The 57,347-nt window shown below is 68.0% G+C and carries 53 protein-coding genes and 1 pseudogene (1 of these 54 cut by a window edge); 29 read left to right on the plus strand and 25 right to left on the minus strand.

What is annotated here, in order from left to right:
- The 3 genes in view from ABD231_RS32310 to ABD231_RS32320 are tightly spaced (each overlapping or abutting the next) and all read right to left on the minus strand, a layout consistent with a single transcriptional unit that may run on beyond the window.
- Positions 1 to 809, minus strand: the 5' portion of a protein-coding gene (locus ABD231_RS32310; protein WP_344160516.1) for a phosphotransferase family protein. The gene continues 241 nt to the left of window position 1, outside the view; only the first 809 of its 1,050 coding nucleotides appear in the window; its start codon is at positions 807 to 809; its stop codon lies off the left edge, out of view.
- Positions 802 to 1,596, minus strand: coding sequence for an SDR family NAD(P)-dependent oxidoreductase (locus ABD231_RS32315; RefSeq protein ID WP_344160519.1), 795 nt, complete (start codon positions 1,594 to 1,596; stop codon positions 802 to 804). The genes ABD231_RS32310 and ABD231_RS32315 overlap by 8 nt, the downstream gene beginning before the upstream one ends.
- Positions 1,593 to 2,837, minus strand: coding sequence for an acyl-CoA dehydrogenase family protein (locus ABD231_RS32320; protein WP_344160522.1), 1,245 nt, complete (start codon positions 2,835 to 2,837; stop codon positions 1,593 to 1,595). The genes ABD231_RS32315 and ABD231_RS32320 overlap by 4 nt, the downstream gene beginning before the upstream one ends.
- Before the next feature lie 81 nt (positions 2,838 to 2,918).
- Here ABD231_RS32320 and ABD231_RS32325 point away from each other — a divergent pair, with 81 nt between their 5' ends.
- A complete protein-coding gene (locus tag ABD231_RS32325) occupies positions 2,919 to 3,506 on the plus strand; it encodes a TetR/AcrR family transcriptional regulator (RefSeq protein ID WP_344160525.1) in 588 nt (195 codons plus the stop codon).
- Positions 3,507 to 3,551: 45 nt separating this feature from the next.
- Positions 3,552 to 3,842 (plus strand): hypothetical protein, encoded by a 291-nt coding sequence (locus ABD231_RS32330; RefSeq protein ID WP_344160528.1) that lies wholly within the window; start codon positions 3,552 to 3,554, stop codon positions 3,840 to 3,842.
- A 614-nt stretch (positions 3,843 to 4,456) separates the two neighbouring features.
- Here the strand turns inward: ABD231_RS32330 and ABD231_RS32335 are convergent.
- The 3 genes from ABD231_RS32335 to ABD231_RS32345 all read right to left on the minus strand — a co-directional run bounded on the left by ABD231_RS32335 (position 4,457) and on the right by ABD231_RS32345 (position 7,402).
- Positions 4,457 to 5,902, minus strand: coding sequence for a M81 family metallopeptidase (locus ABD231_RS32335; RefSeq protein WP_344160531.1), 1,446 nt, complete (start codon positions 5,900 to 5,902; stop codon positions 4,457 to 4,459).
- Positions 5,903 to 5,925: 23 nt separating this feature from the next.
- Positions 5,926 to 6,294 (minus strand): YciI family protein, encoded by a 369-nt coding sequence (locus ABD231_RS32340; protein WP_344160534.1) that lies wholly within the window; start codon positions 6,292 to 6,294, stop codon positions 5,926 to 5,928.
- 97 nt (positions 6,295 to 6,391) lie between these two features.
- Positions 6,392 to 7,402 carry a LacI family DNA-binding transcriptional regulator gene (locus tag ABD231_RS32345; RefSeq protein ID WP_344160537.1) on the minus strand — a complete coding sequence of 337 codons (1,011 nt, stop codon included), beginning with the start codon at positions 7,400 to 7,402 and terminating at the stop codon, positions 6,392 to 6,394.
- 124 nt (positions 7,403 to 7,526) lie between these two features.
- On the opposite strand from ABD231_RS32345, the gene ABD231_RS32350 reads away from it, so the two are divergent.
- Complete coding sequence (locus ABD231_RS32350; RefSeq protein ID WP_344160540.1) at positions 7,527 to 9,431, plus strand: discoidin domain-containing protein; 1,905 nt, start codon at positions 7,527 to 7,529, stop codon at positions 9,429 to 9,431.
- Here the strand turns inward: ABD231_RS32350 and ABD231_RS32355 are convergent.
- Positions 9,428 to 10,981 carry an alkaline phosphatase D family protein gene (locus ABD231_RS32355; RefSeq protein ID WP_344160542.1) on the minus strand — a complete coding sequence of 518 codons (1,554 nt, stop codon included), beginning with the start codon at positions 10,979 to 10,981 and terminating at the stop codon, positions 9,428 to 9,430. The genes ABD231_RS32350 and ABD231_RS32355 overlap by 4 nt on opposite strands.
- Before the next feature lie 112 nt (positions 10,982 to 11,093).
- Between ABD231_RS32355 and ABD231_RS32360 the strand changes: the two genes are divergently transcribed.
- Positions 11,094 to 11,540 (plus strand): GNAT family N-acetyltransferase, encoded by a 447-nt coding sequence (locus ABD231_RS32360; protein WP_344160544.1) that lies wholly within the window; start codon positions 11,094 to 11,096, stop codon positions 11,538 to 11,540.
- A gap of 402 nt (positions 11,541 to 11,942) precedes the next feature.
- On the opposite strand, the gene ABD231_RS32365 is transcribed toward ABD231_RS32360, so the two are convergent.
- Positions 11,943 to 12,557, minus strand: a complete 615-nt coding sequence (locus tag ABD231_RS32365; RefSeq protein ID WP_344160547.1) for a hypothetical protein — start codon at positions 12,555 to 12,557, stop codon at positions 11,943 to 11,945.
- 53 nt (positions 12,558 to 12,610) lie between these two features.
- On the opposite strand from ABD231_RS32365, the gene ABD231_RS32370 reads away from it, so the two are divergent.
- Positions 12,611 to 13,393: an aminotransferase class IV gene (locus ABD231_RS32370; protein ID WP_344160551.1), complete on the plus strand. Its 783-nt coding sequence runs from the start codon at positions 12,611 to 12,613 to the stop codon at positions 13,391 to 13,393.
- Here ABD231_RS32370 and ABD231_RS32375 read toward each other — a convergent pair.
- A complete protein-coding gene (locus tag ABD231_RS32375; protein ID WP_344161683.1) occupies positions 13,390 to 14,808 on the minus strand; it encodes a CCA tRNA nucleotidyltransferase in 1,419 nt (472 codons plus the stop codon). The genes ABD231_RS32370 and ABD231_RS32375 overlap by 4 nt on opposite strands.
- A 63-nt stretch (positions 14,809 to 14,871) precedes the next feature.
- Here ABD231_RS32375 and ABD231_RS32380 point away from each other — a divergent pair, with 63 nt between their 5' ends.
- The 8 genes from ABD231_RS32380 (at position 14,872) to ABD231_RS32415 (ending at position 24,794) form a co-directional block, all read left to right on the plus strand.
- Entirely contained in the window at positions 14,872 to 17,169 is a 2,298-nt protein-coding gene (locus tag ABD231_RS32380) for a DUF6049 family protein (RefSeq protein WP_344160554.1), read from the plus strand.
- Positions 17,162 to 18,808, plus strand: coding sequence for a murein biosynthesis integral membrane protein MurJ (murJ, locus tag ABD231_RS32385; RefSeq protein WP_344160557.1), 1,647 nt, complete (start codon positions 17,162 to 17,164; stop codon positions 18,806 to 18,808). Before ABD231_RS32380 ends, murJ begins: the two co-directional genes overlap by 8 nt.
- A 94-nt stretch (positions 18,809 to 18,902) precedes the next feature.
- Positions 18,903 to 20,564, plus strand: a complete 1,662-nt coding sequence (locus ABD231_RS32390) for a protein kinase family protein (protein ID WP_344160560.1) — start codon at positions 18,903 to 18,905, stop codon at positions 20,562 to 20,564.
- Positions 20,565 to 20,584: 20 nt separating this feature from the next.
- Positions 20,585 to 21,259 (plus strand): RNA polymerase sigma factor SigM, encoded by a 675-nt coding sequence (sigM, locus tag ABD231_RS32395; protein ID WP_344160563.1) that lies wholly within the window; start codon positions 20,585 to 20,587, stop codon positions 21,257 to 21,259.
- Between the two features lie 142 nt (positions 21,260 to 21,401).
- Positions 21,402 to 22,163, plus strand: a complete 762-nt coding sequence (locus tag ABD231_RS32400; RefSeq protein WP_344160566.1) for an anti-sigma factor — start codon at positions 21,402 to 21,404, stop codon at positions 22,161 to 22,163.
- Between the two features lie 117 nt (positions 22,164 to 22,280).
- Positions 22,281 to 23,267: a thioredoxin-disulfide reductase gene (trxB, locus tag ABD231_RS32405; protein ID WP_344160569.1), complete on the plus strand. Its 987-nt coding sequence runs from the start codon at positions 22,281 to 22,283 to the stop codon at positions 23,265 to 23,267.
- 42 nt (positions 23,268 to 23,309) lie between these two features.
- Positions 23,310 to 23,627: a thioredoxin gene (gene trxA / locus ABD231_RS32410; RefSeq protein WP_202874891.1), complete on the plus strand. Its 318-nt coding sequence runs from the start codon at positions 23,310 to 23,312 to the stop codon at positions 23,625 to 23,627.
- Between the two features lie 42 nt (positions 23,628 to 23,669).
- The gene (locus tag ABD231_RS32415; protein ID WP_344160574.1) at positions 23,670 to 24,794 is read left to right on the plus strand and encodes an N-acetylmuramoyl-L-alanine amidase; all 1,125 of its coding nucleotides are present in this window, start codon (positions 23,670 to 23,672) and stop codon (positions 24,792 to 24,794) included.
- Here ABD231_RS32415 and ABD231_RS32420 read toward each other — a convergent pair.
- The gene (locus ABD231_RS32420) at positions 24,791 to 25,963 is read right to left on the minus strand and encodes an FAD-dependent monooxygenase (protein ID WP_344160577.1); all 1,173 of its coding nucleotides are present in this window, start codon (positions 25,961 to 25,963) and stop codon (positions 24,791 to 24,793) included. The genes ABD231_RS32415 and ABD231_RS32420 overlap by 4 nt on opposite strands.
- 92 nt (positions 25,964 to 26,055) lie before the next feature.
- On the opposite strand from ABD231_RS32420, the gene ABD231_RS32425 reads away from it, so the two are divergent.
- Both ABD231_RS32425 and ABD231_RS32430 read left to right on the plus strand, forming a co-directional pair.
- The gene (locus ABD231_RS32425) at positions 26,056 to 27,000 is read left to right on the plus strand and encodes a DUF6528 family protein (RefSeq protein WP_344160580.1); all 945 of its coding nucleotides are present in this window, start codon (positions 26,056 to 26,058) and stop codon (positions 26,998 to 27,000) included.
- A gap of 9 nt (positions 27,001 to 27,009) precedes the next feature.
- On the plus strand, positions 27,010 to 27,336 hold the full coding sequence (locus ABD231_RS32430) for a PadR family transcriptional regulator (RefSeq protein ID WP_344160582.1): 327 nt from the start codon (positions 27,010 to 27,012) through the stop codon (positions 27,334 to 27,336).
- Here the strand turns inward: ABD231_RS32430 and ABD231_RS32435 are convergent.
- Genes ABD231_RS32435 through ABD231_RS32450 form a run of 4 tightly spaced genes read right to left on the minus strand, consistent with a single transcriptional unit; the run spans position 27,316 to position 29,261 of the window.
- The gene (locus ABD231_RS32435; RefSeq protein WP_344160585.1) at positions 27,316 to 27,951 is read right to left on the minus strand and encodes a permease prefix domain 1-containing protein; all 636 of its coding nucleotides are present in this window, start codon (positions 27,949 to 27,951) and stop codon (positions 27,316 to 27,318) included. The genes ABD231_RS32430 and ABD231_RS32435 overlap by 21 nt on opposite strands.
- Positions 27,952 to 27,981: 30 nt before the next feature.
- Positions 27,982 to 28,368 carry a DUF2784 domain-containing protein gene (locus tag ABD231_RS32440; protein ID WP_344160588.1) on the minus strand — a complete coding sequence of 129 codons (387 nt, stop codon included), beginning with the start codon at positions 28,366 to 28,368 and terminating at the stop codon, positions 27,982 to 27,984.
- A gap of 1 nt (position 28,369) precedes the next feature.
- The gene (locus ABD231_RS32445; protein ID WP_344160591.1) at positions 28,370 to 29,020 is read right to left on the minus strand and encodes a GNAT family N-acetyltransferase; all 651 of its coding nucleotides are present in this window, start codon (positions 29,018 to 29,020) and stop codon (positions 28,370 to 28,372) included.
- Between the two features lie 52 nt (positions 29,021 to 29,072).
- Positions 29,073 to 29,261, minus strand: a complete 189-nt coding sequence (locus ABD231_RS32450; RefSeq protein ID WP_344160594.1) for a hypothetical protein — start codon at positions 29,259 to 29,261, stop codon at positions 29,073 to 29,075.
- A gap of 134 nt (positions 29,262 to 29,395) precedes the next feature.
- Between ABD231_RS32450 and ABD231_RS32455 the strand changes: the two genes are divergently transcribed.
- From ABD231_RS32455 to ABD231_RS32475, 5 genes are all read left to right on the plus strand, one after another.
- The gene (locus tag ABD231_RS32455) at positions 29,396 to 30,706 is read left to right on the plus strand and encodes an aminotransferase-like domain-containing protein (protein WP_344160597.1); all 1,311 of its coding nucleotides are present in this window, start codon (positions 29,396 to 29,398) and stop codon (positions 30,704 to 30,706) included.
- A 132-nt stretch (positions 30,707 to 30,838) separates the two neighbouring features.
- Positions 30,839 to 31,786 (plus strand): D-alanine--D-alanine ligase family protein, encoded by a 948-nt coding sequence (locus tag ABD231_RS32460; RefSeq protein WP_344160600.1) that lies wholly within the window; start codon positions 30,839 to 30,841, stop codon positions 31,784 to 31,786.
- 1 nt (position 31,787) lies between these two features.
- Entirely contained in the window at positions 31,788 to 32,603 is an 816-nt protein-coding gene (locus ABD231_RS32465) for an SURF1 family protein (RefSeq protein ID WP_344160603.1), read from the plus strand.
- Positions 32,600 to 32,947 carry a DUF3817 domain-containing protein gene (locus ABD231_RS32470; RefSeq protein ID WP_344160606.1) on the plus strand — a complete coding sequence of 116 codons (348 nt, stop codon included), beginning with the start codon at positions 32,600 to 32,602 and terminating at the stop codon, positions 32,945 to 32,947. Before ABD231_RS32465 ends, ABD231_RS32470 begins: the two co-directional genes overlap by 4 nt.
- Positions 32,948 to 33,328: 381 nt before the next feature.
- A complete protein-coding gene (locus tag ABD231_RS32475) occupies positions 33,329 to 33,745 on the plus strand; it encodes a class I SAM-dependent methyltransferase (protein WP_344160609.1) in 417 nt (138 codons plus the stop codon).
- 1,311 nt (positions 33,746 to 35,056) lie between these two features.
- Here the strand turns inward: ABD231_RS32475 and ABD231_RS32480 are convergent.
- From ABD231_RS32480 to rpmH, 8 genes and pseudogenes are all read right to left on the minus strand, one after another.
- Positions 35,057 to 36,010, minus strand: a complete 954-nt coding sequence (locus ABD231_RS32480; RefSeq protein ID WP_344160612.1) for a ParB/RepB/Spo0J family partition protein — start codon at positions 36,008 to 36,010, stop codon at positions 35,057 to 35,059.
- Entirely contained in the window at positions 36,007 to 36,954 is a 948-nt protein-coding gene (locus ABD231_RS32485) for a ParA family protein (RefSeq protein ID WP_272948643.1), read from the minus strand. Before ABD231_RS32485 ends, ABD231_RS32480 begins: the two co-directional genes overlap by 4 nt.
- 644 nt (positions 36,955 to 37,598) lie before the next feature.
- Complete coding sequence (gene rsmG / locus ABD231_RS32490; RefSeq protein WP_344160618.1) at positions 37,599 to 38,273, minus strand: 16S rRNA (guanine(527)-N(7))-methyltransferase RsmG; 675 nt, start codon at positions 38,271 to 38,273, stop codon at positions 37,599 to 37,601.
- Complete coding sequence (locus tag ABD231_RS32495) at positions 38,270 to 38,779, minus strand: Jag family protein (protein WP_344160621.1); 510 nt, start codon at positions 38,777 to 38,779, stop codon at positions 38,270 to 38,272. Before ABD231_RS32495 ends, rsmG begins: the two co-directional genes overlap by 4 nt.
- A gap of 295 nt (positions 38,780 to 39,074) precedes the next feature.
- Positions 39,075 to 39,995, minus strand: a pseudogene (gene yidC, locus ABD231_RS32500) (membrane protein insertase YidC); the annotation flags it as partial.
- Positions 39,996 to 40,061: 66 nt separating this feature from the next.
- On the minus strand, positions 40,062 to 40,403 hold the full coding sequence (gene yidD / locus ABD231_RS32505) for a membrane protein insertion efficiency factor YidD (RefSeq protein WP_425554231.1): 342 nt from the start codon (positions 40,401 to 40,403) through the stop codon (positions 40,062 to 40,064).
- Positions 40,400 to 40,747, minus strand: a complete 348-nt coding sequence (rnpA, locus tag ABD231_RS32510; protein WP_344160627.1) for a ribonuclease P protein component — start codon at positions 40,745 to 40,747, stop codon at positions 40,400 to 40,402. The genes yidD and rnpA overlap by 4 nt, the downstream gene beginning before the upstream one ends.
- 25 nt (positions 40,748 to 40,772) lie before the next feature.
- Positions 40,773 to 40,910 (minus strand): 50S ribosomal protein L34, encoded by a 138-nt coding sequence (rpmH, locus tag ABD231_RS32515; protein WP_132165595.1) that lies wholly within the window; start codon positions 40,908 to 40,910, stop codon positions 40,773 to 40,775.
- Between the two features lie 1,246 nt (positions 40,911 to 42,156).
- Here rpmH and dnaA point away from each other — a divergent pair.
- The 6 genes from dnaA to ABD231_RS32545 all read left to right on the plus strand — a co-directional run bounded on the left by dnaA (position 42,157) and on the right by ABD231_RS32545 (position 49,404).
- A complete protein-coding gene (dnaA, locus tag ABD231_RS32520; RefSeq protein ID WP_344161686.1) occupies positions 42,157 to 43,758 on the plus strand; it encodes a chromosomal replication initiator protein DnaA in 1,602 nt (533 codons plus the stop codon).
- Positions 43,759 to 44,229: 471 nt separating this feature from the next.
- On the plus strand, positions 44,230 to 45,375 hold the full coding sequence (gene dnaN / locus ABD231_RS32525; protein WP_344160630.1) for a DNA polymerase III subunit beta: 1,146 nt from the start codon (positions 44,230 to 44,232) through the stop codon (positions 45,373 to 45,375).
- 26 nt (positions 45,376 to 45,401) lie between these two features.
- Positions 45,402 to 46,325: a phosphogluconate dehydrogenase (NAD(+)-dependent, decarboxylating) gene (gene gnd / locus ABD231_RS32530; protein ID WP_344160633.1), complete on the plus strand. Its 924-nt coding sequence runs from the start codon at positions 45,402 to 45,404 to the stop codon at positions 46,323 to 46,325.
- A gap of 1 nt (position 46,326) precedes the next feature.
- Positions 46,327 to 47,466, plus strand: coding sequence for a DNA replication/repair protein RecF (gene recF, locus ABD231_RS32535; RefSeq protein WP_344160636.1), 1,140 nt, complete (start codon positions 46,327 to 46,329; stop codon positions 47,464 to 47,466).
- Between the two features lie 55 nt (positions 47,467 to 47,521).
- Positions 47,522 to 48,034: a DciA family protein gene (locus ABD231_RS32540; protein WP_344160638.1), complete on the plus strand. Its 513-nt coding sequence runs from the start codon at positions 47,522 to 47,524 to the stop codon at positions 48,032 to 48,034.
- A gap of 56 nt (positions 48,035 to 48,090) precedes the next feature.
- A complete protein-coding gene (locus ABD231_RS32545) occupies positions 48,091 to 49,404 on the plus strand; it encodes a hypothetical protein (RefSeq protein ID WP_344160641.1) in 1,314 nt (437 codons plus the stop codon).
- A gap of 10 nt (positions 49,405 to 49,414) precedes the next feature.
- Here ABD231_RS32545 and ABD231_RS32550 read toward each other — a convergent pair whose 3' ends face one another.
- From ABD231_RS32550 to ABD231_RS32560, 3 genes are read right to left on the minus strand one after another with little or no spacing between them, the layout of a single operon-like run.
- Positions 49,415 to 49,972, minus strand: coding sequence for a hypothetical protein (locus ABD231_RS32550; RefSeq protein WP_344160643.1), 558 nt, complete (start codon positions 49,970 to 49,972; stop codon positions 49,415 to 49,417).
- Entirely contained in the window at positions 49,969 to 50,568 is a 600-nt protein-coding gene (locus ABD231_RS32555) for a hypothetical protein (RefSeq protein ID WP_344160646.1), read from the minus strand. Before ABD231_RS32555 ends, ABD231_RS32550 begins: the two co-directional genes overlap by 4 nt.
- 2 nt (positions 50,569 to 50,570) lie before the next feature.
- Complete coding sequence (locus ABD231_RS32560) at positions 50,571 to 51,200, minus strand: hypothetical protein (RefSeq protein ID WP_344160649.1); 630 nt, start codon at positions 51,198 to 51,200, stop codon at positions 50,571 to 50,573.
- 289 nt (positions 51,201 to 51,489) lie between these two features.
- Between ABD231_RS32560 and gyrB the strand changes: the two genes are divergently transcribed.
- The 3 genes from gyrB (at position 51,490) to ABD231_RS32575 (ending at position 57,263) form a co-directional block, all read left to right on the plus strand.
- Positions 51,490 to 53,586 (plus strand): DNA topoisomerase (ATP-hydrolyzing) subunit B, encoded by a 2,097-nt coding sequence (gene gyrB, locus ABD231_RS32565; RefSeq protein WP_380151740.1) that lies wholly within the window; start codon positions 51,490 to 51,492, stop codon positions 53,584 to 53,586.
- A 153-nt stretch (positions 53,587 to 53,739) separates the two neighbouring features.
- The gene (gene gyrA, locus ABD231_RS32570) at positions 53,740 to 56,334 is read left to right on the plus strand and encodes a DNA gyrase subunit A (protein ID WP_425554235.1); all 2,595 of its coding nucleotides are present in this window, start codon (positions 53,740 to 53,742) and stop codon (positions 56,332 to 56,334) included.
- Complete coding sequence (locus ABD231_RS32575; RefSeq protein ID WP_344160656.1) at positions 56,334 to 57,263, plus strand: DUF3566 domain-containing protein; 930 nt, start codon at positions 56,334 to 56,336, stop codon at positions 57,261 to 57,263. The genes gyrA and ABD231_RS32575 overlap by 1 nt, the downstream gene beginning before the upstream one ends.
- The last annotated feature ends 84 nt before the right edge of the window (positions 57,264 to 57,347 follow it).

Genomic DNA, 57,347 nt, shown 5'->3' on the forward strand with positions numbered 1-57,347 from the left:
GAAGGCTGCAGCCGGAACCGGCGGAAGGCCCAGTCGTCATCGGCCTGCACCCAATAGGCGAGCGCGCCGCCGAGATCCATCAACGGATCGCCGAGCGTGGCCAGCTCCCAGTCCAGGATCCCGGCCACCCGCTGCGGATCGTCCGGAGCCAGTACGACGTTGTCCAGCCGGAAGTCGTTGTGAATCACGCAGGTGCGGACATCGGCCGGCTGGTTCGCCGCGAGCCACGCCATCACCTTCTCGTAGCTCGGCACGTTCCAGGTCTTCGCCTTGCGGTACCGGTCCGACCAACCGCTGACCTGGCGCCCGACGTACCCCTCACCGCGACCGAGGTCCGCGAGACCGGCCGCGGCCGGGTCGACCTCGTGCAGGTCGACGAGCCGGTCGATGAGCGTGCGGCAGAGCTGACCGGTCTGCTCCGGAGTGAGGTCGACGCCGAGCGCGGAACTGCGCGGGATCGTGCCCGCGACCCGCTCCATCACGTAGAACTCCGAGCCGAGCACCGCATCATCGGTGCAGTGGGCAACCATCGTCGGGACGTAAGGAAAGACCGGCTTGAGCGCAGCTTGGATCCGGTACTCGCGGCCCATGTCGTGCGCACTCTTCGCCTTCGTCCCGGCCGGTGGCCGACGCAGGATCAGGTCGTGCCCGGGGTATTGGAGCAGGTAGGTCAGGTTGGAGGCGCCGCCGGAGAACTGCTTGACCGTCGGCTCACCTGGCGGCAGCTCGGTGTGCTGCCGCAGCCAGGTATCCATCGCCGTGACGTCGAACGCGTCCTCGTCGCGGACGGCGCGACCACCATCACCCATGTGTCTGCTGGGCCTGTTCTGCGCGTCGGTGAGCCTTGGCGGCGGACTTGCGCATCTGCCGGTCGTACAGCGGACGGGCCCAGCGCTTGGTCAGGTACGCCATCCGGGCCGGCCGGTCCGGGATGATCAGGAACCGCTTCTTCGCGATCCCGGCCAGCACGACCGTCGCGATGTCGTCGGCGGTCCGCGGCGACTTCTCGATCAGCCGCCGGGCACCCGACTCCATCGTCTTGTCCGCACCCTGGAACGAATCGGCCAGGTTGGTCTGGAAGAACGACGGGCAGATCACCGACACCGTCACGCCGAACGGCTGCAACTCGTGCGAGAGCGTCTCCGACAGCGCGACGACGCCAGCCTTGACCGTGTTGTACGAACTCATCATCGGCGGGTGGATCAGCCCGGCGACTGACGCCGTGTTCGCGATGTAGCCGGAACGCTGGCGCTTGAATACCGGCGTGAACGCCCGGCAACCGCGGACCACACCCATCAGGTTGATATCGACGACGCGGTCCCACTCGTCCAGGGTCTCGACGTCGATCCGGCCGCCGGTCGCAATTCCGGCGTTGTTGACCAGGATGTCGAGTCCGCCCCAGTGCTCATCGCACCAGGCGACCGCGGCATCCCAGTCCGCGGGGTTGCGCACGTCGAGTCGCAGATAAGGACCGTCGTCGCCGTCGAACGTCGTACCGATGTCGGTCCGCAGCACCTGGTGGCCTTGGGCCACGAACTGCGCGACCAGCGCAGCCCCCAGACCGCTCGATCCACCAGTGACCAATACTCGGCTCACGCTTTGGCCTCCTTCTGTACGGCGAGGTAGCCGGCCAGCTCGATCCTTGCGACAACCCCGCGGTGCACCTCGTCCGGACCGTCGGCCAACCGGAGCGCTCGCGCACTCGTCCACGCTGCAGCGAGCGGGGTGTCATCGGAGAGACCGCCACCACCATGCAACTGAATCGCCATGTCGATCACATCTTGCGCCATCCGCGGTACGGCGACCTTGATCTGGCTGACCTCGCTGAGCGCGCCCGCGAGCCCGACCGTGTCGAGCAGGTAGGCCGTCTGCAGGACCAGGAGTCGGGCCTGGTTGATGGCGATCCGGGCATCGGCGATGCGCTCGCGGTTCCCGCCGAGGTTCACCAACGGCTTGCCGAACGCCTGCCGACTGGTACCACGCTGCAGCGCGAGCTCGAGCGACTTCTCGGCCAGGCCGATCAGCCGCATGCAGTGGTGAACGCGGCCCGGACCCAACCGGCCCTGCGCGATCTCGACCGCGCGACCGGGGCCGACCAGGATGTTGCTGGCCGGCAGGCGGACGTCGGTGAACGACACCTCGCCATGACCGAACGGCTCGTCGAACCTGCCCATCGCCGGCAGCAACCGCTCGACCTTCACACCAGGGTGGTCGCGCGGGACCAGCACCATCGTGTGCCGCGCGTACCGATGGGCCTCCGGGTCGGTCAGTCCCATGAAGATCAGCAGCTCACACTCGGGGTTGCCGACACCAGTGCTCCACCACTTGCGCCCGTTGAGGACGATCTCGTCCCCCTCGACGATCGCGGTCGCGGCCATGTTGGTCGCATCCGACGAGGCGACGCCCGGTTCCGTCATACAGAACGCGGAGCGGATCGTCCCGTCCAGCAAGGGCTCCAGCCACTGCTTCTTCTGCTCGTCGTTGCCGTAGCGCAACAGCACTTCCATGTTGCCGGTGTCCGGCGCATTGCAGTTGAAGATGTACGGCGCGATGAACGATCGGCCCATCAGCTCCGCGAGTGGTGCGTAGTCCAGGTTCGGCAGACCTTCGCCGTACTGCTCGTTGCCCGGCTCGGCCGGGGGGAGGAACAGATTCCACAGACCCTGGGCGCGGGCCTTCTCCTGCAGCTGTTTGAACACCGGCTGCGGCTGCCACGGATCGGCGGCGGCCCGGGTCGCGGCGTGGATCTCCGCCTCGACCGGGTCGATCTCGATCCGGATGAACTCCTCGACCCGCCCGATCAGGTCCTGCGCACGGGCGGACGGTTCGAACCCCATGTAACAGCACTCCTTCCGAAACCGGCGGGGTACCGCCGGGTAAGTTTGACCGTAGCGCCCTTTTGAGCAATGCTCAACACTGTGGACAACAGGTTGACCGCGGAAGATCGGAAGAAGCAGCTCGTCAAGATCGGCTTGATGATGTTGCGCGACAAACCGATCCACGAGCTGTCGATCGACGCCATCGCCGGCCAGGCCGGGATCTCCCGGAGCCTGCTCTTCCACTACTTCCCGAGCAAGCGCGACTACTACGTAGCCGTCATCTCCGCCGCCGGCCGCCGCCTCCTCCGAGTCACCAAACCCGACGAAGACCTCCCGCCGGACGAAGCACTCCGCGAGATGCTCGTGCAGTTCGTCGCCTTCATCTCCCGACGGAGGACGGCGTACATCTCCTTCGTCCGCGGCGCCGCCGGCGGTGACGACTACGCCGTCGAGGTGTACGACGACACCCGCATCGGCCTCTCCCGCCGAGTCCTCACCTACCTAGGCACACCCGAGGTCGCCGACAACCGCTCGTCGGTCGAGTACCTCCGCATCCACGCCTGGCTCAGCTACACCGAAGACCTGGCCATCGAATGGTCCGGACTCCGCGAATCCGCCCGCCCCTTCACCGCCGACGAACTCATCGACCACGCCATCGAGTCCCTCCACACCCTCCGCAAACTCTGACCCCTTGCTCGCACAGCGGGAGGCGCATCCACCTGCAGCGCGGTCTTGTACGTCGGGGGTCGCGTCCACCTGCGGCGCAGTTCGTACGGCGGGGATCGCATCCACCTGCGGCGCAGTTCGTACGGCGGGGATCGCATCCACCTGCGGCGCAGTTCGTACGGCGGGGATCGCGCGACCGTGGCCGAGCTCGTACGGCGGAGGTATCGCTCGGATGCGGCCGGCAACCTACGGCATTGGCTGACGCCGCTGCGGCCGGCTTACAGAGGGAGGTGTGGCTGGGCGGGTCTGTGGCTGGGCGGGATGGTGCGGTCGGTGACCGCGGTATCCGTCGCCTGAGCTTCCGGGCTATGGCTGAGGCCGGTGCATCAGGAGGCCGATCACCTTCCCCACCGCGGTGGTAACCGACCCCTCCGGCCGCCATCTGATGGGTCAGCCTGGCCTTGGGGGCACAACCCCCCATCTCCGTGGTTATCCCCTCAGATGGGGGGTTGCCCATCGAGAATCTGAGGGGGCAACCCCCCGACTCGACAGGCAACCACCCCCTCGGGGCGGGGTGAGGCCAGGAGCGGTGCTGGACGGCGCCGCTGGGGAGCGCTACCCCCAACCGAATCGGCATGTTTTCTGAATCGGCAGGTAAGGGTCTCCCATCGCGTGGAAAGGTGGTGTGGATCCTCCCCAAACCGGTTTGGGGAGGATGCCGGCCGGTGTCGAGCTGGTTTGGGGTGGATCGGGGACGTATTCGGGGGGTGGATCCTCCCCGCATCGCTATAGGCAGTGCGCTGGCGCTCCCCGTGGAGCAGCGGAGATGACGGGGAGGACTCCCCGGCGCCACCGATCTGATCGGTCTCCGACCCGAATTTCGCTGGTTGGCCAGGCAAATTGGGGGTTCTGCACTCTGGTTAAGGGTGCAGAACCCCCAAGGTCGGTGGCTCGCCAGGGAAATGGGTGGATCAGATGAGCTCGGGGGTTAGGGCTGGGGCGGCCATGTGGGGGTCGAAGGGGTAGAGGGGGCGGATTACGGCGTGGTGGCCTAGGCGGAGGAGGTCTTGGTCTACGCCGCCGGGGGTTAGGGCTAGGAGCCAGTCGGCGGCGAGGGTGTAGAGCTCGGGTTCGAGGTAGCCGATCTTGACGATGACCAGGTCGGTGGCGGCTGGGTCTAGGCCGAGCAGGGTGAAGTCGGCGAGGTGGTGGTACGGCTTGCGGCGGGAGGTGAGGATCGCGTGCAGGCCGCCGATTTGGATGACGGCTACGGTTCCGCCTACTGGGTCTTCGGAGAGGGAGAAGACGGTGCCGGTGACTTCGACCGGGCCTGCGGGGCCGGAGTCGACTTTGCCGCCGGCTGCGACGCTGATGGGGTTGCCGACGCCGGCTGCGACACAGGCGGCGACTGCATCGGGGTCGGTGATGCTGGCGTGGATCGCGGTCGCCTGGCCGCCAATCAACTCCTCAACCGACAGCAGTTCGCGCAGGGTCCACGAGACGTCGCCGGCGCCGCCGGCGGTCGGGTTGTCGCCGGAGTCGCTGATCAGGAACGGGCGGGCTGTGCTCTTGAGGCCCGCCGCGACGCACTCGTGCAGCGTGCCGGTCGGTGCTACGAATTCGAAGTCGGACCGTGCATCCCAGTAGGCCTGAGCCAGCTCGGTTGCGCGCTCGGTGATGAGCGCCTCGTCGTCGCCCATCACCACCACGGCCGCCTGGCATCGCGGTTCGTCGGCCCATGCGTACCCGACCCAGACGGCCGCATCCAGTACGCCGGGCTCGTCCGCGATCTCGCCGACCCGCTGGTAGATCGAGGCCGCCGGCTCGATCCGGGTCGACGTCTTCTCCCCCGGCAGCAGCACCGGCACCTGGATCCACGCCTTCTTCGGCGTACCCAGCCCGGAACGCAACCGCTCGACCAGGTTCCGCGCCGTCCGCTCGCGGCTCTCCATCGCGTCCTCGTGCGGTGCCATCCGGTAGCAGGTGATCAGATCGACGGCTGAGCCCAGTTCCCGCGACACATTGCCGTGCAGATCCATCGAGGTCGAGATCATCACGTCCGGTCCGAGCGCGGCCCGCACCCGGGTGGCCAGATCCGCCTCGGCGTCCTGACGGCCGACCACGCTCATCGCGCCATGGATGTCGAAGAACAGTCCGTCGAGCTCACCCGCCGTACCGATCCGCTCGATGATCTCCGCGGACAGGGCGTCGTACACCTCCGCAATGACCGCCCCGCCCGGCAACGACCGGGCGTGCAGCAACGGCACCCACTCGACGCCCTCGGCCCATTCCTTCGCGAGGAAGTCGTACCGCTTGAGCAGATCCTCCCCACGCCGTACGTCGAAGTCGTCCAGGCCGGCGCGATGCGGCGAGAACGTGCTGGACTCGATGGCGATCCCGGCAATCCCGATCCTCATGAAGTCCAACCTTTCACATCCGCTCAGGGGGTCGCACTGGTTTCGACGGAGCGGGGAAAGCGCTGAACCTCCTGGGGCCAGTCGAGCGCGACCGCGAGCCGGCCGGCCCAGTACCGCGCGGCTTCGTCATCCGGTACGTCGATCGCCGCGAACCCACCGAGGTGTTCCTTGGACTCGACGTACGGGCCGTCGGTGAACACCGGCTCGCCGTCGCGGGCCGTGACGCTGCAGACCACGGACGTGGCATCGAGGCCGCCGTTGCTGAAGAGGAAGACGCCGGCCTCCTTCATCTCCTCGATCACGGGGCGCACGGACGCGGACTTCGCCCGGATCTCCGCCTCCGTGTGCTCAGGAACCCACTCGTCGTTGAAGCTGATCAGGTACTCGGGCACTGTCGTCTCCGATCAAGTCTGGGCAGGCCGGTCGGCCGCCGCACACCAACTCCACGAACAGCTGCAGTCCGATCCGACACCACTCACCAGACTAATTTCAACGCTGACCGGTCGAGCCGCGGACAACCAACTCGGTGGCAAGTTCCACGTGCAGGGCTTCGAGGGTATGGCGGTCCAGCAGGCGGGTGAGGAGGCTGACGGCCATCCGGCCCATCTCGGCCAGGGGCTGGCGGACCGTGGTGAGTTGGGGGGTGGTCGCTTGGCTGAGGTCCAGGTCGTCGAAGCCGGCGATCGACAGATCCGTGGGGACGCTGAGGCCTCGGGCGGTGGCGGCTTGGAGGGCGCCGATGGCCGACTTGTCATTGAAGGCGATCAACGCGGTAGGGCGTGGGTCGAGAGCCAGGAGTTGGATGGCAGCCTCGTAGCCGTCGGCGGTGGTCGGATGGGTATGGCGGACGAGATCCGGGTTGGGCAGGATGCCGGCGTCAGCGAGGGCGGCGTGGTGTCCGGAGAGCCGGGCGTCGGCGGCCAGCCATTCGCGAGGGCCGGCGATGACGCCGATGCGGGTATGACCGAGGGCGGCCAGATGAGTGGTCAGTTGCCGAGCACCCGAGTGGTGAGCGGCTGAGACCGAGGGGATGTCGCGCGGAAGGGTGGTGCGCGGGTCCACCACAACGAAGGGGAAGCGGCGCGAGCTCAGGCGGACGAGGTCTTCGCTCGACTCGGGCGGGAGGATCAGGATCGCTCCGGCCAGACCGCTCTGCGACGGCAACCGGGACAGGACCGGCTCGTTGGCCGCGGCTTCGCCGGCGTTGAGGACGACCTGACGGCCGTGGCGGTCGAGGGTCTCGGCGATGGACGAGACGATCAGGCCGAAGTAGTCGGTCAGCAGATACGGGCAGCGCACGTAGACCGCACCGGCGACGGGCTTCGGCGTACCGCCACGGGGAGTGGGAGCGAGCAGGCCGAGCTCCTCGACCGCGCGCTCGACCAGACGGCGCGTCTCGGGCGCGACGCTGCTGGCCTGGTTAAGCACTCGGGAGACCGTCGCACTCGACACTCCGGCCGCCGCCGCGACATCGCGCACGGTCGCACGCCGCCTAGACATTTGTTACATCACCTTGTTTCACGCTCAGCACTCTAAGCCCAGGCGGCGCGGCATTGACAGGGCTCAAAGAGAGTCGTTTCCTGACGCTGTTTGTTGCACTGTGTTTCACACCCTGAGGAGTGCGATGCGAACACCGATGATCGCCACCGCCTTGGCGCTCACCACCGGTCTGCTGACCGTGCCGAACGCCGAGGCCCATCCCCCGATCACCCAGGCCCGGATCTGGGTGACCACCCCGGACCGGGCCGAGCTCCTGCACGAGCGCACCCCGGTCGCCTTTCAGCGAGACAGCAGCGACCTGACGACGATCACGGTCGACCCGCGGACGACGTACCAGACCATGGACGGGTTCGGCGCCTCGATCACCGACTCGTCGGCGGATGTGCTGTACCGGCTGAGCCCGGCGGTCCGCGAGGAGACGCTGCGGAAGCTGTTCGATCCCCGGCAGGGCATCGGCGTCAGCTTCCTGCGGCAGCCGGTCGGGTCGTCGGACTTCACCGCGGCGACCGAGCACTACACGTACGACGACGTCGCGCCCGGCGAGACCGACTTCAAGCTCAAGCAGTTCAGCATCAAGCACGACGAACAGCAGGTGCTGCCACTGCTCCGCCGCGCCAAGCAACTCAACCCCGCGCTCAAGGTGATGGCGTCGCCGTGGAGCCCGCCGGCCTGGATGAAGACCGGCGACTCGCTCGTCGGCGGTCGCCTCAAGGACGACCCCAAGGTGTACGACGCCTATGCGCGATACCTGGTGAAGTTCGTCGAGGCGTATACGCGGGCCGGCGTACCGGTCGACTTCCTCTCGATCCAGAACGAGCCGCAGAACCGCAAGCCCGGCGGCTACCCCGGTACCGACGTCCCGGTCCGGCAGGAGGCCGAGGTCATCTCGCGGCTCGGCCCGCTGCTGCAGAAGACCAGCCCGCGGACCAAGATCCTCGGCTACGACCACAACTGGTCGACGCACCCCGGCGACATCGGGACCACCCCGCCCGGTGAGGACCCGGAGACCAACTACCCCTACAAGTTGCTGCAGTCCGACGCTGCGCGATGGATCGCGGGTACGGCGTACCACTGCTACTCGGGCAATGCGGCGGCTCAGACCGCGTTGCACAACGCCTTCCCGGACAAGGGCATCTGGTTCACGGAGTGCTCCGGTTCGCACGGGCCGAACGACACCCCGCCGCAGATCTTCCGCGGCACGCTTACCTGGCATGCGCGCAACCTGATGCTCGGCACCACCCGCAACTGGGCGAAGTCGGTCGTCAACTGGAACATCGCCCTCGACTCCACCGGCGGTCCGCACCTCGGCGGCTGCGGAACGTGTACCGGGCTCGTCACCCTGCAGGCCGACGGCACGGTCAGCACGGATGCGGAGTACTACACGATCGGCCACCTGTCGAAGTTCGTGAAGCCGGGTGCGGTGCGGGTCGGAAGCACGTCGTACGGGACGACCGGGTGGAACGGGCAGCTGATGACGTCCGCGTTCAAGAACCCGGACGGTTCGACCGCGCTGGTGGTACACAACGAGAACGACGCGCCGCGGAAGTTCGCGGTCGCGGTCGGCGACCAGTCGTTCGAGTACGAACTGCCGGGCGGTGCGATCGGGACCTTCACCTGGCCGTCCTCCCGGCTGTCGACGCCGACGCCGGTGTCATTGGCCGGCGCGACCGCGACTGCTTCAGTCAATGGCGCCGAGGCCGGGCTCGCGATCGACGCGGACGGATCGACGGTGTGGTCCAGTAAGGCAGCCCAGGCACCGGGTCAGTCGATCCAGCTGGATCTGGGTTCCCGCAAGCTGTTCCGGGAGATCGCGCTGGACAGCGGCGGACAGAGCGGTGACTTCGCCACCAGCTGGGAAGTTGCCGTCAGCAACGATGGGGTGAGCTGGTCGAAGCCGGTGACTGGTACGTCGACCGGCCAGCTGACCACGGTCGACCTCAAACCGTCGTACGCGCGCTATGTCCGGGTCACCTCGAACGGCAGCAGCGACCACTGGTGGAGTCTGGCGGATCTCCGGATCTATCGCTAGAGCACCTCGAGCCGGGCGCTGCCCCGTCCGGTTCGCACCTGGTAGCTGGTGCTGACGCCCGCGTCGGGGTGCAGCTTGTCGACCGCTCGGTACGACAGCTTCGCCTCGTCGCGGGTCACCTCCAGTACGCCGTACCCGTGCTGCCGCATGTCGACCTGCTTCAGATGCGGGTTGTACTGCAACCGCTTCTGCTCCTCGGCCTTCGCACCAGCAACCCCCTTGGTGTCCCCGGTGTTCGTCGACGACACCGACGGTACGACGAACTCCACACCTGAACGCTTTGTCCCGGCCGGGTTGCCGGGCGTGCCCGGAGCGAACCCGGTGTTCCACAGCTCACCCGAGAACGTGTCGTGGTCGTCTCCGGTCACAACGACCAGGTCGGAGACGCGGTCGGCCGCGAGGGACAGCAGTTCGGTCCGTTCGGCGCCGTACCCGTCCCAGGTGTCCATGAACGCCCGCTCGCCGCTCGCGCCGGTGACCATCCCCATCATCATGTTCGGGTTCGCGAGCACCTTCCATTGCGCACCCGACGAGCGCAGACCGTTCTCCAGCCAGGCCTTCTGATCGGGACCGAGCATGCTCCGGCCCGTGGCATCCGCTGCCGCACAGATGATGCTGCCGCCGTCGTTGCACGGCTGGTCGTCCTTGTACTGCCGGTTGTCGATGGCAAAGAGTTCGGCCGTCTTACCGAGCCGCAGCGAGCGGTACGTCCTGGTCATGTCGTTCGCGTACCGCGGAACCGGCATCCGCTCGAACCACGTGTGCCAGGCCGCCGACTTCTTCTCCTGGAAGAACAGTTCGGGCAGCGACCACTTGTTCTTGGTGTAGTTGTTGCGGAACTCGTGGTCGTCCCACAGCGGCAGGAACGCGTGCTGCGCGTGCATCGCACGCAGGTCGTCGTCGCTGCGATAGAGCGTGTACTTCGCGCGCATCGACGACAGGACCTGGGGATAGAGGTTCAGATCGATCCCGCGAACGCCGGGGACGGTGGCTTCGTAGACATAGTCGCCGAGACCGACGACGAGGTCGAGCTCCTCCGCGGCGAGATGCCGGTGCATCGCGTAGTACCCCTCGGTGAAGCCTTGGCAGGTGAAGAAGCCGATCCGCACCGGCTGGTTCGAGTCCGCCGGCCGCAGGGTCTGGAAGCGGCCGATCGGCGAGACCGTGTCCTTCCCGCGGAACTGGTAGAAGTACTCCTCGCCCGCGGTCAGCCCATTCGCCGCGAAGTGGACGCAACCGTCCCACTGCTTCTCCGCGATCACCGTCTTCACGATGACCGGCTGGGACAGGTCGCGATTCCGCGAGACCACGACCGCCAACTCGGCGTCGCCGTCGAACAGCCCGCGCGGCACGCGAGTCCACAGCATCGCCCCGTCGGTGCGCGGCACGCCGGCCATCACGCCCTCGGGGAACGTCGCCCCGGTGACCAGGGTCGGCGACGCATCCGCCGCGGTCCGCAGCGCCGGCGTACCGAACGCCTCCAGGGGGACGGCAACTGCCGCACCGAGAACACCTACCGTGCCGAGCACCGTACGCCGAGTCACAGTCATGCCCTGGATAATGAAATATTTTCATGAATAGTGGAAGACCTCACGGCGACCCGGATCTGGCGAGAGGAAAGCGAAACAGCTGCGTCACGCCTGCTTGCTACCGTCCGGACGCATGATCGAGAACCTGGAACTGCGCGCCGTACCGGGCACCGATCCCGCCATCCGCACCCTCGCCGCCGCGCAGCAGGCCGAGTTGGCCGCGGTCTACGGCGACGACCAGCCGCAGGTCGGCCTGCACCCCGACATCGCCTTCATTCTGCTGCTTCTCGAAGGCAGCCCCGTCGGTTGCGTCGGCCTCCAGCCGGTGGGACCAGGTCTGGGCGAGATCAAGCGCATGTACGTCGATCCGTCCGCCCGCGGCTGGGGTCTGTCGCGGCACCTGCTCACCGCGGTCGAGGCGGAGGCGCAGCGCAACGGCATCACGCGGCTCCGGCTCGAGACGGGTACCCAGCAACTGGAAGCGATCGCCCTCTACACGAACCACGGGTATGCGCCGACCCCGCCGTACCCGCCGTTCGAGAACGAGTCGGCGTCGCTGTGTTTCGCGAAGGACCTCTGAACGCGCACCGGCCGGCGTCGTCGGCGTGTTGCGGACTCGGGCGGGGTGGGGCGGACATGCACCACCGTCCAAAGCACTCCTGAGCCGCCCGAGCAGGGCTCCCTGAGCGTGAACCCAGCGGACCGCGCCAAGTTGGTGGGTGATGGCGGTCCGCCGACCGCGTGTCGGGTCCCCCTCGGCACGGTGGCACCACTCGAGGCGCCACAACAGGCAACCCTGCCTCGACCGTGGGGAGATTGCCGCAGGTAAACGATGCACAACGACACGGCGGTCACACTCGACCGCATACTCCTCACACTCGCAGACATTGTTCTTCAGGCACGAGCGCCGTTGGATACGCGGTATGCAAAGTTGTAGAAGTACATTTATTAGATCTGTACTTCTACAACTTGCAGGTGAGACCTAGGGCAGGTCGAGGACGAGGGTGTCGCCGTCGCGGTGGAAGCCGAGGCCGTTGAGGTACGGCGAGGAGTCGCGCATCCGGGGTGAGGCGAGGACCTGGTGGAAGCCCTGGTCGGTGAAGACGTCGCTGCGGCGGTAGACGAACTCGCCCGGGGTGAAGTCGCGGTACTTCGGGAGCACGTAGTCGAGATCGATCTGGGCGCGGCCCTCGCCGGCGTCGTGAGCGAGGACGACGCCGATCGTGCGCTCGCCACGTTGGACGAGGAACGCGTACGGGCTCGCGGCCAACTCGAAGCCGGGGTTGAAGCGGCTGATGTCGCGGGCGTGGGTGGCCAGGACGTGACCGAGGTACGCGTCGTCGGCCCGGACCCGGAGCACCTCGTACTCGGCCTCGTCGTGCCGGTGCCGCAGCAGCCGCCACAGGTGGACGACATTGATGACCGCCAGGACGGCGTTCATGCCGACCATCGGCCAGACCCCGATGACGAGGTTGAAGCCGACCAGGATGATGCAGCCGACCAGGTTCAGCAGGCGCAGCCGCAGGATGCGCGTCTGCAGCAGCGACACCACCACCAACGCGGATCCGCCCCAGCCGATGATGCTCCACACGTCCACGATGCGAGCGTAGACCAGCCGACGCACTGGTTCGCTCAGGTCAGACTGCTGTTGTGACCGAGACCTTAGTGCTGAACGGCGAGCCACTGCCCACCGTGACTTCGGAGTTGCTCCGGGCAACCAGCTACGGCCACTTCTCCTCGCTGCAGGTCCGCGACGGCCGCGTCGACGGCCTCGACCTGCACTTCGACCGCCTCGATCGCAGCTCCCGCGAGGTCTTCGGCCGCTCGCTGGACGCCGCCCGGATCCGCCAAGGTCTCCGTGCGGCGCTCGCCGACGCCCGCGACTGCAGCCTGCGCGTCAACGTGTTCTCGCTCGCGGGCGATCTCGACCTGCTGATCCGCCGCAGCGAACCGATCGAGCCCGGCACCACCCCACTCCGGTTGCGTCCGGTCCAGCACCAGCGCGCATTGCCACACCTCAAGCACACCGGCACGTTCGACCTCATCTACCACGCACGGCAGGCAGTCGCGGCCGGGTATGACGACGCCCTGTTCCACACGCCAGCGGGTGAAGTGTCCGAGGCGTCGATCTGGAATATCTGCTTCGCCCGCGGCACCGAGATCGTGTTCCCAGCCGCGCCGATCCTGGCCGGCATCCGGCAGCAAGTCTTGCAGCGCGGCCTGGCGTCGGTCCCCCTCGCCGGCCTGACGACGTTCGAGACGGCGCCGGTCCCACTCGCGGATCTGGCGGCCTTCGACGCGGCCTACCTGACCAACTCGATCGATCCCGCGCTACCGGTCGCCGCGATCGGCGAGATCACCTACGCACCGCATCCGGAGTCGGCCGCAACGATCGCGGCTGCCTACGCCTCCCAGGAGGCGCAGCCGATCTAGCGCTCGGCCCACCAGCGGAGGAGTTCTTCGCGGGCCCGCTCTTCGCCGAGCGGGCCTTGGTCGAGGCGGAGTTCCATCAGGAACTTGTAGGCCTCGCCGACCTCGCGACCGGGAGCCAGGTCGAGGATCTGCATGATCTGGTTGCCGTCGAGATCCGGACGCAGCGAGTCGAGCTCCTCCTGCTCCTGCAACCGCGCGATCCGCTCCTCGAGATCGCTGTACGCCGCCCGCAGGGTTTCCGCGCGACGGCGGTTGCGGGTGGTGCAGTCGGCGCGGGTCAACACGTGCAGGCGTTCGAGCTGATCGCCGGCGTCGCGGACATAACGCCGTACGGCGGAGTCGGTCCACTCGCCGTCGCCGTACCCGTGGAAGCGCAGGTGCAGCTCGATCAGCTTGCTGACCTGGTCGATCTGCTCGTTGCTGAACCGGAGTGCCTTCATTCGCTTCCGGGCCAGCTTCGCGCCGACGACGTCGTGGTGATGGAAGGTCACCTTGCCGCCGTCCTCGAAGCGACGCGTCTTCGGTTTGCCGATGTCGTGGATCAGCGCCGCGAACCGGCTGACGAAGTCAGGAGCCTCGTACGGGAGTCGCGACTCCAGATCGATTGCCTGATCGAGCACAGTTAGCGAGTGTTCGTAAACGTCCTTGTGCCGGTGGTGCTCGTCCTTCTCCAGCCGCAGCGCAGGCAACTCGGGCAGCACATGGTCGGCGATTCCGGTCGTGACCAGCAGGTCCAGACCGATCCGCGGGTGGTCGGCGCAGATCAGTTTGATCAGCTCGTCGCGGACCCGCTCGGCGGACACGATCGTGATCCGGTCGGCCATCGCGGTCATCGCCGCGACCACTCCGGGATCCGGCGTGAACCCGAGCTGGGCGGCGAATCGGGCCGCCCGCATCATCCGCAGCGGGTCGTCGGAGAACGAGTCCTCCGGGCTGCCCGGCGTCCGGATCACCTTGTTCGCGACGTCGGCGATGCCGCCGTACGGGTCGACGAACTGGTGTGACGGCAGCAGCACGGCCATCGAGTTCATCGCGAAGTCGCGCCGGGCCAGGTCGCCCTCGAGGCTGTCGCCGTAGGCCACCTCCGGTTTGCGTGAGGTGGGATCGTAGGACTCTGACCGGTAGGTGGTGATCTCCAGCACCCACTCGCCCTTACGACAACCGATGGTGCCGAACGCCTTGCCGATATCCCAGACATGGTCCGCCCAGCCGGCCAGCTGCCGCTCGACCTCGTCCGGATGCGCGGACGTGGCGAAGTCCAGGTCCTTGCTCCCGCGGCCGAGGAGAATGTCCCTGACGGGGCCGCCGACCAGGGCGATCTCGTGGCCGGCGGCGGCGAACCGGGCGCCCAGTTCGTCCACGACAGGGGCGATCGCCAGCAGTGACTGGACGCCTTGGCGCTGTACGGCGGACAGGGATCCTGCAGGGCCTGACTGGTCGGCAAAAGGTGACACGGGGAACTAGGTTACGGTGACGGCGTGTTCAGACGGCGACTGAGGCTCTCCGCGGCGGTGACCGCGAGCCTGCTGATCGTTGCCCCGGCAGCGATTTCGGCCGTCCCGGCGATGGCCGTGGACGACGAACCGACCGTCCAGGTGACGATCGACTCGTTCCTTCCGGTGGCCCCCAAACCCGGTCAGCCCGTCACCATCAAGGGCACCGTCACCAACACCAGTACGGCGACCTTCGGGAACCCGCAGGCCGTCACCTGTATCGACCGGCACCCGCTGACGACAGCCGCCGAGATCGCCGCGGTACCGAACGAGCAGAACACCCCGATGAACGACCGGGACAGCTGCTCCGGGATCGGCTTCCAGAACTCGGATTCGACGACGTACCAGGTCCTCGGCGAGAAGCTGGCCCCGAATGCCAAGGTCCCGTTCACACTGACCGTGCCGTGGAAAGAGTGGCGGATCGACAGCCGCACCGGTGTCTACACCGTCGGCGTGATGTTCCGCGGCGACCCGCAGGACAAGTCCCGGACGACTGCCGGCCGCGTACGCACGCTGATGCCGGTGGTCGGCACCGAACCGTTGACGCGACCGGTCAGCACCGCGCTGGTGATCCCGCTGCAGCACCGCCCGACGTTCCTCGGCGGTCAGCTGTTCGTGGACGACTCCCTGGCGCAGGCCATGACCACGGGCGGTTCGCTGCGCCGGGCGCTCGACCTCGGCAAGCAGCGCCGCGTCACCTGGCTGCTCGACCCCGCACTGATCGACGCGGTCCGGAAGATGGCGGGCCAGTACCGGGTCGGCACGAGCTACAGCCACTCCGTCCCCGGCCTCAACGCCAAGATCGCCCAGAACTGGCTCGCCGACCTGACCAAGAGTCTGGAGACCGGTAGCCAGGTCGTGGCGCTGCCGTACGGCGATGTGGACGTGGCCGGCCTGTACGACGCGGGTGGCTCACTGAAGGAGCTGGTCCGGCAGGCCCGGATGGCGACCGAGCAGGCGAACCTCGGCTTTCCGGGGCGCACCAACGGGCTCTGGCTGGAGAACACCACCGCCGCGAGCCGCTATCTCGCCTTCGCCGCCAGTGGGTTCGCCGGTGCCGACGAGGCCGAGGACCTGAACCTGGTCAACAGCGCAGCCTGGTCCGGTGACTCCGCCAAGGTCCTGACCCCGGGGACGTCGGTCTACCAGGTGCTGACCCCCGAGGGCCCGGCGAAGCAGACCCGCACAGTCGTCGCCGACTCGGCCATGACCGCCGGCGGACCGGACGCAGGCTCCGATCGTGACCCGCTCCAGGTCCGGCAGCGATTCCTTGCCGAGACCTTGCTGCTCGCCGCCTCCTCCGGTAAGCGCCCGGCCACGGCGGTCGTCGTACCGCCGCGGGGCTGGGACACCGACGGCCGCCTGACCTCGGCACTTGCCGGCGCGCTCACGCAGCCGTGGCTGACGCCGGTGACCGTCGACCAGGTCGTGAAGGCCACCCCGACGCCGCGCGCGATCGTGGCCCCGGCCGCACCGAAGACGAACGGGTCCCTGAGCGGTCCCCAGCTCGACAAGCTCAAGCGGCTCGAGAAGTCGATCAACACCTACACGAGCCTGCTGTCCGATCCGGAGACCGCCGGCCAGGACATGCCGAAGGGCCTGATGCAGTCCGCTTCGCTCGGCTGGAACGGTCAGGCCGACAAGGCCGGGCAGTACGCCGATGTCGAGCTCGGCTCGGTGAACGGGCAGCTCCGCCAGGTGCACCTGGTCAACTCGAGCCTCGACAAGGGCAAGGGGATCAAGGTCAACCTTGCCGGCAGCAACGGCACCTTCCCGCTGACGGTGGCGAACGATCTGGACCACTCGATCCGCGTGGGCGTCGTCGTCCGGTCGGTGAACCGGACCGACCTGCGGGTGCGGCCTGTCGACACCGTCGTCGTGCGAGCGGGCCAGAAGTGGACTCCCCGGATCACCGCCAGCGCCGAGCAGAACGGTGTCATCCAGGCCACGGCCCAGGTCGTCACCGTCGACGGCGACCCGGTCGGCGCCCCGCAACCGATGCTGATCCAGGCGAGCCAGTACGGCAGCGTCGGCTGGATCCTGGTCGGCGCCGCCTGCGCACTGCTCTTCGGTACGTCGTTCGTCCGGATCTACCGGCGGATCCGCGCCGAGCGCCGCAACCCACCGGCCGCCGACGACACCGCAGTCGACGCGACCCCCGAGAACGACCCGCTGCACCCGGCGCCGCTGCCGGCCGCCCCCGGAACGCCCGCCACGAACGGGGATGCCGGCCTCCCGGCGGACGCGTCGCTGAAAGAAGGAGTCGGCTCGAAGGATGGCTGACCGCACCCTGCGCTCCGCGGCGGTGATGGCAGCCGGGACCGTGCTGTCCCGCCTGCTCGGATTCGTCCGGCTCGCCCTGCTCGCGGCAGCCATCGGCACCGCGCTGCGGGCCGACATCTTCAACGCTGCGAACACGATCCCGAACAGTCTGTACATCCTGCTGGCCGGTGGTGTGTTCAACACCGTCCTGGTCCCGCAGCTGGTGCGGGCGATCAAGAACCACGACGACGGCGGTCAGGACTTCACCAACCGCATCCTGACGTTCGGCTTCGTCGTACTGGCAGTTGTCACGACCGCGTGTGTGCTGCTGGCTCCGGCGATCGCCGACCTCTACATGCCGGAAGAGCTGCACGATCCGTCCCGGATGGCGGAGAAGGCGAACCTGGTCTTCTTCGTCCAGCTCTGCCTGCCGCAGATCTTCTTCTACGGCGCCTTCGTGCTGGTCGGCCAGGTGCTGAACGCGCGGCGCCGGTTCGGCCCGATGATGTGGGCGCCGATCGCGAACAACATCGTCGCCTGTGCGGTCATCGTGACGTTTCTGTTCGTCTACCGGACCGGGGACACCCCGGCGACGTTCACGCACGGCGAGCAGTTGCTGATCGGCCTCGGGCACACGGCCGGGATCGCAGTGCAGCTGCTGGTGCTGCTCCCCTATCTGAAGGCGAGCGGGCACACCTTCCGGCCGAAGTTCGGGCTGCGCGGGACCGGGCTCAGCCAGACCGCCAAGCTCGGCATCTGGACGATGCTGTTCGTCGCGGTCAACCAGATCACGCTGGTCGTGGTCACCAAACTCGCGCTCGCCGGTAGTGCGTCCGACGACCTCGGTGCCAAGGCGGGTCTGACGGCATACCAGACCGCGATGCTGATCATCCTGATGCCGCACGGCATCATCACCGTCTCGCTCGCGACCGCCGCGCTACCGCAGATGTCGGCGCTGGCCGCGGATCGCGATCTCACCGAGGTGGCCCGGCTGTCCGCGCGCTCGATCCGGCAGACGCTGGCGATCGTCGTACCGGCCGCGGCCGCGATGATCGCGTTCGCCTACCCGATCGTCACGGTGATCGCCGGCTACGGCTCCGGTAAGAACAACCTGACGCTGATGGCCTACACGCTCGTCACGCTCGCCTTCGGAGTCGTGCCGTACACAATCCAGTACTTCCAGCTGCGCACGTTCTACGCCTTCGAAGACACCCGTACGCCGTTCTTCCTGCAGTGCGTGATCGCGGCGACGAACATCACGGCCGCCCTGGTCGGTGTCCGGGTGCTGCTGGACGAGGAGCACCTGCGGTACTCCGGTGTCATGCTCGGCGGCGCATTCGCGCTGGCGTACACGGTCGCCGTACTGATCTCCCGGCCGGTACTGCGGCGGCGCGTGCCGCGGGTCGCGGGTGCCGGAATCGGGCTGCCGTTGCTCGCCATGGTGATCGCGGCCGCCCTCGGCGCGGGTGCCGGGCGGCTGGCGCTGTGGGCGGTCGGGCTGGCCGTCGAGTTCTCCGGACCGATCGGCGCGCTGCTCCAGTTGGCCGTCGCCGGAATCGTGCTGCTGCCGGTGTACGCGGGCGTTGCTCGGGTATTAAGGATCCACGAGGTCAACGACGTGGTGTCGATGGTCACATCGAAGCTGCCTGGCCGCCGCTGATCGGACCGCTTGTGCACTCGTGCACCGGGACTGGATCACGATGCCACTACGATGGTGGCTGCCGACCACAGCATCCAGGAGGGCGAGAGACACCGTGTCGAACCAGACCGTCAGTCCTGGTGCACTGCTCGCCGGGCGGTACCGGATCGCCGAGCTACTCGCGGAGATCGACGGTGCACGGGTGTGGCGAGCCGTCGACGAGGTGCTCAGCCGGGCGGTCGTCGTCGATGTCCTGCCGGTCGGCGACCCGCGGACCAACCTGCTCTTCGACGCCGCGCGGCGGGCCGCCGCAGCGGCCGATCCACGCTTCCTGCGGGTGCTGGACTGCGACATGTTCGAAGGCGTCACGTACTGCGTGCGTGAGTGGGCCGGCGGTCGTCCGCTGGAGCGGATGCTGGCCAGCGGACCGCTGACCGGCCAGCAGGCCGGCTGGCTGGCCCGCGAGGTGTCCGAGGCGCTGGAGAACCTGCACCGGACCGGTCACGCGCACGGCTCGATCAGCCCGTCAACGGTCGTCGTCACCGACGCTGGGGCGATCAAGGTCGTCGGCCTGGCGACCGAGGCCGCGCTGCGGTCCGCCGGTCCGGGCTCGGCCGAACAAGACGTCTACAACCTCGGTGAGCTGCTCTACGCCTCGCTGACCGGCCGCTGGCCCGGTGCGGCCCCGGCCTGGGGTCTGCAGCCGGCACCGGTAGAGCACGGCCGGCTGATGAGCCCGCGCCAGGTGCGGGCCGGCGTACCGCGCTCGCTGGACGACATCAGCGACCGGCTGCTGGCCGATCCGCCGCGGCACCACGCGCCGCCGATCACCAGCGCCGCCGGCCTGTCCGCAGCGCTGTCCGGAGTCGTCGGCAGCTCACACGAGCCACCGAACCAGATGGACGAGACCGTCCAGGTCGCCCGGCAGAACGGCAGCATCGACGACGCCACCCAGGTCGTCCCGCAGGCGCCACCGCCCGCGCTCGACCCGACACCACCGGCGTACCAGTCCTCCAACGGTCACGCCGAAACGGCGGCGTACGCCCCGGCCGAAGCGCGACCCGCCCGCCGGCAGACCCCGCCGCCGTCGAACGGGAACGGCGGGGGCCGCCGTCGCGCCGACGAGCCGAAGCGGAAGGGCTCGTGGGGCGGCCGGATCCTGATCCTGCTCGCCATCCTGGCGTTGCTCTCGGTGGTCGCGATGGCGCAGTTCCTGCTCAAGGGCGCGATGAACAACGACCAGACCGACGACCCCGGCACCGGTACCAAGACCACCCCGTCGGCCAGCAGCAAGCCGTCGGCGACCGGAGCGGCCGCCAAGATCGTCAGCGCGAAGGACTTCGACCCGGAGCCCGCCGGTAACGGCGAGGAGCACCCGGAGGACGTCCCGAAGACCTACGACGGCAAGACCAGCACGGTCTGGGAGACCCAGTCGTACAACAACAAGCCGAACTTCGGCGGTCAGAAGCCGGGTGTGGGCATCGTCTACAACCTCGGCGAACCGACCCCGATCTCGAAGGTGATCGTCACGCTCGTCGGTGACGGGACCAGCCTGGAGCTCCGGGTGCCGAAGGGTGACGACAAGACCAAGTCGCCGTCGGCGGTGAACGGCTGGGAGCCGATCGCCACCGAGGAGGACCAGCCCGAGGGTGCGGTCACGCTGACTCCGTCGGCACCGACCGAGACGCAGTACGTGATGGTCTGGCTGACGAAGATCCCCAAGGAGAGCGGCAGCAAGTATCGCGGCACGATCGCGGAGGTCTCGATCCAGAAATGACCGCTCACCTGGATTCGGGGATGAATCAGCTCCCCCGGATCGGCGTCGACGAACCCGTCCACCCGGCCGGCCCGGTCGGGTACGACCAGCTGGACGACCACGAGCTGCTCCGGCTGCACGTGGCCGGCAACCCGGACACCTTCGGGTTCCTGGTCAAGCGGCACCGGGACCGGATGTGGGCGGTCGCGATCCGGACCCTCGGCGAGCCCGAGGAAGCGGCCGACGCGTTGCAGGAGGCGTTCATCTCGGCGTTCCGCCGGGCCGACTCGTTCCGCGGTGACGCGAAGGTGACCACCTGGCTGCACCGGATCGTGGTGAACGCCTGTCTGGACCGGATCCGCCGCCGGCAGGTCCGCCAGGCCGACCCGCTGCCGGAGGACGAGGACCGCGCGGCCGAGCTGGCCGGACCGGTCGAGGAGGACGCCGCCGAGGTGCGCGAGCGCCGGCTCGACGTCCTGAACGCGCTCAAGCAGATCAACTCCGACCAGCGCAGCGCGCTCGTACTGGTCGACATGGAGGGCTACTCGATCGAGGAGGCGGCCGCGATCCTGGGCTGCGCGCCGGGGACGGTGAAATCACGCTGTGCCCGGGGCCGGGCTCGCCTGCTGCCGCTGCTGCGGCACTGGCAAACTACGCGCGGTGGCGACTCCGACGTACCGGAGAAAACTGCTGCCGAAATCGGGGGAACCGAATGAGCGGCCAGGCCGTCGTAGCGGAGTCGCCTGGGGTACGCCCCGACTCTGGCGGCCCGATTGCCGACGTCTTCGACCGGAGTACTCCACCGATGACCACCACGCGCGCCTCTCGGGGCACGTCCCGTCTGGGGGCGAGTTCACGATGACCGAGTCCGGTCTGCCGACCAGCGAACATCTCGAGCACCTCGACACCGACACGATTGCCGACCTGCTCGAGAACCTGCTGCCCGCCGCCGAGGCGCACAGCGCTCGTGAGCATGTGAAAGCGTGTCCCGACTGTCAGTTCACCTATGACGCGCTGCTGGAGCTCTCCGAGGACCTCGCGGACGAGGGCCGGACGGACATTCCGATGCCGGCCGATGTCGCCGAGCACCTGGACGCGGTGATCAGTTCCGAGGCTGTGATGCGGGCGTCGACGGTCGGCGTGCACTCGCTGGCTCAGATCCGCGAGGAACCGCACCGGCACATGCCCAAGCTGTTCGGTGCGGCGGCGGCCGTCGTACTGATCGCGGCGATCGGTGTCGGCGTCGTGATGGCGACCAAGGACCGCGCTGCCGAGAACGCGGCGAACACGAACCCGACCGCGATCCTGCCCACCGGCGTGGTCTCGCTGAGCACGTCGCAGATCGCTCCGCAGGTGCAGAAGTGGCTGGAGAACAGCAGCACTCCGCTGCTGAACGGCACTGAAGCCGAGCTCAGTTGCGCCCGGACCTTCGCCTCCACCCGCCCGAACCCGCAGGTCCGGCTGGTTCAGCCCGCCAAGGTCGACGGTGCGCGCGCGACGGTGGTGGGTCTGGAGGGCGGCTCACCGCGTGACATCCAGGTCTATGTGCTGACCGGGTGTGACGGCGGCGGCACCGGTACGTCGATCTACGACACCTCGGTGACGCTGCGCAATCGCTGACCGCTTCTGGTGGGCCACGGCGGCGTTAGCCTCCGGCAATCGGTACCGTGGGAATGGTCGGCCTCAAGGATCCGTTGAGTACGACGTACCCGTCTCAACGATTCGAGGAACGCCTGTATGACCGACTCTGTAGTTCGCAACGTCATCATCGTGGGCTCCGGCCCGGCCGGCTACACGGCCGCCGTGTACGCCGCGCGTGCGCAGCTGGAGCCGTTGGTCTTCGAGGGTTCGGTCACCGCCGGCGGTGCGCTGATGAACACCACCGAGGTGGAGAACTTCCCCGGTTTCGCGCAGGGCATCATGGGCCCGGCGCTGATGGACGAGATGCGCACCCAGGCGGAGCGCTTCGGCGCTGAGCTGGTCGCCGACGACATCGTCGCGATGGACCTGACCGGTGAGATCAAGTCGGTCACCGACTCGGCCGGCACCGTCCATCAGGCGCGTTCGGTGATCCTGGCGATGGGTTCGGGCTACCGCAAGCTCGGTCTCGAGCACGAGGACCGGATGTCGGGCCACGGCGTCTCGTGGTGTGCGACCTGTGACGGCTTCTTCTTCCGGCAGCAGGAGATCGCGGTCGTCGGTGGCGGTGACTCCGCCATCGAGGAGGCGACCTTCCTGACCCGGTTCGCGTCGAAGGTGACGCTGGTCCACCGTCGTGGTGAGCTGCGCGCCTCGAAGATCATGGCCGAGCGCGCGTTCGCGAACGACAAGATCGACTTCGCCTGGAACTCCGAGGTCGCCGAGATCCAGGGCGACGAGAAGCTGACCGGCGTGGTCCTGCGGGACACCGAGACCGGCGAGACCCGTGAGCTGCCGATCACCGGCCTGTTCATCGCGATCGGTCACGACCCGCGCTCGGAGCTGATCCACGGTCAGATTCGGCTCGACGAGGAAGGGTACGTACTGACTCGCGAGGGCAGCACGGAGACCAACCAGCCGGGTGTGTTCGCGGCCGGTGACCTGGTCGACCACACCTACCGTCAGGCGATCACCGCGGCCGGCAGCGGCTGTGCCGCGGCCCTGGACGCGGAGCGCTTCCTGGCCAGCCTCGAGTTCGAGCACACCGTGGCAGCGGCTGCCGCCACCGAGTCCGTCACCGTCTGAACCTCACAACCACCTGAAGGAGATATCGCCGTGGGCGAGAAGATGAACGCCGTCACCGACGCCGAGTTCGACCAGACCGTGCTGAAGAGCGACAAGCCGGTCCTGGTCGACTTCTGGGCCGAGTGGTGCGGTCCGTGCCGCCAGGTCTCGCCGATCCTGGAGGAGCTCAACCAGGACCACGGGGACAAGTTGACGTTCCTGAAGATGAACGTCGACGAGAACCCGGTCACCCCGAGCAACTACCGTGTTACCGGTATCCCTACCATCAACGTCTACGTGAACGGTGAGCTCGCGAAGTCCATCGTCGGCGCCAAGCCGAAGGCGGCACTGCTGAAGGAGCTCGCCGACTTCACGGCGTGATTCTGTAGGTAGGACACCGTCCGCCACGGCTAGGAGTGATGTATGGAAGGCCCGCACGGCGTGTACAGAATCGGCGACACCGGTGAGGCAGTCGCCGAAATCATCGGCAAGCTCCAGCGACTGGGGCTGCTGACCGGCGGTCATGACGTCTATGACGAAGCGACCGCGCACGCTGTCCGGGGCTTCCAGCAGCAACGCGGGCTGATGATCGACGGGATCGTCGGCCCGCAGACCTATCGCGCGATCGACGACGCACGCTGGCGGCTGGGTGACCGCCTGCTGACGTACGTCGTCTCGCACCCACTGACCGGGGACGACGTACTGGCCTTGCAGGCGAAGCTGCAGGAGCTCGGGTTCGCCGTCGCCCGGATCGACGGCATCTTCGGACCGGACACCCAGCGCGCGGTGACCGAGTTCCAGCGCAACATGGGCCTGCCCGCGGATGGGACGTGTGGCCCGTCGACGTTCAAGGCGCTGCAGCGGATCAAGCCGATGGCGACCGGCGGTCGGCCGGACGCGCTACGTGCTTCGGAGGCCGTGCGCGCTGCCGGACCGCGGTTGTCCGGCAAGACCGTGGTGATCGACCCGGGCCACGGCGGTTTCGACTACGGCTGGGAGGGCTTCGGGCTGCGCGAGTCCGACATCGCCTACGACCTGGCCGCGCGGATCGAGGGCCGGCTGGGAGCAACCGGCGTACGGGCGTATTTGTCGCGCGGCCGCGACCAGGGGCCTGACGAGCTGGCCCGGGCTGCGTTCGCGAACGAGACGGACGCGAACCTGTGCGTCTCGCTGCACACCGACGGCTCCGCGAACCCCGACGCCCAGGGCGTCGCCACCTACTTCTACGGCAACGACCTGCACGGCGCTTCGTCGAGCGTCGGCGAGCAGTTCGCCGGGCTCGTCCAGCGCGAGATCGTCGCCCGCACCGACCTGCTGAACTGCCGCACCCACGCCAAGACCTGGGATCTGCTGCGCCGCACCAAGATGCCCGCGGTCCGGCTGGAAATCGGCTATGTCACCAACCCCCACGACTCGGCCCGCCTCGCCGACGCAGCCTTCCGCGACGTGGTCGCCGAGGCCATCGTGGTCGCAATCCAGCGCGTCTACCTCCCGCCGGAGCAAGACGCCGCCACCGGCATGCTCCGCTTCGGTCAGCTGACCGTCTAGTACGCCGGCAGCTCGATTGCCCGCGCCGCGTCGTGGATCGGCTGGGTGATTTTGGCGACGAGGGCGTCCTTCATCGGTAGTTTGGGGAGGACGCGCAGCATCATCGCGCCTGCCCAGCTTTGCAGCGCGCTCTTGGAGATCATCCGGCCGAGGTTGTCGCGGCCGAGTTTCAGGTTGCGGGCGACGTAGGGGCGCATCAGGCGTTCGTAGGTTGCGAAGGCGGTGGCCGGCGCGGATTGCGACAGCTCGCCGGCGAGGGTGTAGGCGCCGACCAGGGCGAGGCTGGTGCCTTGGCCGGAGGCGAAGGACGGACAGTACGCCGCGTCGCCGACCAGGCTGACCCGATCGACGGCGTACCGGTCGAGCTCGACCTGGCTGACGGTGTCGAAGTAGAAGTCGTCGGCCACCGCGACCGCATCGAGGAGCCGGTCGGTCTCCCAGCCCGCGCCGCGGAAGGTCGTGTTGAGAATCTCGAGCTGCTGCTCGCGGCCCTCGTACTTCTGGTCGGTGCCGAAGAGGAAGAGTGCTTTCGCGTCGGCGTCGCGGCCGGTGCTGTAGAGGTTCACCGTGCGGCCGGGAACCGAGTAGACGAGCTCCCATCGATCCAGCTCGAGGTGATTGGGCACGGTCGCGATCGACACCACGTGGTTGAGATCGCGGACCACGTCGCCACCGAACACCTGCCGCCGTACCGTCGAGTTGAGTCCGTCCGCGCCGATCACCAGGTCGAAGGTCTGCGGTTCGGCCCGTTCGAAGCTCACCCCGCCAGTGACCGGATCCAGCTCGGCGATCGTGTCGCCGAATCGATAATCGACGTTCGCCCGCGTCTCGTCGTACAGGATCTGGCTGAGGTCACCGCGCATCACCTCGAGGTCCGCTTCACCGCGGCCCATGAACAGATCCGACGGTACGTCGACCAATCGGCGGCCGGCGCGGTTCACGAACGACATGAACTGCATGTCGGTCGCCATTCCCTCGAGCCGTTCCTTCAGACCCATCTGCTCGACCACGTCGATCGCGGCACCGCGGATGTCGATCTTGTAGCCGCCGGGCCGGAGCGCGGGCGCGCGCTCGACGACTGTCACCTCGAAGCCGTACCGGTGCAGCCACCAGGCGAGGGCGGGACCGGCGATACTCGCGCCGACGATCAGGACACGTTGCGGGCTCATGCTGCCTATCCAACACCGACACACCTGTCACTCGCCTGACAAGGCAACGACCCCGCTAGCGTTGGTGATGACATTTCGACCTGGGGGTTGCCATGTTCCGCCTGCTCGGCAGTTTCTGTGTCCTGGCCGCACTCCTCACCGCGACTCCACCTGCGCAGGCCGCGGAGGCCGGTCGCCTGGTGGCCGTCACCGACCAGAACTACGACACCCCGTCGGCGGCTCGGATCCGGTTGATGGATCCGGCCGTGGCGAACTGGGGTACGGCGGCCGCCCAGAAGTGGACGTGGTCACCGACCAGCGCCAACGGCTTCTCCGGCCTGACCGGCGCCTGGGGATTGCCGACCGACGTGAAGCTGCGGATGAAGGCCGACGCGTATGTGGCCGTGGTGTCCGACTCTCGCGGACTGGCTGCCCTGATCGGCTATCCGAGCGGACAGCGACTGTGGGCGGTCAACGTCGGATCGGCCAACAACCCGCACAGCGTCGAACTGCTCCCCGACGGGAACGTGGCCGTTGCCGCCAGCAACGGCGGCTTCATCCGCGTCTACACCGCTTCGCAAGGCTCGTCGTCCGCGACCTACGCCAGCTTTCCACTGCCCGACGCGCATGGCGTGCAGTGGGATCCGGTGCGGCAAGTGCTCTGGGTGCTGGGTGGCAGCAAGCTCCTCGCGCTCAAGATCACCGGTACGCCGGCCGCACCCACGCTGAGCGAAGTGTCGACGGTCCCCGGGCTGACCGCCGGCGGCCACGACCTCACGCCGGTGCTCGAGGACCACGACCGGCTCTGGGTCTCGACCGGCTCGAAGGTCTACCAGGTGAGCAAGTCGAGCGCCTCCATCGTGGCGACGTTCGACCAGCCGGGGATCAAGAGCGTCAGCAGCATGCCGAACGCGCAGCAGGTCCGGACCACTCCGAAGGCCGGGTGCCGGACCGGTTGGTGCACCGACACGGTCAATTTCGCCGTACCGGCGGCGAACCGGACGATTCCTGGGGCCGAGATCTACAAGGCCCGTGTGTGGAGTTCGCGGTATGAGTAGACTGCCTACATGAAAGCGGATGTTCTGCGTGGGCACCTGGACCCGATGATCCTGGCGGTCGTCGAGCACGACCCGCTGCACGGCTACGCGATCATGGAGGCGCTGCTCGAACGCAGCGGCGGCGCGCTCGACCTGCCGACCGGCACGCTGTACCCGGCACTGCGCCGGCTGGAGCGCGCCGGCTACCTGGCCAGCGAGTGGCAGACGGTCGGCGGCCGGAAGCGGCGCACTTACCAACTGACCTCGGCCGGCCAGAAGATGCTTGCCTCTGGCAAGGAAGAGTGGTTGACGTTCCGGACCGTGGTGGAAGGCGTCCTACGCCCGAACGAGGCGTAGCGACTGCAGCGCGACCAGGAACAGGGGCGCGAGGACGAAGGCAGTGACCGGGAGCAGGTCGAGGTGCCCGGACGTGTTCCCCGACTCGATCGTCATCGACAGCCCGCCCAGACTCACGACCACGGCACTCACCATCGCGAACACCGCGGTCAGGTGGCTGCCGTGCCGCCGTACCGGAGCGAATCGCTGACCGAAGCTTGTGGCCAGCACCGCGAGCACCGCGCCTGCGATCGCGGCGGCACCCACCCAGCGCACCAGGTGCCCGAGCACCACGCTCAGCTCACTCGGTCCGACGACGTCCTGGTTCCAGCCCCACATACCGGGCTGCCAGACCAGTGGCTGCAGCATCAGCACGCCGAGCAGCAGCGCCGCGGTGTTGAGGCTCTGCGCGACCGACAGCTCTTCCCGGTACGCCGGGACCACGTCGGACAGGTCACCGAAATCCGCGGTCGCCGCCTGTTCGGCCGCCGTACGGTCGAGTCCTTCAGCCTCGAACGCCTCGGTGGCATCGATCAAGTGGTCGCGCGCTTCGGCGAGCAGGTCGGCCCGCTTGCGGCGCGGGCCGGGCAGGGCCTTGGTCAGACCCACCAGGTAGTCATCGACAGACGTGGACACGTTCCTCATTGTCCGTCAGGTGAGGGTTCTTCACGTCGGGGATTTCACTGAACCGACCCTCGACCGCCGCCGGCCGCGCAGGACGAAGAAGCCGACGTACGAGATGACGATCAGCGCGAAGCCGACCTTCTCCGCGACCGGCGTGGAACCCTCGGGCCAGATCGTGCCGTCGAGGTAGTGGTTGATGTAGCCGCCGGCGTACACGTCCTCACCACCGCGGCGGAGGAAGTACTTCTCGGCGCCGGTCAGCGGACAGTCGTAGTCGATCAGCACGATGGCCAGGCTCCAGACCGCAACCGCGAGATGCCACCACACCACCTTCGGCCATCGCCACGCGAGGAAGCCGCCGAGGACGAAGAACAGCAGGAAGGCGGCGTGCAGAACCAGCATCACGTCGGCCAGGAGGCGCCACTGCATGTCAGTGCGTCCGGGCCGGCGGTGTGGACTCCCGGACGGTCACCGGCGGCGTCGGCTCCGGCCGGATCGCGCCCATCAGGCGCTCGACCGCTGCCTCCATCTCACTGCGCCAGGTAATCGCCGACCGCAGATCAAGACGCAGCCTCGGATTCCGCGGGTGCTCACGGACGACCGCGAATCCGACGGCACGCAGGAAGTCGGTCGGCCAGACACAGCCAGGTCCCTGCCACCGCGAGTCCCCGAACGCCTCGACCGCCCGGAAGCCGCGCTTGAGCACGTCCTTGGCAACCGCCTGGACGAGCACCTTGCCGAGGCCCATCCCGAGATACCGCGGCAGGATGCGCCCGGTCGCCAGTACGACGGCGTCCGGGCTGACCGGCGCGGTCGGGAACGCCTGGATCCGTGGCAGGTACGCCGCCGGGGCGTAGACCGCGAAACCGGCGAGCTCGTCGTCGACGAACAGCACCACCCCGGCCGGTCCCCAGTCGAGCAGCAGCTGGGACAGCCACGCTTCCTTCTCCAGCGCGGTGTCACCGTTGCGGCCCGCTTGCTTCGCGGCCACCGGATCGAGCTCCCAGAACACACAGTCACGGCATGGCACAGGCAGCTCGCCGAGCGTGGCGAGAGTCAGCGGTTCCAGCCGGCGGGTCATCAGGTCACCGGATTGCGGACTGTTACGTTCGTCACGTTGAGTGTCCGTCGCCTTAGCGGGTGGCCTCGGCCGGAGCGGGGGCCGGTGGCCGCACGTCCGGGGTCTCTGCCGCCCGGGGGGCGACGTAGCGTTGCTGCACCTTCGCAGCCGGTTGCCGCCGGAACAGCTCACCGGCGAATCCGGCCAGTACACCCAACAGCAGCCCGCCCACTGTCCAGCCGGCTGCCTTGCCCACGCTCATACGTCCACCTTCCGCCGTACTGCCCCTATAAGGCATGGTAGTGAGAGGTCGCGCCGTTCCACAGCCCAGGCGCGTTCGGGCTATCGGGGTTAGCCTGGTGACCTTCCCCTCGTAGACCTTTGTGGAGTGGCTCCGTGAGCGCTGACGTGCCCGATGTCCGGCAGACCCGTCTCGACAACTATGTCGACCGGTACGCAGCACGGACCAAGGGCATGACCGCATCGGAGATCCGCGCACTGTTCTCGGTCGCGAGCCGGCCCGAAGTGGTCTCACTGGCCGGCGGGATGCCGAACATCGCCGGCCTGCCGCTCGACGTGGTCGGCAGCGCGGTCCACGACCTGGTGATCGACAACGGCGCGGTCGCGATGCAGTACGGCTCCGGCCAGGGCGATCCCGGGCTGCGGGACCAGATCTGCGACGTGATGCGGCTGGAGGGCATCGAGGCCCACCCCGACGACGTCTGCGTGACGGTCGGCAGCCAACAGGCCGTCGACCTGGTGACGCGGGTGTTCTGCGATCCGGGTGACGTGGTGATCTGCGAAGCGCCGTCGTACGTCGGCGCGCTCGGCGTCTTCCGCGCGTACCAGTGCGAGGTCGTCCACGTCGCGATGGACGACAACGGCGTCGTACCGGAGGCGCTCGAGCAGGCGATCGAGACGGTCCGCGCGGCCGGCAAGAAGATCAAGTTCTTCTACACGATTCCGAACTTCCACAACCCGGCCGGAGTTTCGCTGTCCGACGAGCGGCGGGCCCGGGTGCTGGAGATCTGTCAGCGGGCGAACCTGCTGATCCTCGAGGACAACCCGTACGGTCTGCTCGGCTTCGACGGTGAGCCGCAGCGTGCGTTGCGCGCCGAGGACCGCGAGGGTGTCATCTACCTCGGCTCGTTCTCGAAGACCTTCGCGCCGGGCTTCCGGGTCGGGTGGGTGGTCGCACCGCATGCGGTGCGGGAGAAGCTCGTGCTGGCTCAGGAATCGGCGACCCTGTGTCCGCCGGTGTTCAGTCAGCTGGCCATCTCGTCGTACCTGAGCAGGCACGACTGGCTCGGCCAGGTGAAACAGTTCCGCGAGATGTACCGCGAGCGCCGGGACGCGATGCTCGCGGCCCTGACCGAGAAGATGCCTGCGGCAACGACCTGGACGAGGCCCGGTGGTGGCTTCTACGTCTGGCTGACGTTGCCGGAGGGTCTGGACGCGAAGGCGATGCTGCCGCGGGCGGTGACCGCGCGGGTCGCCTACGTCCCCGGGACGGCCTTCTTCGCCGACGGTTTCGGCTCCCAGTGCATGCGCCTGTCGTACTGTCATCCGACGCCGGAGCGGATCACCGAAGGTGTGTCGCGACTGGCCGCGGTGATCAACGAGGAGCTGGAGCTGCGGCAGACGTTCGGTCCGCTGCAGCCAGGAGCGAGCCACGGCTACGAGGCGCCGGGGCCGGAGCTCAGTTAGCCCTTCCGGGCAAAGGTTTCGCTATGGATCTCCGGGCGACGGGAGATCGTTGATTCGCTAGCGGTACCGTCTCAGTGGGCCTCGGGACCGGCGCCCGCCGGATGTCGCCTTCGAGTGATCGGGAAATGTGTGATGAGTGATCTGGGTCGAGTGCTGGTACTGGCCGGCGGACTGTCGCATGAGCGGGACGTCTCGCTGCGTTCGGGCCGCCGCGTCGCCGAAGCCCTGCGCAGCGTAGGTGTCGAGGTCGAGCAGCGGGATGTCGACTCGACCCTGGTCGACCGCCTCCGCGAGGACACCCCGGATGCGATCTTCCCCGTCCTGCACGGCGTGACCGGTGAGGATGGCGCCCTGCGCCAGGTCCTCGACCTGTACGGCGTTCCGTACGTGGGCGCCGACGCGGCCGCGTGCCGGACCGCTTTCGACAAGCCGGTCGCGTCGACCATGGTCGGCAAGGCCGGGCTGTACACGCCGGAGTCGGTCGTCCTCGGCCACGACACCTTCCGCGAACTGGGTGCCAGCGCGTTGATGGAAGCGGTCGTCCACCAGATCGGCCTGCCGCTCGTCGTGAAGCCGGCCCGCGGTGGTTCGGCGCTCGGTGCATCGATCGTGCGCTCCGCTGAGGAGCTGCCGTCGGCGATGGTGAATTGCTACGCGTACGGGCCGGTCGCACTGATCGAGCGGTACATCGACGGCATCGAGGTCGCGGTGACCGTGGTCGACGTCGGCGACGGACCGCGTGCGCTGCCTGCCGTCGAGATCGTCCCGGACTCGGGCTTCTACGACTACGAGGCGCGGTACACGGCGGGGGCGACGGAGTTCGTCGTACCGGCTCGGGTGCCTGCTGATGTTGCGGGTGCGTGCGCGGCTGCCGCAGTGACGGCGCACGTCGCGCTCGGGCTGCGGGACCTGTCGCGGTCGGACCTCGTGGTCGACGCGGACGGTGTGCCGTGGTTCCTGGAGGTCAACGTGGCGCCGGGGATGACGGAGACCTCGCTGGTCCCGCTCGCCGCCGAGGCTGCCGGCATCGAGCTCGGTGTGCTCTGCCGCGATCTCTTGGCTGCGGCCGCGGCTCGTTGAGATGAACCCGGATCGACCGCTCTGGCGGACGGCGCTCTCGCCGCGCTGGACCGCGTTGCTGCTGCTCGCCCTCGCGATCGCCGGCGTGATGTCCGTCCTCGGTGTGTGGCAGCTCGACGTGTACCGGTCGAAGACCGCTGAGGCCACGGCCAAGCAGGCGCTGGCAGCACCGATCCCGCTGCAGTCGCTGTTCTCCGTTGACGAGGGACTACCGGCGAAGGCTGTTGGTCGGCGCGTGACGGTCGCCGGCACTTGGGGTCCAGCCGCAGATCAGGTCTTCATCACCGACCGGCGGAACGGCTCGCAAAACGGCTTCTGGGTAGTCAGCCCGGTGAAGCTCGACAGCGGCGCGGTGATGGTCGTCCGCGGTTGGGTGGCGTCGGTGAACGACCCCGCCGCCGTGGCGCCGACCGGTCCGGTGCAGTTGTCCGGTTCGGTGGTCGCTTCCGAGGCCGCCGACTCATCCGGTGATGCGGCTCGCGGACGAGTGCTCTCGTCGCTGCGGATCCCCACGCTCGTGCACATGGTCAACTACCGCCTGTACGACGCCTTCGTCGTACAGACCTCGCTCGAGTCGGGGACCGTCCCGGCACCGGCGCCGGCGGCAGTCACCCCGCCTGCTCCCCCGACCGATCACGCCGGTCTGCGCAATGTGGCGTACGCCTTCCAGTGGTGGATCTTCGCCGCCTTCACCCTGTGGATGTGGGCCCGCATGGTCCTCGACGCACACCGCGGTTCAACCGAGGACGACGAGGACCTCCCCGACCAGGACCGGCCGACCGAGTCCGTGGCGTCGAGCGGTACCGTTTCAGCGTGACTTCACCCGCGGACCCCGCCACCGCCACCCCGCAGCTCACCCCCGCCGTCCGCGGCGCGCTGACCCGCTACCGGGTGATCGCCTACATCGTCGGCGTGATGCTGTTGCTGCTCCTGTTCGTCGCCATGCCCCTGAAGTACCTGGCCGACAACCCCGCCGCCATGAACGTCATTGGCCCCCTGCACGGCTTCCTCTTCGTGGTCTACCTGCTGGCCACCTTCGACCTCTTCCGCCGAGTCCGCTGGACCCTCCCCCGCCTCGTCCTGATGGCCGTAGCCGGCACCATCCCCTTCCTCAGCTTCTACGCCGAACGCAAAACCACCCACGAACTCCAGGGCCGCTAAACCCCCTGCGCACTTCACGCTCCCCTCCTACCGTCGGAGCATGAACCCCGCAGACACCCCCGACCGCCCCACCGGTCCCACGACAAGCGCGCCCTGCCGCCCGCGTGAAGTCACCGCAACAAGCCCAGCCAGGCCCCTCCCCAGAAGCCCCCGACCCGCCTCAGGCGGCCACCGCAGGCGCACCCGGCCGGCCTCATGAAGTCACCGCAAGCGAGCTCGGCCGTGCGGTCACCGGGGATGCACCCGGTCCGCCTCATGAGATCACGACAGACGCACCCGGTCAGCCTCATGAGATCACCGCACATGTGCCCGACCGTGCGGTAGCCGCGGACGCACCCGGTCCACCTCAGGTGGGAACCGCAGACGTGACCGGTTCGCCTCGTGCGGCCACGTCGCATTTGCCCGGTCGGCTTCACGCGATCACTGCGGCCAACCGGGCAGCTGAACGCGATCCACGGCGACCGCCCCGGCCAGCCCGCCGCCTTCTTCGCCGCCGGCGGCTCGGCGCTCGGCGCTGACGAGATAGCCACCGCCGGTGATGTCACCGGCCGCCGCATCCTCCAGCTCGCCTGCTCCTGCGGCGACACCGCCCTCTCCTGGGCCAACCTCGGCGCCTCCGTCACCGGCGTCGACATCTCCGAAGTCGCCATCGACCTCGCCCGCACCAAGTCCACCGAGTCCCCAGTCCCCGACATGCACGACGGCCCAGGCGCCCCCGCCGCCCACCTCCCGGCGACCTACCTCATCCGAGCAACCCGCAATGTTTCACGTGGAACCACGCCGCGTGTCATCAAGTAACTTTGTCGACATATCTACCGTTCTCAGTAGACGCCGATATTCCTCTGGGAGCACGATCCTCAGCGCTCAACCAGATCCCTCACCAGAACCTACACCCCCACCCCGCCCCGCAAAATCAACCTCCCAGAGGAATTCCAGCCCCCGCGAACCACCCGAATCGCTCCACTCGCAAATGACCCCGCCGACCAGCAGTCGCCCACAGACGCCACCCCAGCACGCCCAAGCAAGACCCCCGCACAGCCGCCGCCCCGCCCACCACCCGTCGACGTACCGACAGTCCCACTCGGCCAGGCGCTCGGTCGCCCACTCAGTCGTCACCCGACCACCCGATCGCTCCATCACCTGGTCGCTCGGTCGCTCGGTCGCTCGGTCGCCCGGTCGCCCGCGACAGCACGACCCCGCCGCCCTCGCGGCCGACACCCTTCGCCCCCCAGTGATCCCACTCGACGAGTCGTGTCGCGGGTCGCGCATGCAGCTCGGCCGCAGATTGCACTCATCCCCGACCGCCCTTGCGACGCGAACCGCCTGCCCGACGATGGTGGTCTCGAGCTGCGCGCGTCAGGCGACGGCACGATCCTGCTCGACCGCGCTCGTCGGGCCGCGGGTTGAGTCGGCCTGTGGGGTCGAGTGGGCCTGTGGACGGGGTAGGTATCTGGCATGGGTGTTGCGGCTCGGAGCGGCCGCTCGGCGTGCGGCTGGCCGACTTTGGTCGGCTGAGGCGTCGGATGGGTCTTCGGCGCCGGTTGATGCTTGGAGTAGCTACCCCGCACTTGGCTGGCCGCGGTGGTCGGCCGCGGCGTCCAGTAGGCCGTCGGCGCCGGGTGGGCCTTTGGCTGCGGTGTCGGTGGTTGGTGCGGCTGCTCAGCAGGCGGCTGGCCGGCCGTGGTCGGCTGGGGCGGCGAGAGTGCCTCGTCCCCGGGTGTTGACGTTTGGAGCAGCTACTCCCGCACTTGGCTGGCCGCGGTGGTCGGCTGTGGCGACGGGCAGGCTCTCGGCTCGGGTGTTGGCGCTTGGGGCGGCTGCTTGGCACGCGCCAGCGGACTGGGGTCGGCTGGTGCGTGAGGCTGGGCTCAGCGTCGGGGTGCCTCGGCTGCGAGCAGCTACTCAGCACGCCGCAGACCGACGGTGGCCGCCAAGGCGTCGGGTAGGCCCGCGGTATCGGGTGTTGGAGCTTCGAGCGGCTGCTCTGCATGCGGCTGACCGACGGTGGTCGGCCGAGGCGTCCTGTCGGCCCTCGGCGTCGAGTGCTGCGGTTTGGGGCGGCTGCTCGGCACGCGCCGGCCGACTGGGTCGGCTGGTGCGTGGGGTGGACTAGTCGGTGTGCTTGTTCGGGTCCATCAGGGTGACGATGCGTTCTAGGTCGTCGATGGAGGCGAACTCGACGGTGATCTTTCCCTTGGTCTTGCCTAGGTCGACTTTTACTCGGGTCTCGAAGCGGTCGGACAGGCGATCTGCCAGGTCGACCAGGCGAGGTGCCACCGGCTTGTTGCGGCGGCGGGCGGGGGTGGGGTCGTCGCCGTTCATGTCGCCTAGGGCGACGATCTCTTCTACTGTGCGGACCGATAGGCCTTCGGCGACGATGCGTTGGGCTAGGCGCTCGATGGCGTCGCCGCTGGGCAGGCCGAGGAGTGCACGTGCGTGGCCGGCGGACAGGACGCCGGCAGCGACTCGGCGCTGGACGCCTGCGGGGAGCTTCAGCAAGCGAAGCGTGTTGGAGATCTGTGGGCGCGAACGGCCGATGCGGGTGGCGAGGACTTCCTGGGTGCAGCCGAAGTCGTCGAGCATTTGCTGGTAGGCGGCTGCCTCTTCGAGGGGGTTCAGTTGGCTGCGGTGCAGGTTCTCGAGCAGCGCGTCGCGGAGCATGACGTCGTCGGAGGTGTCGCGCACGATCGCTGGGATCGTGGTCAGGCCCGCGGCCTGGGTGGCGCGCCAGCGGCGCTCCCCCATGACGAGTTCGTACTTGTCGCCGTCGAGCCGGCGGACGACGATCGGCTGCAGCAGGCCGATCTCCTTCACGGAGTGGACGAGCTCGTCCATCGCTTCTTCGTCGAAGACCGAGCGCGGCTGCTTCGGGTTCGGGGTGATCTTCTCGACGTCGATCTCCGCGAACTCGGCGCCGGGTACGGCGGCCAGCTCGGGCCCGGGCTTCGTCACCGGCGGTGCGCCGGGGATCGAGTGGGACTTGGTGCCGAGCGTCTGCGGAGTACCGGGCGTGGGATTGCTGGGAATCAGCGCACCCAGGCCGCGGCCGAGTCGGGTGTTCATCGGGCTCCCTCGAGGTTGTTCCGCATGGCGATCTCGCGCGACGCCTCGAGGTACGACAGTGCGCCGGCCGAGGCCGGGTCGTAGGCGAGCACGGTCTGGCCGTGGCTCGGTGCCTCCGAGATCCGCACCGAGCGCGGAACAGCGGTGCGCAGTACGGCGTCCCGGAAGTGCCCGCGGACCTCGGCGGCGACCTCACCGGCGAGCTTGGTGCGGGCGTCGTACATGGTGAGCAGGATCGTGGAGACGTCCAGGCCCGGGTTCAGGTGGGACTTCACCATGTCGATGTGGCGAAGCAGCTGGGACAGACCCTCGAGCGCGTAGTACTCGCTCTGGATCGGAACCAGGACCTCGCGGGCCGCGGTCAGCGCGTTGACCGTCAGCAGGCCCAGCGACGGCGGGCAGTCGATGAAGACGTAGTCGTACTTCTCGCCGGCGGCCTCGGTCTCGGCCAGGTGCGCGTCCAGGACGCGCTTCAGCCGACTCTCCCGGGCCACGATGCTGACGAGCTCGATCTCGGCACCGGCCAGATCGATGGTCGCCGGGATCACCTGGATGCCCGGGTGCTCGGCGCACGGCTGGAGCAGTTTGCCCAGTGGCTCGTTCTCGATGATCGCCTCGTAGACCCCGGGGGTTCCCTCGGAGTGATCGATCCCCAGCGCCGTGGAGGCGTTGCCCTGCGGGTCGAGGTCGATCACCAGGATCCGGGCGCCGTACAGCGCCAGGCCGGCGGCGACGTTCACCGTCGTGGTGGTCTTGCCGACGCCGCCCTTCTGGTTGGCGACGACGAAGACCCGGGTCTCGGCGGGCAGCGGGAACTCGCGGCCCATAGTGCGTCCTTCATTCACCAGCAGGGTCCGTTCGGTGGCGGCGGCGATCGGAGTCTCGAGAAGTCGTCGCTGAAGCTCGTCCGACGTGGCCCGCGCGGCGATCTGTGCGGCAGTCATAGCGCCCATTCCAATAGGTGCGGGACTTGGCCCGAAGAGGATGTCAGTGGGGGTTGGTGCGGGTCTGCCCCCAGCTTCATCCACAGGCCTCTGTGGACGAATCCCCGCGTAAGAGGGCAGTTTCGTGCGGTCGTCATCCACAGGCGGTGGAGACTCGGAAAGGTCAGTGTCGGCATCGACCAGGGACGCCGTTTCACGTGAAACACCATCATCTCCCGAACTCTCCGTTTCACGTGAAACGGGATCGGGTGTCGACGGCGGAGTGAGATCGAGACCACTTGCTGCGGCGGCCCGAAGAGCCGATCCATCAGCAACTGGCGGAAAGCTGGCAGCCGCGGCCGGCGCTGACACTGTGGGCGGCGCATCCGCGGGTGCCATCTCCAGGAAGGCCGACTCCGTGCGCCCCGGCTCCATGAAGGCCGACTCTGCGGGGGTCGCCTCTGTGGAGGTCGCCTCTGTGGAGGTCGGCTCCGTGGGAACAGCCTCGGCGACCTGAGCGGCTTCAGGGATGGTGTCGGCGACGAGGACGTCCGCCGGGGCGGGGTCGGTCGGTGAGGGGTCGGTCGGCCAGCCGATGCCTTGTGACTTGCCCGGCTCCCCGGTGCTCTTCTCGGGCCACCCGAGGGCACGACTCACCAACCCACTCACCTCCTGCGTCCTCCGCGCCGGGAACCCCCTGCAGCACGTCCGGCCACAATACTCACCACAGTCGTCGGCTGGGCCAGTTCATCCGTGCCGAGTTGATGAATGTGCCAAAGCTCCGCACCCAGCGCCGAAAGTTCGCGCTCGGAGGCCTCGAGTTCTTCCTCCGCGGACGATCCCTTCATCGCCAGCATCAGTCCTCCCTCGGCGCACAACGGCAGGCACCATCCCGCCAGTTTGCCCAACGGAGCAACCGCCCTCGAAGTCACCACGTCGTACGACGCGGGTGGCAGATCCTCGGCGCGAGCCCGGACCACCGTCGTGTTGTCGAGGTTCAGCGCGTCGACCGCTTCCTCGAGGAAGGTGGTCCGTCGCAGCAGCGGCTCGACGAGATCGACCTGCAGATCGGGGCGGACGATCGCGAGCACGATGCCGGGCAGACCGGCGCCGGTACCGACGTCAGCGACCGAGGCCCCCTCAGGGATCAGTCGTTCGAGCACCGCACAGTTCAAGAGGTGCCGGTCCCACAGACGCGGTACCTCGCGCGGACCGATCAAGCCGCGCAGCGTTCCTTCAGTGGCGAGCAGTTCGGCATAGGCCGCAAGCGGCGCCGCCGCCCGCGGAAAAAGCTTCTCCACGAGCGGCGGCGTTTCACGTGAAACGGAATCTTCGGTCATGCGGGTTGGACGACCACTCGGCGGCGGGGCTCCTCGCCCTCGGACTCGCTGGTCAGGCCGGCGGCCGCGACGACGTCGTGCACGACCTTGCGCTCGAACGGCGTCATCGGGTCGAGACGGACCGACGTACCGGAGGCCTTCACCTCGTCGACGGCCTTGCGGCCGACCTCCTCCAGCTCGGCCTTCCGGTTCGCCCGGTAGTTCGAGACGTCGAGCATCAGCCGCGACCGCTCACCGGTCTCGCGGTAGACGGCCAGCCGGGTCAGCTCCTGGAGCGCCTCCAGGACCTTGCCGTTCTCGCCGACCAGGTTCTTCAGGTCCGCGCCGACGATCGAGACCGCGGCCCGATCGCCGTCGATGTCCATATCGATGTCGCCGTCCAGGTCGGCGATGTCGAGCAGTTCCTCGAGGTAGTCGGCGGCGATGTCGCTCTCCGCCTCCAGGGCCTTCAGTCGGTCCACGGCGGTCGGCTTCGCCGTCTCGGTGTTCTCCAGGCCGTCGGTCACGGCAACTCCTTCATCATGTCGAGGCCCGCCCCACGGGGACCCAGGGTCAATCGCAACAAGGGCACAGCAAGAAGGTCAGCGGCAGGCGCGGTCAGCGCGAACCGCCTGGCTTCTTCTGGGCGGCCCGGCGCTGCGCGGCGGTCTTCGCCGCGGGCTGGCGCTTGGCACCCGATCCCTTCTTGCCGGCCGGCTGCTTCTTCGCAGCATTGGCCTGAGGCTTGTTGGCAGCGTCCTGCTGCGCGGGCTTCGAGGTCTGACCGTTCGCCGCAGCGGTCGGCTCAGCAGCAGGGCCGGTCTTCCGGTCGCTGCGCGACTGACGCTTCGGCTGCTGGCGCTGCGCGGGGCGACGGTCGGTCAGGGTGTCGCCGCTCTCGTCGCCGGCACCGGCCAGGCCCTCGTCGGCCGGACGGCCGGCGCGCTTGTTGTGCTCACGCTTGCGGGCCTCCATGGCGTCGTACGCCGGAGTGCCCGGGGCCGGGTTGCGGCGGATCACGTAGAACTGCTGGCCCATCGTCCACAGGTTCGAGACGAACCAGTAGATGAGCACACCGATCGGGAAGTTGAAGCCACCGATCAGGAAGAAGATCGGGAAGACGTAGAGCATGATCTTCTGCATCTGCGCCGCCTGGCCCTCGAGGGCCTCCTTCGGCATGTTCTTGCGCATCAGCTGCAGCTGGGTGATGAACATCGTCGCGGTCATCAGGATGATCAGCACGATGGCGACGGCCTTGACGTTGGTCGCGCCCGGGCCGTTCGCCTTCAGGAAGGTCTGCGAGATCTCCGCACCGAAGATCTTCGCGTGCTGCAGCGAGCTGACGTACGGCCGCATGATCTCGGAGTGGACGTTGCCCTTCGAGGCGTAGTCCAGCACCCGGAACAGGGCCAGGAAGATCGGCGACTGGAGCAGCAGCGGCAGGCACGAGGAGAACGGGTTGGTGCCCGTGTCCTTGTACAGCTTCATCATTTCCTGACCGAGCTTCTCCCGGTCGTGGCCGTACTTCTTCTGCAGCTCCTTCATCTTGGGCTGCAGCAGCTGCATGTTCCGGCTGGAGCGGATCTGCCGCACGAACAGCGGGATCAGCAGAGTCCGGATGACGATCGTCAGACCCGCGATCGACAGCGCCCACGCCCAGCCGCTGTCCTTGTCGAACACCTGGGAGAGCAGCCAGTGCCACCCGACCAGCAGTGCCGAGACCGCCCAGTACAGCGGCGTCATGACGGCGTTGAAAACGTCTACGATCCCGTCCCACAGGGCGAACTGGGGGACAACCAGATCAATCACTCAAGCACCTCGCTGCACAGGCCCGGCGTCCGCCGACGGACCGAGCTGATCGGCGGAGACAGTCTCTCCGCGGTGGTCGACATCTTTGGGTGGAACGGGGTCGTAGCCGCCGGGGTTCCACGGGTGGCAGCGGGCGAGTCTCCTCGCCGCCAGCCAGCTACCGCGCACCGCACCGTGGCGTTCGACCGCCTGCAGGGCGTACGCCGAACAACTTGGGTAGAACCTACACACCTGCCCATAGAGCGGGCTGATCAGCAGCCGGTACAACTTGAGAAAACCGATGATCCCTGCCCGCACTGGATTACGCAGCGCAGGATTCCTCAGTACGGCGGTGAACCTCATCGCCGGCCCGACAACCGGCTCAACGCGCCGTCGACATCCGCGACCAGTTCGTCGTACGACGCCGAGGCGGACGACGGAAGGGCGCGGACAACGGTCAGACTGCCCGGCGGCAGATCGGGAAGCCGCGCGGCCAGTACGGCGCGCAGGCGGCGGTGGACCCGGTTCCGGAGAACCGCGTTGCCCACCGCCTTGTTCACCACGAATCCGACGCGAGCGGGCTCAGACCGGACGCCGTCCGGGGACAGCAAATGGACCACCACCGCGCGCCGACCGGCTCGCCGTCCAGCACGGACGGCGCGACGGAAGTCGTCGGACCGGTGTAACCGGTTCGACGCAGGCAACACGGGGTGGTCACCGTCGACGGGTCGCTCAGGCCGCGAGGCGCTGACGGCCCTTGTTACGACGGGCGGCGATGATGGCGCGGCCCGCACGGGTGCGCATCCGAAGACGGAAGCCGTGCTTCTTGTGCCGGCGACGGTTGTTCGGCTGGAACGTCCGCTTGCTCACTGGAATGACTCCGGTTACTCGAGAACTCAATGGATGCGACGCTTGCGAGCGCAGCACGAAAGGGCCGGTTCAACACCGACCGATCCACGGTACGTGGACGCCTGTGGACAGGTCAAACCAGGTATCCCCAGAATTATCCACAGGCCCTGTGGACAGAGTAGTGGACGAAGCCCGGAAGCCTGCCCTGTCACACAGTGATCAGACTGATCACGAACTGCAACCACGCACCACGACTACGCTCCGGCGTCTACCCGACACGCCGCAAGTTGCCCCCAATTTGGGGTCCATAGCCTGTGGATGACGGCTTGAAGCAGCGTGGGCAGACTTGTTAGCGTCAGCCCCTCACACCAGAGGTCCCGCACTCCGCAATCGGTAACCAACCCGAACCAGCCGTCGTTCACAACTGTGGACAACCGTGTGGACAGCGCGGTGCCGGGTCCAAGGTCGCGCCACCCGGAGCAGTCCGGAGGGCACCGGCCACCGCAGCGATGAATTCGGGGAGCAACGCGTGGTCGAGGACCATTCCGCCGGTACGGAGTACACGGCGGCGGAGTACACAGGAGTGGACCAACCTGAGGACAAGTACCGCGGTGACGGCGAACCGCCGCTGAACCGGTACAGCCTCAGCATCGACGAACAGCCCGGTACGACGAGCGCCGACCTGCGCCCCGAGCCCACCACCGACTTCCGCTCCGAGCTTCCGCCGGCCCCGACTCCCGATCAGCTCGACTTCCTGGTCCCGCCGCCGGCTCCGCGCCGGCCCGAACCGGAGACCCACCTCAGTCCCTCGCTGCCGATCCCGATGCCCGAACCACTGGCCCCGCGCTATCGGCCAGTCGAGGAGACCCCGGCACTGCCGGAGCAGCCGACCAGTACGTCGTACTTCGCACCCGCACCGTCTGTCGCGGGCGCGGGCTGGCGTACTGATCAGACCGCGAGCTGGAGCAGCGACCAGCACCACCCGGACCCCGAGCCCGAGCCGATTCCGGTGGAACCAGCCCCCGAGCGGGTACCTGAGCAACTGATCGAGCGGGCACCTGAGCCGGCGCCCGAGCAGGTAGCAAGTGCAACACCTGGCGCGACACCGAACACGGCACCCGACTGGGGTGTCAGCGGTGGACCGGTCCCCGGACCGAGGCGGAACGAGGGTGATGGACGTGCAGAGGCCGAAAGCACCATCGCAAGCGACCCCACCGCCGCACCGCGGGTCGAGGTGCCCGTTCGCACCGAAGCGGTTGCACCCGTGATGGACCTCGGCGACGCCTGGACCCGAGTGCTGGCCGGCCTGCCGCCGAACCAGCGGGCCTGGCTGACCAACTCGCGCCCGGTCACGCTCCATGAGAGCACTGCGATCGTCGCCGTACCCGACGACTTCACCCGCGGTCAGCTCGAGACCCGGCTGCGGCCCGACCTCGAGCGGATCCTGTCCGAGAGCTTCGGCCGGGACATCCGGATCGCCGTCACCGTCGACCCGTCCCTCGACCCCGAGCTCCAGCCGCAGGCACCGCCCGCACCACCGGTCGTTCGCGAGCCGTTGCGGACCGAGGGTTCGTACCAGCCGACCATTCAGTCCGCGCTGACCGATCCCGACCAGGGCAACCAGCAGCACTACGCGCAGCCGACTCCGCAGCCGCGACCGGATCAGGCACCGCCGTACGAGCAGCAGCAGCCCGCTGCCCAGCAGTACGCCCCGCAGCCGAACCAGCCGTTCGCCCAGCCGGCGCAGCAGCCGTTCGGTCACCAGTCCGGCCCGGACAGTCGGCCTCCCGGTGCACCTGCGCCGGCCCAGCCGGCCACCGAGGCGCAGGGCGAAGCACGGCTGAATCCGAAGTACACCTTCGAGACCTTCGTCATCGGTAGCTCGAACCGCTTCGCGCACGCGGCCGCTGTCGCAGTCGCCGAGGCGCCGGGCAAGGCGTACAACCCGCAACTCATCTACGGCGACTCCGGTCTGGGCAAGACCCACCTCTTGCACGCGATCGGCCACTACGTCCGCAGCCTCTACACCGGGGCCCGCGTCCGCTACGTGTCGAGTGAAGAGTTCACCAACGACTTCATCAACGCGATCCGCGACGACAAGGCGTCCCAGTTCCAGCGCCGGTACCGCGATGTCGACGTACTGCTGATCGACGACATCCAGTTCCTCGAGGGCAAGATCCAGACCCAGGAAGAGTTCTTCCACACCTTCAATACCCTCCACAACGCGAACAAGCAGATCGTGATCAGCTCCGACCGCGCGCCGAAACGTCTCGAGGCGCTGGAGGACCGGCTGCGGAACCGGTTCGAGTGGGGGCTCATCACCGACATCCAGCCGCCCGACCTCGAAACCCGGATCGCGATCCTGCGGAAGAAGGCGGCCACCGAGCGGCTGACCGCGCCGCCCGAGGTGCTCGAGTTCATCGCGTCGAAGGTGCAGACGAACATCCGTGAGCTCGAGGGCGCACTGATCCGGGTCACCGCGTTCGCCAGCCTGAACCGGCAGCCGGTCGATCTGAGCCTGGCCGAGATCGTGCTGAAGGACCTGATCCCCGAAGGCAGCAAGCCCGAGGTGACGGCCAGCATGATCATGGGCCAGACGGCCTCGTACTTCGGTCTGTCGATCGACGACCTCTGCGGTTCGAGCCGGAGCCGGGTGCTGGTGACCGCGCGTCAGATCGCCATGTACCTGTGCCGCGAGCTGACCGACCTGTCGCTGCCGAAGATCGGGCAGCAGTTCGGCGGCCGCGACCACACGACCGTGATGCACGCGGAGCGGAAGATCCGCCAGCTGATGTCGGAGCGTCGCTCGGTCTTCAACCAGGTGACCGAGCTGACGAACCGGATCAAACACCAGGCGAAGCAGCAGTAGAAACACCGCACAGGTTGGGGACACAGCTGTGGAAAACTGTGGGAAACCTCGGTGTGTGTTGTGGACGCCCTGTGGGGACAGAAAAGTTCATCCACGGCCGTACACAGACGAAGCGGTGGCCGTCCACACGGCGTACACAGGCCAATTCGGTGTCTGACCTGCGAAGTCTCGGGTTTCCCACAGGATCCACAGGTGCTAAGAACCTTATGGAACCTGTAGAGGAATCTGAGTCCACAAATTGAACGAACGGCCCAACCTGGGGAAAACCCGCTCGAAGGCCGCGACTCGCATCGGTTGCCGGTACCTGTCAGGCTGGTCCCTTCAGCACCTGACAGCATCATCAATCTGGCCCCTTCAACCGATGCAGACGCGACCCGCCCGAAAGCGCCACGTCATCCCCGATGGGCGAACACCACCCGTGTCCGTGGCAGGATCTGCCTGGCACCCAGCCGAATCAGGAGGCACCCCGCGGTGAAGTTTCGCGTCGAGCGCGACGTACTGGCCGAGTCGGTGGCCTGGGCCGCGCGCAGCTTGCCCAGCCGTCCGAGCGTTCCGATCCTTGCCGGCCTGCTGGTCGAGGCCGAGGACGGACAGATCACCCTGTCCGGCTTCGACTACGAGACCTCGGTCCGGGTCACCGTGCCCGCGCAGGTCGCGGACGCCGGCAAGTGCCTGATCTCCGGACGGCTCGTGGCCGACATCTCCAAGAGTCTTCCGAACCAACCGGTGGACTTCGCTGTGGACGGCGCCAAGGCACAGGTCACCTGTGGCAGCTCGCGGTTCACGCTCCAAACGCTTCCCACAGAGGAATATCCGGCTTTGCCGGACCTTCCGGCGGCCAGTGGCACCATCAAGGCCGATGTCTTCGCCCAGGCGGTCTCGCAGGTGGTCACTGCGGCCGGCCGTGAGGACACGCTTCCGGTGCTGACCGGTGTGCGGGTCGAGATCGAGGGATCCACGATCTCGCTGCTCGCGACCGACCGCTACCGGCTGGCGATCCGTGAGCTCGAGTGGAACCCCGAGTCCCCCGATGCCTCGGCCGCTGCGCTGGTTCCGGCCCGCGTGCTGTCCGAGACCGCGAAGGCAATGACCGGTTCCGACGTCACGGTCTCGCTGGCTGCGCCCGGGACAGGTGACGGCATCGTCGGCTTCGAGGGCGAGGTCTCCGGTGGCAATCGCCGGGCCACCACCCGGTTGCTCGACGGTGAGTTCCCGAAGGTGCGCGGCATCATCCCGACCGACGCCGCGATCGCGACTCGCGTCCGGATCGAGACCGCCGTACTGGTCGAGGCCGTCAAGCGCGTCGCCCTGGTCGCGGAGCGGAACGCACCGGTCCGGCTGACGTTCGCCGAGGACAGCGTGACGCTCGACGCCGGTAGCGGTGACGAGGCGCAGGCTTCGGAATCCATCGAGGCACGGGTCGTCGGCGATCCGGTCACGGTCGGCTTCAACCCGACGTACCTGCTCGACGGCCTCGGCGCGATCGGTACGCCGGTCGCCCACCTGGCCTTCACCCAGGCCACCAAGCCGGCCGAGCTGACCGGCGTGCGAGACTTCGACGGTGACCCGATCAGCGAGTTCCGGTACGTGCTGATGCCGGTCCGCCTGAACAGCTGAACGCCAACAGAACAAGGGGATTCACGATGGAGCTCGGCCTTGTCGGTCTCGGCAAGATGGGCGGCAACATGCGCCAGCGGATCCGCAACGCCGGCCACACCGTGGTCGGCTTCGACCACAACCAGGAGATCTCCGACGCCAAGGACCTGGCCGACATGGTCGGGAAGCTGACCGCGACGGACCAGCCGAAGGTCGTCTGGGTGATGGTCCCGGTGCAGGCGATCGACCCGGTCGTCACCGAGCTGGCCGAGCTGCTGTCGCCCGGCGACATCGTGATCGACGGCGGTAACAGCCGCTGGACCGACGACACCCGGCGCGCGGCCCAGCTCGCCGAGAAGGACATCAAGTTCGTCGACTGCGGTGTCTCCGGCGGCGTCTGGGGTCTGGAGAACGGGTACGCCCTGATGTGCGGGGGCGACAAGGACACCGTCGCCACCGTGATGCCGGTCTTCGAGGCGCTCAAGCCCGAGGGCGAGTTCGGTTTCGTGCACGCCGGCAAGGTCGGCGCGGGCCACTTCTCGAAGATGGTCCACAACGGCATCGAGTACGGGATCATGCAGGCGTACGCCGAGGGCTACGAGCTGCTCGAGGCCGCGGATGTCGTCGACAACGTGCCGGAGGCGTTCCGCTCCTGGCGCGAGGGCACCGTGATCCGGTCCTGGCTGCTCGACCTGCTGGTCAACGCACTCGAGGACGACACCCACCTGGAGAAGATCCGCGGGTATGCCGACGACTCCGGTGAAGGCCGCTGGACCGTCGAGGCCGCGATCGATCACGCCGTACCGGTGCCGGCCATCGCGGCGGCGCTGTTCGCGCGGTTCGCGTCCCGGCAGGACGACTCGCCGGCGATGAAGGCGATCGCCGCGATGCGCAACCAGTTCGGTGGGCACGCGGTCAAGGGCGCCGACGCGGCCGACCCGTCGTACGCGACACCGCCGATCAAGCACTGAGGTGTATGTCACCGCCCTGGGTCTGCTCGACTTCCGGTCCTACCAGCAGGCGGAGGTCGAGCTCGCTCCGGGCGTGACGGCCTTCGTCGGGCCCAACGGGCACGGCAAGACCAACCTGGTCGAGGCGATCCACTACACCGCGACGCTGGGTTCGCACCGGGTGGCCACCGACGCACCGCTGGTGCGGGCCGGTGCCACCCGCGCGATCTTGCGGACCGAGATCAAGAGCCAGTACGACCGCGACGTCGTGGTCGAGCTGGAAATCAATCCTGGGAAGGCAAACCGGGCCCGGATCAACCGATCGCCGGTACCGCGGCCGCGGGAAGTGCTCGGATTGCTCCGGACGGTGCTGTTCGCGCCGGAGGATCTTGCGCTGGTGAAGGGCGATCCGTCGGAACGGCGGCGGTTCCTGGACGAGCTGTTGACTCTGCGCACGCCGCGGATGGCCGGCGTTCGCTCGGACTACGACCGGGTGCTGAAGCAACGGAACTCGTTGCTGCGCAGCGCTTCACAGGCTCGTCGGCAGAACCGGACCAGCGCCGCCGAGGGACAGCTGCGCACCCTCGAGGTGTGGGACTCGAACCTGGCTCGCACCGGCGCCGAGTTGCTGGCGACGCGGTTGGAGCTGCTGGAAGCCCTGCGTCCGTTGACAGCCGACGCGTACGACGCAGTTGCCCGAGGCAAGGGTGATGCGCGGCTCGAGTACAAGTCGTCGGTTCCGCTCGAACCCGGTGTCACGTCCCGCGAACAGCTTGCCGAGGTCATCCTCGCGACCGTCCACGAGAAGCGTCAGGACGAGCTGGATCGCGGGGTGTCGCTGGTCGGCCCGCACCGCGACGACGTCGTACTGGGTCTCGGGGACTTGCCTGCGAAGGGGTATGCGAGTCACGGTGAGTCCTGGTCGTATGCACTCGCGCTGCGGCTGGCGTCGTACGAGCTGCTGCGGGCGGACGGGGGTGAACCGGTGCTGATCCTGGACGACGTGTTCGCCGAGCTCGACACCAGTCGCCGGAACCGGCTGGCCGAGCTGGTGGCCCCGGCCGAGCAAGTGCTGGTGACTGCCGCGGTGGGTGCGGACGTGCCCGCTGAGCTCAGTGGAGTGCGTTTCGACGTCGGTGACGGGACCGTCCGTCGTGCCTGAACCCCGGAATTCCTCTGAGAGCGACCCTGAGAGCGAGGTCGCTCCGGAGCTACCGGTGGACGAAGAGCACGACAAGCAGGGACTGGACCTGGCGAAATCCCTCGCCGGCCGGCTCAAGCAGCAGGCGGCGAACGGCGGCTTCAAGCCGGTCAAGCGCCGCCGTCGGCCGCGGATCGAGGGCGCCCAGGTCAGCGGCGCCCGCCCCGACGACCGCGATCCGCAGAAGCTGACCAACACCCTCGGCCGGCTGATGCGCGACCAGGGCTGGGAGGTGGACGTCGCCGTACATGGTGTGATGGCGCGCTGGCCGTCCATCGTCGGACCCGAAACCGCCCAGCACTGCACGCCGGAGTCATACGAGAACAACATCCTCACCGTCCGGACCTCGTCCACCGCCTGGGCGACCCAGCTCAAACTCCTCGCCCCCGACCTCGTCCGCCGCCTGAACGCCGAACTCGGCGACGGCACCGTCACCCAGGTCAACGTCCAGGGCCCGCACGCCCCCAGCTGGCGCCGCGGCCCCCGCACCGTCCGCGGCGGCCGAGGCCCCCGCGACACCTACGGCTGACACATCAGGTTCCCGAACGAATAGTCGGCCCTCCGGATGCCCTAGGATCTTGCGCGATGCGCACCCTGGTCGATGGCTTCCGCGAGATGGTCCAGCTGATCGGAGACACCTTCCGGCTCTGGTGGCGGAATCTGCTGCCTCTGACCACTTGGTGGCTGGTCGGTTATGTCGGCTTCAAGGCCGGTACGCGGGCCGCTATCTGGCTGGACGAGCACGCGCACGGCAGCTTGGGCGTCGGTGTCTTCGCGGTCGGTGTGCTGATCCAGATCACCGCCTCGATCGGCATGATCCGGACCTGTGCGAGTTCGCTGTACCGCTGGCGTGACGCCGCCCGGAACAAGTCCGAGGAGACCTCGGACCCGACGCAGCAGGGCTTCATGGAGCTGGTGGCGCTCACGCTGCTGCCGTTGGTCGCGGTCTGGTCGGCGTGGGGCTTCCTCGAGCAGCAGGTCACCGAGCTGTCGGCCAGCAACGGCGTGGAGCGCGGCATGCAGGCCGGCGCGGCATTCTTCGAGCTGAACAACGGCGCCTGGCACAAGTACCTGCCGGCGATCTTCATCCTGCTGGTACTGCGGCGGGCACTGCAGGCGATCGACGACAAGTGGCCGAGTCGGCCGGTCAAGTTCGTCCAGGTGTGGGCCGAGTCGTTCTTCCTGCTGCTGACCGTGGTCGTGTCCTCGTACGCGATCAGCGACGCCAAGGACTGGTTCAAGGACCGGAGCTTCTGGTACTGGTCGGTGGACTGGTGGGATGCGTGGAAGGGCTTCTGGGAAGGGATCAACATCCCGCTGCCCGCCGGCATCCAGTTCCTCTGGGGATTCACCTGGGAGACCCTCTGGCCGCTGTTCAAGATGGGGGTCGCCGAGCCGCTGACCTGGCTGGCGATCACGACCGTGGTCTTCGGGCACCGGGTCCTGTCCAGCCACGGCGTCTTCACCGGGACCGGGCTGGAGCGCCGGCTCGGTGGCCGCGTCAGCCCGGAGGCACCGCAGCCGAACCGTTTCGTCGCGCTGACCAACAAGGCGCCGGATCTTGTCCTCGGCGGATTCCGGGAGAAGTTCTACCCGACGCTGAACGCGTTCCGCCTGCTGGTCCGGGTCGGTCCGGTCTTCCTCGGCGTGGTCTGCATGCTCTACACGGTCTGGCTGCTCGGTGACGACTGGCTGTTCGTCCTGGTTCAGCGCGCGATCGGGATCCACGGTCTGCGCTGGGGCCTGATGAACCACGAGATCGCGGACCTGATCCGCAGCCTGATCTTCGAGCCGATCCGGATCGCCTTGCTGGCGGCGGCGTTCGACCTCTGCATCTCGGTCGGCAGTGAGCGCCGGGCCGAGCAGGCGGCCGCGGCCAAGGTGCCGGCGACCGCCTGATCCACCGCGGTCAGACGGTGATCAGGAACCGCTCGTAGTCGTCGCGGTTGACGATCACGACACCCTGCAGGTGCGACAGCGCCTCTTTCGGTACGACGAAGACCTGCGCGAGCTTGTACGGCTTGTTCCGGACCACCGGGTGGTCACTGTCCGAGCAGCTCGTCGGTATGACGAACTTGTAGGCGCTGGTGGCCTGCCAGTTGTTCCCGCGGTCGTCCCGCAGCGATGCGAAACAGTGGAAGCCGTCCTTCTTCAGCCGGAACCCGTCGAGCGCAGTGACGCGCAGCTGGGCCACGACGATGACCGAGCCGGCCGGTTGGTCGATCGAGATCTCCTCACCCTCGGTGTCGACCAGCCGGGTGTAGACGGTCATCGAGTCCAGCTGCCAGCTGAGCCCGCCGACGGTCACCGGCCCCTTGTCGACGACGTGGTTGATCGCACCGTCGTTGAAGTTCTGCTCGGGGTCACCGAGGTAGGTCCGCAGCATCAGGAAGCAGCTGGTGGCCAGCAGAACCAGCAGCAACGAGATCTGGGCCGCCAGCCGGGCAGCCCGGTTCGCGCCCTTCATGAGGCCACCCGGGTTTCCCGCTCGGGGATCTGGTAGAGGTCCGCGGCGCCGTCGACGAGTCGCTGAGCGCTCTCCTCACCGGGGATGCCGAGGTCGACCGACACCATCCGGTTCAGCACGTTCCAGAGCTGTCCCGGCCGGACCTGGAGCGTCAGACCTTTGAGCTCGGCCGGATCCACCTCGAACACGATCGCTCCGGAGACGGTGAATCCGGAAGCGCCAAACTCGATCCCGGAGTACGTCAGCGGGATCGGGGCGAACACAGCGCCCCCGTCCGAGACCAGCTTGGGCCCCGGGTTGTCCGGTTTGTCGACGCCCGGCGTGGTCTGCCACTCCAGCGCGACGAAGACACCGTTGGTCTCGATCGGCTTGTCGTCGGACTGCGAGTTCGCATCCAGTACCGACTTGGCCAGCTGCATCCGCACCACCGTGATCGACGCCTGCTTCCCGAACTCGAGCGGCTGGCCGATCGTGCCACTGCTGACCATCATGTTCTGTTCCTCGAACACCTGGTCCGGTGTCGCCAGGCGGGTCAGCCCGCCGATCAGGATGAAGAGAACGCCGACCAGGATGGTCGCGGGGCGGTAGAGCTTCACTCCTACTTCTCCTCCTTGACGACCACGGTCGGCTTCATCCGAACGACCGCGGCCGCCTTCGGCTGCTGCCAGTACGGGTCCTCGTTCGCACCGATCAGCCCGTTGTCGGAGATGTACTGCTCACCGAGGATGCCGACCTCGATCTGGTCGGCGGCGAAGTCCGGCTCGATCTCGAACTTGGTGAAACAGCTCTCCGGCGGCAGGCCGGGCACGATCACCCAGCCGGTCTCACCGCGGCAACTGGCACCGTTGGACTTCACCAGATCCGCGCCGCCGCCCGGAACCATCCGCAGTACCTCGTTCCGGACCGAGGTACTGGTGTGTTCCTCGGTGTCGATGTTGCGGACGTCGAAGTAGACCCGCAGCTCGGCCTTGGCGGCGGAGTACTCGGTCTTCGGCTCCCGGATGATCTCGGCCTTGGTGAAGCTGAACTCGAACCGACCGGCCGCCACCGTCGCCGGTGCGTCATAGGTCGGGACGGCCCGGCCGACCCGCTGCTTCCAGCCGCCGGTGGCCAGCACCAGCAGCGCCGCGGCGATGACGACGCCGATGACGATCAGCCAGGTCCGCCGGTGCCGGCGGATCACCCGGTCGGCGATCAGGTCGTCGATGACGTCGTCGAGACTCTCCACGGCAGCGATCCTAAGGGGCAGCGGGTGCGCGCGGGGCGGTCTGGACCGGTCCGTGGCCACCTCGCCGTACCGAGTCAGTGGTCAAACGACCGGAGGCCACTGAGCGCCCGTGAGCGCTTTCCGGCCCCCCACCCGCGAGAGGGGACATGGCGAGGAGGGCGAAAAGACGCCCTGAGGTGAGTTTCAGGCGGCTGGTGGCAGGTTCTGCTTCGGTCGACGGGTAAGATGGACCCAGTACGACGAGCCGTGCCCCTAACAACACTGTAGAGGCGGCTTCCACTGTGCCGCGATGCCTCGCGAACGCGGGGTCCGAGGAGGACAACAGCCGGTGACCGACGAGCCGACCGAGATCGACGAAACAACGTCCGCAGACAGCACCGGCATCGCAGAAGCAGCAGTACCAGAAGAAGCACTGCTGACCGAGATCCAGTCCAGCGTCGTCGAGAAGGAGTACGACGCCAGCGCGATCCAGGTCCTCGAAGGTCTCGACGCAGTCCGCAAGCGGCCCGGTATGTATATCGGATCGACCGGTGAGCGGGGACTGCACCACCTGGTCTACGAGGTGGTCGACAACGCGGTGGACGAGGCGCTGGCCGGGTTCTGCGACAAGATCGTCATCACCCTGCTCCCCGACGGCGGCGTCCGGGTCGTCGACAACGGCCGTGGTATCCCGGTCGACATCGTCGAGTCCGAGGGCAAGCCGGCCGTCACGGTCGTGCTGACCGTCCTGCACGCCGGCGGCAAGTTCGGCGGCGGCGGGTACAAGGTCTCCGGTGGTCTGCACGGCGTGGGTGTGTCCGTCGTGAACGCGCTGTCCAGCCGGCTCCAGGTCGACGTCCACAAGAACGCGAAGGTCTACACCCAGTCCTTCACCGTCGGCGTCCCGGACGCCGACCTGGCCGAGGTCGGGACGTCGGACTCCGACGGCACCACGATCACCTTCTGGCCGAGCGCCGACGTCTTCGAGACGACGGTCTACTCGTACGAGACGCTGACCACCCGCTTCCGCGAGTACGCGTTCCTGAACAAGGGCCTCGAGCTGGTCATCCGCGACGAGCGGCCGGACCACACCGAGGACGGCAACCCGGTGGAGCAGTCCTTCAAGTACGACGCGGGCCTGGTCGACTACGTCAAGTACCTGACCGGCATCCGCGAGACCGTGCACCGCGACGTGATCGCGTTCGAGGCCGCCCAGGCCGACAACTCGCTCAGCCTCGAGGTCGCGATGCAGTGGAGCGGTTCCTTCCAGGAGTCCGTGCACACCTTCGCGAACACGATCAACACCCACGAGGGCGGCACCCACGAAGAGGGCTTCCGGGCCGCACTCACCTCACTGGTCAACTCGTTCGGCGAGGACCAGGGCATGATCAAGAAGAAGGAGGACAGGCTCACCGGTGACGACATCCGGGAGGGCCTGACCGCGATCATCTCGGTCAAGCTGGGCAACCCGCAGTTCGAGGGCCAGACCAAGACCAAGCTCGGCAACACCGAGGTCAAGGGTTTCGTCCAGCGGGTCGTGAACGACCGGCTCGGCGCCTGGTTCGAGCAGAACCCGCAGGAGGGCCGCGAGATCATCCGCAAGGCCACCGCGGCCGCGAGTGCCCGGATCGCCGCCCGCAAGGCGCGCGACCTGGCCCGCAACCGCAAGGGTCTGCTGGGTGGCGGCGGGCTGCCGGGCAAGCTGTCCGATTGCCAGTCGACCAACCCGGAGGAGTGCGAGGTCTACATCGTCGAGGGTGACTCGGCCGGTGGCTCCGCGAAGGGTGGCCGGGATCCGAAGTACCAGGCGATCCTGCCGATCCGGGGCAAGATCCTGAACGTCGAGAAGGCCCGGATCGACCGCGTTCTGCAGAACAACGAAGTACTGGCGATCATCTCCGCCCTCGGGACCGGTATCCACGAGGACTTCGACGAGGAGAAGCTGCGGTACCACAAGATCGTGATCATGGCCGACGCCGATGTCGACGGCCAGCACATCCGGACGCTGCTGCTCACCCTGCTGTTCCGGTTCATGCGGCCGCTGATCGAGCGTGGTCACGTCTACGCCGCGCAGCCGCCGCTGTACAAGATCCGCTGGAGCAACCAGCCGCACGAGCTGGCCTACACCGAGCGGGAGAAGGACGGCCTGCTCGAGGCCGGTGTCGAGGCCGGCAAGAAGCTGCCCAAGGACAACGCCATCCAGCGCTACAAGGGTCTGGGTGAGATGAACGCGCAGGAGCTGTGGGAGACCACGATGGACCCGGCCAACCGGGTGCTGCTGCAGATCACCCTGGACGATGCCGCCCGGGCCGACGAGACCTTCGCCACCCTGATGGGTGACGACATCGAGGCCCGCCGGAACTTCATCCAGCGCAACGCCAAGGACGTCCGGTTCCTTGACATCTGAGTGCCGCGGCCCCGCAGGTGTGGGGCCGCGATCACTCCAGCGCCGACTTCAGCGACGTACGACGTCTGACACGAACGGGACGAGCATCAGATGACCGAGACCCCCATTTCTCCTGGACACGACCGGATCGAGCCCCTCGATCTGCAGACGGAGATGCAGCAGTCGTACCTCGACTACGCGATGGCCGTCATCGTCGGCCGCGCGCTGCCCGAGGTGCGCGACGGCCTCAAGCCGGTGCACCGCCGGATCCTCTACGCCATGTACGACGGCGGCTACCGGCCGGACCGCGGTTTCTCCAAGTGCTCGCGCGTCGTCGGTGACGTGATGGGTCAGTACCACCCGCACGGTGACTCCGCGATCTACGACACCCTGGTCCGGCTCGCGCAGCCGTGGGTGATGCGGGCGCCGATGATCCAGGGCCAGGGCAACTTCGGTTCGCCGGGTAACGACCCGGCGGCCGCGATGCGGTACACCGAGTGCCGGCTGGCCCCGCTGGCGATGGAGATGGTGCGCGACATCGACCAGGAGACGGTCGACTTCCGCCCCAACTACGACGGCCGCTCGCAGGAGCCGGTGATCCTGCCCAGCCGCTTCCCGAACTTGCTGGTGAATGGCTCGGCCGGCATCGCGGTCGGGATGGCGACCCAGATCCCGCCGCACAACCTGCGCGAGGTCGCGGCCGCGGCGAACTGGTGCCTGGAGAACCCGGACGCCACCCAGGAAGAAGTCCTTGCCGCGTGCATGGAGCACATCAAGGGCCCGGACTTCCCGAACGGCGCTCTGATCGTCGGCTACAAGGGCATCGACGACGCCTACCGCACCGGTCGTGGCTCGGTCACGATGCGCGCGGTGGTCGACATCGAGGAGGACGCCAAGGGCCGGACCAGCCTGGTTGTCAGCCAGCTGCCGTACATGGTGAACCCGGACAACCTGGCGCAGAAGATCGCCGAGCTGGTGAACACCGGCAAGATGACCGGCATCGCCGACATCCGCGACGACACCTCGTCCCGGACCGGCCAGCGCCTGGTGATCGTGCTCAAGCGTGACGCCCAGCCGCGCGTCGTACTGAACAACCTCTACAAGCACACCCAGCTGCAGGACACCTTCGGCTGCAACATGCTGGCGCTGGTCGACGGCGTACCGCGCACGCTCAGCCTCGACCTGTTCATCACGCACTGGATCGACCACCAGATCGAGGTCATCCAGCGGCGGACCCGGTACCGCCTGCGCGAGGCCGAGAAGAACGCGCACATCTTCCGCGGATACGTGAAGGCGCTGGACGCGCTGGACGAGGTCATCGCGCTGATCCGCCGCAGCCCCGACGTGGAAGACGCGCGCCAGGGCCTGATGAGCCTGCTGGAGATCGACGAGATCCAGGCCCAGGCGATCCTCGACATGCAGCTGCGCCGGCTGGCCGCCCTGGAGCGGCAGAAGATCGTCGACCGGCTCACCGAGCTCGAAGCGATCATCTCCGACCTCGAGGACATCCTGGCCGACCCGGTCCGGCAGCGGAACATCGTCCGCGACGAGCTGGCCGAGATCGTCGAGCGGTACGGCGACGAGCGTCGTACCGAGATCATCGCGGCCGACGGCGACCTGTCCGTCCAGGACCTGGTCCCGGACGAGGACGTCGTGGTCACCATCACCCGCGGCGGCTACGCGAAGCGGACCAAGGCCGACCTGTACCGGACGCAGAACCGCGGCGGCAAGGGCGTTCGCGGTGCGCAGTTGCGGGCCGAGGACGAGATCAACCACTTCTTCGCCACCACCAACCACCACTGGATGCTGTTCTTCACCACCAAGGGCCGGGTCTACCGGGCCAAGGTGTGGCAGCTGCCGGAGTCGGCGCGCGACGCCAAGGGTTCGCACGTGGCCGGGCTGCTCTCCTTCCAGCCGGACGAGGACATCGCGCAGGTGCTGACGCTGCGCGACTACGAGCAGTCCGACTACCTGGTGCTCGCGACCAAGAAGGGCCTGGTCAAGAAGACGGCCCTGACCGACTACGACTCGGCCCGGCAGAGCGGCATCATCGCGGTCAACTTCCGCGAGGACGACGACGAGCTGATCGGCGCCGACGTGGCCAGTGCGGCCGACGACCTGCTGCTGGTCTCGCGCAAGGGCCAGTCGATCCGCTTCACCGCGAACGACGAGCAGCTCCGCCCGATGGGCCGGGCCACCTCCGGTGTGACCGGCATGAAGTTCCGCGAGGGTGACGAGCTGCTGTCGATGTCGGTCATCCGGGCCGGCGACGACGAGGAAGCGCAGTACGTCTTCACCGTCACCGACGCCGGGTACGCCAAGCGGTCGCAGGTGTCGCAGTACCGGCAGCAGGGTCGCGGCGGACTCGGCATCAAGGCGGTCAAGCTGAACGACGAGCGCGGCTCGCTGGTCGGCGCGATCATCGTCGTCGACGAGGACCAGGTGCTGGCGATCAAGGCCAGCGGCCAGGTCGTCCGCAGCCGGGTCGACAGCGTGCCGGTCAAGGGCCGGGACACGATGGGCGTCCGGTTCGCCGGGGTCGGCGAGTCCGATGCCGTGGTCGCGATCGCCCGGAACACCGACCTGACCGTCGAGGGCGCCGAGGGTGCCGAAGAGGCCGAGGGCGTCGAGGCGGCCGTGTCCCAGGATGTGGACGCTTCGACAACCGAAACCCCGTCTGGGAGCGTCAGTACTACCGACGAGCGTTCGACGGATGTGAACGGCGCGGCTACCGTCGAAGACGACGAAGCCGGCCAGGAGGGTAACTGATGACCAACCGCGCGAGGCCGACCTGGCCCGAAGGTGCGGACAGCTCCAAGTCTCAGCGCCCCGCGCAGGGCGGGAAGCAGTCCACACCGGCCACTCCGACCTCCAACGGTCAATCCGGCAACGGCCGCCCCAGTGGCAACGGCCGGGCCGCCACGCCGCCGCCGAGCACGCAGCGTCCGGCCAGCGAACTCCGCCCGCAGCAGCAGCGACCGGGCGGCACGGCCGGAGCGCCGGCCCGTCCCGCACAGCAGCCGCCGGTCCGTCCGGCGGCCCAGCCGAGCACCGCCCGGCCCACTCAGGCACCCAGTACGCCGGGCCGCCCGGAACCGTGGTCGCCGACCGCGACCCCGGCTGCGGGTAAGCCTGCTGATGGCGGATCGTCGTACGGGCTGACTGGGCGCAGTGACAAGCCGGGGACCTTCGGCGGTAAGACCGAGTCGTTCGGTGACAAGGTGAGTGCGGCCCGTCAGGCCGTCCTCGACAAGGCCGCCGCTGTCACCAGCAAGTCCGACAGTGAGAGCGTCGAGCTCGGGGACGCCAAGGCGTCCGCGAAGGGCCAGACCCGCAAGGCCCGGCTGCGGATGTCCCGGATCGACCCGTGGTCGGTCATGAAGACGGCGTTCCTGCTCTCGATCGCCTTCGGCATCGTCACCTGGGTCGCGGTCTTCATCGTCTGGTCCGCGATCGGCGCCGCCGGCGTCTTCGAGAACATCAACAGCACCGTCACCGAGGTCCTCGGCAACCCGAACACCGAGCCGTTCCGGATCGAGAACTACATCAACACCGGCAAGGTGATGGGTTTCACCACCCTCCTCGCCTGCGCCGATGTGCTGATCATCACGGCCCTGGCCACCCTCGGATCCTTCCTCTACAACATCGCCGCCACCCTCCTCGGCGGCCTCGAAGTCACGCTCGCCTCAGAGGACTGAGCCGTTGCGGCCGGGCCCTGGTGGGCCCGGCCGGAACCGGTTTGGGAGACAGGCACCTGGTGCGGTAATCTCTCCCAGGTTCGA

Origin of the sequence: Kribbella yunnanensis, assembly GCF_039529655.1 — a bacterium.
Taxonomy (GTDB): domain Bacteria; phylum Actinomycetota; class Actinomycetes; order Propionibacteriales; family Kribbellaceae; genus Kribbella; species Kribbella yunnanensis.

Coding starts and splice junctions, on each gene's coding strand:
- ABD231_RS32320 (WP_344160522.1), bottom strand. CDS start 2,837: ATGGGGTTCGAACCGTCCGCCCGTGCGCAGGACCTGATCGGGCGGGTC.
- ABD231_RS32335 (WP_344160531.1), bottom strand. CDS start 5,902: ATGAGGATCGGGATTGCCGGGATCGCCATCGAGTCCAGCACGTTCTCG.
- ABD231_RS32345 (WP_344160537.1), bottom strand. CDS start 7,402: ATGTCTAGGCGGCGTGCGACCGTGCGCGATGTCGCGGCGGCGGCCGGA.
- ABD231_RS32350 (WP_344160540.1), top strand. CDS start 7,527: ATGCGAACACCGATGATCGCCACCGCCTTGGCGCTCACCACCGGTCTG.
- ABD231_RS32355 (WP_344160542.1), bottom strand. CDS start 10,981: ATGACTGTGACTCGGCGTACGGTGCTCGGCACGGTAGGTGTTCTCGGT.
- ABD231_RS32360 (WP_344160544.1), top strand. CDS start 11,094: ATGATCGAGAACCTGGAACTGCGCGCCGTACCGGGCACCGATCCCGCC.
- murJ (WP_344160557.1), top strand. CDS start 17,162: ATGGCTGACCGCACCCTGCGCTCCGCGGCGGTGATGGCAGCCGGGACC.
- sigM (WP_344160563.1), top strand. CDS start 20,585: ATGAATCAGCTCCCCCGGATCGGCGTCGACGAACCCGTCCACCCGGCC.
- ABD231_RS32400 (WP_344160566.1), top strand. CDS start 21,402: ATGACCGAGTCCGGTCTGCCGACCAGCGAACATCTCGAGCACCTCGAC.
- trxB (WP_344160569.1), top strand. CDS start 22,281: ATGACCGACTCTGTAGTTCGCAACGTCATCATCGTGGGCTCCGGCCCG.
- trxA (WP_202874891.1), top strand. CDS start 23,310: ATGAACGCCGTCACCGACGCCGAGTTCGACCAGACCGTGCTGAAGAGC.
- ABD231_RS32415 (WP_344160574.1), top strand. CDS start 23,670: ATGGAAGGCCCGCACGGCGTGTACAGAATCGGCGACACCGGTGAGGCA.
- ABD231_RS32420 (WP_344160577.1), bottom strand. CDS start 25,963: ATGAGCCCGCAACGTGTCCTGATCGTCGGCGCGAGTATCGCCGGTCCC.
- ABD231_RS32425 (WP_344160580.1), top strand. CDS start 26,056: ATGTTCCGCCTGCTCGGCAGTTTCTGTGTCCTGGCCGCACTCCTCACC.
- ABD231_RS32430 (WP_344160582.1), top strand. CDS start 27,010: ATGAAAGCGGATGTTCTGCGTGGGCACCTGGACCCGATGATCCTGGCG.
- ABD231_RS32440 (WP_344160588.1), bottom strand. CDS start 28,368: ATGCAGTGGCGCCTCCTGGCCGACGTGATGCTGGTTCTGCACGCCGCC.
- ABD231_RS32445 (WP_344160591.1), bottom strand. CDS start 29,020: ATGACCCGCCGGCTGGAACCGCTGACTCTCGCCACGCTCGGCGAGCTG.
- ABD231_RS32450 (WP_344160594.1), bottom strand. CDS start 29,261: ATGAGCGTGGGCAAGGCAGCCGGCTGGACAGTGGGCGGGCTGCTGTTG.
- ABD231_RS32460 (WP_344160600.1), top strand. CDS start 30,839: ATGAGTGATCTGGGTCGAGTGCTGGTACTGGCCGGCGGACTGTCGCAT.
- ABD231_RS32465 (WP_344160603.1), top strand. CDS start 31,788: ATGAACCCGGATCGACCGCTCTGGCGGACGGCGCTCTCGCCGCGCTGG.
- ABD231_RS32480 (WP_344160612.1), bottom strand. CDS start 36,010: ATGAACACCCGACTCGGCCGCGGCCTGGGTGCGCTGATTCCCAGCAAT.
- ABD231_RS32485 (WP_272948643.1), bottom strand. CDS start 36,954: ATGACTGCCGCACAGATCGCCGCGCGGGCCACGTCGGACGAGCTTCAG.
- rsmG (WP_344160618.1), bottom strand. CDS start 38,273: ATGACCGAAGATTCCGTTTCACGTGAAACGCCGCCGCTCGTGGAGAAG.
- yidD (WP_425554231.1), bottom strand. CDS start 40,403: ATGAGGTTCACCGCCGTACTGAGGAATCCTGCGCTGCGTAATCCAGTG.
- dnaA (WP_344161686.1), top strand. CDS start 42,157: ATGGACCTCGGCGACGCCTGGACCCGAGTGCTGGCCGGCCTGCCGCCG.
- gnd (WP_344160633.1), top strand. CDS start 45,402: ATGGAGCTCGGCCTTGTCGGTCTCGGCAAGATGGGCGGCAACATGCGC.
- ABD231_RS32545 (WP_344160641.1), top strand. CDS start 48,091: ATGCGCACCCTGGTCGATGGCTTCCGCGAGATGGTCCAGCTGATCGGA.
- ABD231_RS32550 (WP_344160643.1), bottom strand. CDS start 49,972: ATGAAGGGCGCGAACCGGGCTGCCCGGCTGGCGGCCCAGATCTCGTTG.
- gyrB (WP_380151740.1), top strand. CDS start 51,490: ATGCCTCGCGAACGCGGGGTCCGAGGAGGACAACAGCCGGTGACCGAC.
- gyrA (WP_425554235.1), top strand. CDS start 53,740: ATGCAGCAGTCGTACCTCGACTACGCGATGGCCGTCATCGTCGGCCGC.
- ABD231_RS32575 (WP_344160656.1), top strand. CDS start 56,334: ATGACCAACCGCGCGAGGCCGACCTGGCCCGAAGGTGCGGACAGCTCC.